58 protein-coding genes and 1 riboswitch (1 of these 59 running past the window's edge) are annotated in these 57,671 nt (G+C 34.5%); of the genes, 29 read left to right on the forward strand and 29 right to left on the reverse strand.

Annotated elements, in window-relative coordinates:
* The first annotated feature begins 497 nt into the window (after window positions 1-497).
* Window positions 498-785 (forward strand): HNH nuclease-like protein HlpB, encoded by a 288-nt coding sequence (gene hlpB, locus J2S19_RS16830; RefSeq protein WP_370875164.1) that lies wholly within the window; start codon window positions 498-500, stop codon window positions 783-785.
* 213 nt (window positions 786-998) lie between these two features.
* On the forward strand, window positions 999-2,183 hold the full coding sequence (locus J2S19_RS16835; RefSeq protein ID WP_307344308.1) for a M20 family metallopeptidase: 1,185 nt from the start codon (window positions 999-1,001) through the stop codon (window positions 2,181-2,183).
* Between the two features lie 306 nt (window positions 2,184-2,489).
* Here the strand turns inward: J2S19_RS16835 and J2S19_RS16840 are convergent, their stop codons facing one another.
* From J2S19_RS16840 to J2S19_RS16850, 3 genes are read right to left on the reverse strand one after another with little or no spacing between them, the layout of a single operon-like run.
* The gene (locus J2S19_RS16840) at window positions 2,490-3,194 is read right to left on the reverse strand and encodes an EcsC family protein (RefSeq protein ID WP_307344309.1); all 705 of its coding nucleotides are present in this window, start codon (window positions 3,192-3,194) and stop codon (window positions 2,490-2,492) included.
* A 3-nt stretch (window positions 3,195-3,197) separates the two neighbouring features.
* A complete protein-coding gene (locus tag J2S19_RS16845; protein WP_307344310.1) occupies window positions 3,198-4,421 on the reverse strand; it encodes an ABC transporter permease in 1,224 nt (407 codons plus the stop codon).
* The gene (locus tag J2S19_RS16850) at window positions 4,408-5,154 is read right to left on the reverse strand and encodes an ABC transporter ATP-binding protein (RefSeq protein WP_307344311.1); all 747 of its coding nucleotides are present in this window, start codon (window positions 5,152-5,154) and stop codon (window positions 4,408-4,410) included. Before J2S19_RS16850 ends, J2S19_RS16845 begins: the two co-directional genes overlap by 14 nt.
* An 842-nt stretch (window positions 5,155-5,996) precedes the next feature.
* Between J2S19_RS16850 and J2S19_RS16855 the strand changes: the two genes are divergently transcribed.
* From J2S19_RS16855 to J2S19_RS16865, 3 genes are all read left to right on the forward strand, one after another.
* On the forward strand, window positions 5,997-6,422 hold the full coding sequence (locus J2S19_RS16855; RefSeq protein WP_307344312.1) for an HIT family protein: 426 nt from the start codon (window positions 5,997-5,999) through the stop codon (window positions 6,420-6,422).
* A 541-nt stretch (window positions 6,423-6,963) separates the two neighbouring features.
* Window positions 6,964-8,046, forward strand: a complete 1,083-nt coding sequence (serC, locus tag J2S19_RS16860) for a 3-phosphoserine/phosphohydroxythreonine transaminase (RefSeq protein WP_307344396.1) — start codon at window positions 6,964-6,966, stop codon at window positions 8,044-8,046.
* A 129-nt stretch (window positions 8,047-8,175) separates the two neighbouring features.
* A complete protein-coding gene (locus J2S19_RS16865; RefSeq protein ID WP_307344313.1) occupies window positions 8,176-8,703 on the forward strand; it encodes a tryptophan transporter in 528 nt (175 codons plus the stop codon).
* Window positions 8,704-8,821: 118 nt separating this feature from the next.
* On the opposite strand, the gene yhzF is transcribed toward J2S19_RS16865, so the two are convergent.
* Window positions 8,822-9,016 carry a membrane protein YhzF gene (gene yhzF, locus J2S19_RS16870; RefSeq protein WP_307344314.1) on the reverse strand — a complete coding sequence of 65 codons (195 nt, stop codon included), beginning with the start codon at window positions 9,014-9,016 and terminating at the stop codon, window positions 8,822-8,824.
* 619 nt (window positions 9,017-9,635) lie between these two features.
* Between yhzF and J2S19_RS16875 the strand changes: the two genes are divergently transcribed.
* Window positions 9,636-9,989 (forward strand): YtxH domain-containing protein, encoded by a 354-nt coding sequence (locus J2S19_RS16875; RefSeq protein WP_307344315.1) that lies wholly within the window; start codon window positions 9,636-9,638, stop codon window positions 9,987-9,989.
* A gap of 319 nt (window positions 9,990-10,308) precedes the next feature.
* Window positions 10,309-10,899, forward strand: coding sequence for an HTH-type transcriptional regulator Hpr (locus J2S19_RS16880; RefSeq protein ID WP_307344397.1), 591 nt, complete (start codon window positions 10,309-10,311; stop codon window positions 10,897-10,899).
* 3 nt (window positions 10,900-10,902) lie between these two features.
* On the opposite strand, the gene J2S19_RS16885 is transcribed toward J2S19_RS16880, so the two are convergent.
* Window positions 10,903-11,238, reverse strand: coding sequence for a YhaI family protein (locus J2S19_RS16885; RefSeq protein ID WP_307344316.1), 336 nt, complete (start codon window positions 11,236-11,238; stop codon window positions 10,903-10,905).
* A 301-nt stretch (window positions 11,239-11,539) separates the two neighbouring features.
* Here J2S19_RS16885 and J2S19_RS16890 point away from each other — a divergent pair, with 301 nt between their 5' ends.
* Together J2S19_RS16890 and J2S19_RS16895 are read left to right on the forward strand one after the other, a co-directional pair.
* A complete protein-coding gene (locus tag J2S19_RS16890) occupies window positions 11,540-12,076 on the forward strand; it encodes a DUF3267 domain-containing protein (protein WP_307344317.1) in 537 nt (178 codons plus the stop codon).
* 130 nt (window positions 12,077-12,206) lie between these two features.
* Window positions 12,207-12,386, forward strand: a complete 180-nt coding sequence (locus tag J2S19_RS16895) for a hypothetical protein (protein WP_307344318.1) — start codon at window positions 12,207-12,209, stop codon at window positions 12,384-12,386.
* A gap of 424 nt (window positions 12,387-12,810) precedes the next feature.
* Here J2S19_RS16895 and J2S19_RS16900 read toward each other — a convergent pair whose 3' ends face one another.
* Both J2S19_RS16900 and J2S19_RS16905 read right to left on the reverse strand, forming a co-directional pair.
* Window positions 12,811-12,894, reverse strand: coding sequence for a YjcZ family sporulation protein (locus J2S19_RS16900; protein ID WP_307344398.1), 84 nt, complete (start codon window positions 12,892-12,894; stop codon window positions 12,811-12,813).
* 102 nt (window positions 12,895-12,996) lie between these two features.
* Window positions 12,997-13,089 (reverse strand): YjcZ family sporulation protein, encoded by a 93-nt coding sequence (locus tag J2S19_RS16905; RefSeq protein WP_307344319.1) that lies wholly within the window; start codon window positions 13,087-13,089, stop codon window positions 12,997-12,999.
* Window positions 13,090-13,281: 192 nt separating this feature from the next.
* On the opposite strand from J2S19_RS16905, the gene J2S19_RS16910 reads away from it, so the two are divergent.
* Window positions 13,282-14,151 (forward strand): peptidylprolyl isomerase, encoded by an 870-nt coding sequence (locus J2S19_RS16910; protein WP_307344320.1) that lies wholly within the window; start codon window positions 13,282-13,284, stop codon window positions 14,149-14,151.
* Window positions 14,152-14,242: 91 nt separating this feature from the next.
* Here the strand turns inward: J2S19_RS16910 and J2S19_RS16915 are convergent, their stop codons facing one another.
* The 6 genes from J2S19_RS16915 to J2S19_RS16940 form a co-directional block, all read right to left on the reverse strand.
* Window positions 14,243-14,461: a sporulation YhaL family protein gene (locus tag J2S19_RS16915; RefSeq protein WP_307344321.1), complete on the reverse strand. Its 219-nt coding sequence runs from the start codon at window positions 14,459-14,461 to the stop codon at window positions 14,243-14,245.
* Between the two features lie 238 nt (window positions 14,462-14,699).
* Entirely contained in the window at window positions 14,700-15,644 is a 945-nt protein-coding gene (yhaM, locus tag J2S19_RS16920; protein ID WP_307344322.1) for a 3'-5' exoribonuclease YhaM, read from the reverse strand.
* A 129-nt stretch (window positions 15,645-15,773) separates the two neighbouring features.
* The gene (locus J2S19_RS16925) at window positions 15,774-18,761 is read right to left on the reverse strand and encodes an ATP-binding protein (RefSeq protein WP_307344323.1); all 2,988 of its coding nucleotides are present in this window, start codon (window positions 18,759-18,761) and stop codon (window positions 15,774-15,776) included.
* A gap of 2 nt (window positions 18,762-18,763) precedes the next feature.
* Entirely contained in the window at window positions 18,764-20,002 is a 1,239-nt protein-coding gene (locus J2S19_RS16930) for a metallophosphoesterase family protein (protein ID WP_307344324.1), read from the reverse strand.
* Window positions 20,003-20,330: 328 nt separating this feature from the next.
* Window positions 20,331-21,584, reverse strand: coding sequence for an ABC transporter permease (locus J2S19_RS16935; protein WP_307344325.1), 1,254 nt, complete (start codon window positions 21,582-21,584; stop codon window positions 20,331-20,333).
* Complete coding sequence (locus tag J2S19_RS16940) at window positions 21,577-22,476, reverse strand: ABC transporter ATP-binding protein (protein ID WP_307344326.1); 900 nt, start codon at window positions 22,474-22,476, stop codon at window positions 21,577-21,579. The genes J2S19_RS16935 and J2S19_RS16940 overlap by 8 nt, the downstream gene beginning before the upstream one ends.
* Window positions 22,477-22,669: 193 nt before the next feature.
* On the opposite strand from J2S19_RS16940, the gene J2S19_RS16945 reads away from it, so the two are divergent.
* Window positions 22,670-22,852, forward strand: a complete 183-nt coding sequence (locus J2S19_RS16945; protein ID WP_307344327.1) for a YhzD family protein — start codon at window positions 22,670-22,672, stop codon at window positions 22,850-22,852.
* A gap of 38 nt (window positions 22,853-22,890) precedes the next feature.
* On the opposite strand, the gene J2S19_RS16950 is transcribed toward J2S19_RS16945, so the two are convergent.
* Window positions 22,891-24,393 carry a coproporphyrinogen III oxidase gene (locus J2S19_RS16950; RefSeq protein ID WP_307344328.1) on the reverse strand — a complete coding sequence of 501 codons (1,503 nt, stop codon included), beginning with the start codon at window positions 24,391-24,393 and terminating at the stop codon, window positions 22,891-22,893.
* A 203-nt stretch (window positions 24,394-24,596) separates the two neighbouring features.
* On the opposite strand from J2S19_RS16950, the gene J2S19_RS16955 reads away from it, so the two are divergent.
* Entirely contained in the window at window positions 24,597-24,926 is a 330-nt protein-coding gene (locus J2S19_RS16955; RefSeq protein WP_307344329.1) for a hypothetical protein, read from the forward strand.
* 39 nt (window positions 24,927-24,965) lie between these two features.
* Here the strand turns inward: J2S19_RS16955 and J2S19_RS16960 are convergent, their stop codons facing one another.
* Complete coding sequence (locus J2S19_RS16960) at window positions 24,966-25,880, reverse strand: phosphatidate cytidylyltransferase (protein ID WP_307344330.1); 915 nt, start codon at window positions 25,878-25,880, stop codon at window positions 24,966-24,968.
* A gap of 78 nt (window positions 25,881-25,958) precedes the next feature.
* On the opposite strand from J2S19_RS16960, the gene J2S19_RS16965 reads away from it, so the two are divergent.
* Both J2S19_RS16965 and J2S19_RS16970 read left to right on the forward strand, forming a co-directional pair.
* Window positions 25,959-26,495, forward strand: a complete 537-nt coding sequence (locus tag J2S19_RS16965) for a hypothetical protein (RefSeq protein ID WP_307344331.1) — start codon at window positions 25,959-25,961, stop codon at window positions 26,493-26,495.
* 155 nt (window positions 26,496-26,650) lie between these two features.
* Window positions 26,651-27,217: a hypothetical protein gene (locus tag J2S19_RS16970; RefSeq protein WP_307344332.1), complete on the forward strand. Its 567-nt coding sequence runs from the start codon at window positions 26,651-26,653 to the stop codon at window positions 27,215-27,217.
* 59 nt (window positions 27,218-27,276) lie between these two features.
* Here J2S19_RS16970 and J2S19_RS16975 read toward each other — a convergent pair whose 3' ends face one another.
* The 4 genes from J2S19_RS16975 to J2S19_RS16990 all read right to left on the reverse strand — a co-directional run bounded on the left by J2S19_RS16975 (window position 27,277) and on the right by J2S19_RS16990 (window position 30,024).
* On the reverse strand, window positions 27,277-28,143 hold the full coding sequence (locus J2S19_RS16975; RefSeq protein ID WP_307344333.1) for a Cof-type HAD-IIB family hydrolase: 867 nt from the start codon (window positions 28,141-28,143) through the stop codon (window positions 27,277-27,279).
* Window positions 28,144-28,261: 118 nt separating this feature from the next.
* Entirely contained in the window at window positions 28,262-28,453 is a 192-nt protein-coding gene (locus J2S19_RS16980; RefSeq protein WP_307344334.1) for a hypothetical protein, read from the reverse strand.
* Complete coding sequence (locus tag J2S19_RS16985; RefSeq protein WP_307344335.1) at window positions 28,443-28,790, reverse strand: YlbF/YmcA family competence regulator; 348 nt, start codon at window positions 28,788-28,790, stop codon at window positions 28,443-28,445. Before J2S19_RS16985 ends, J2S19_RS16980 begins: the two co-directional genes overlap by 11 nt.
* 97 nt (window positions 28,791-28,887) lie before the next feature.
* Window positions 28,888-30,024, reverse strand: coding sequence for a DUF445 domain-containing protein (locus J2S19_RS16990; protein ID WP_442406158.1), 1,137 nt, complete (start codon window positions 30,022-30,024; stop codon window positions 28,888-28,890).
* Between the two features lie 486 nt (window positions 30,025-30,510).
* On the opposite strand from J2S19_RS16990, the gene J2S19_RS16995 reads away from it, so the two are divergent.
* The 7 genes from J2S19_RS16995 to J2S19_RS17025 all read left to right on the forward strand — a co-directional run bounded on the left by J2S19_RS16995 (window position 30,511) and on the right by J2S19_RS17025 (window position 38,321).
* The gene (locus J2S19_RS16995; RefSeq protein WP_307344337.1) at window positions 30,511-31,863 is read left to right on the forward strand and encodes a YheC/YheD family endospore coat-associated protein; all 1,353 of its coding nucleotides are present in this window, start codon (window positions 30,511-30,513) and stop codon (window positions 31,861-31,863) included.
* Window positions 31,864-31,988: 125 nt separating this feature from the next.
* Window positions 31,989-33,071 (forward strand): YheC/YheD family endospore coat-associated protein, encoded by a 1,083-nt coding sequence (locus J2S19_RS17000; protein WP_307344338.1) that lies wholly within the window; start codon window positions 31,989-31,991, stop codon window positions 33,069-33,071.
* A complete protein-coding gene (locus J2S19_RS17005; protein WP_307344339.1) occupies window positions 33,072-34,445 on the forward strand; it encodes a YheC/YheD family endospore coat-associated protein in 1,374 nt (457 codons plus the stop codon). It abuts the gene before it with no gap.
* Window positions 34,432-35,490, forward strand: a complete 1,059-nt coding sequence (locus J2S19_RS17010) for a YheC/YheD family endospore coat-associated protein (protein ID WP_307344340.1) — start codon at window positions 34,432-34,434, stop codon at window positions 35,488-35,490. The genes J2S19_RS17005 and J2S19_RS17010 overlap by 14 nt, the downstream gene beginning before the upstream one ends.
* A 46-nt stretch (window positions 35,491-35,536) precedes the next feature.
* The gene (locus J2S19_RS17015; RefSeq protein WP_307344341.1) at window positions 35,537-35,746 is read left to right on the forward strand and encodes a hypothetical protein; all 210 of its coding nucleotides are present in this window, start codon (window positions 35,537-35,539) and stop codon (window positions 35,744-35,746) included.
* 161 nt (window positions 35,747-35,907) lie between these two features.
* Entirely contained in the window at window positions 35,908-36,801 is an 894-nt protein-coding gene (locus J2S19_RS17020; RefSeq protein WP_307344342.1) for a PucR family transcriptional regulator, read from the forward strand.
* Between the two features lie 410 nt (window positions 36,802-37,211).
* Window positions 37,212-38,321: an ABC transporter ATP-binding protein gene (locus J2S19_RS17025; protein ID WP_307344343.1), complete on the forward strand. Its 1,110-nt coding sequence runs from the start codon at window positions 37,212-37,214 to the stop codon at window positions 38,319-38,321.
* A gap of 51 nt (window positions 38,322-38,372) precedes the next feature.
* On the opposite strand, the gene J2S19_RS17030 is transcribed toward J2S19_RS17025, so the two are convergent.
* The gene (locus J2S19_RS17030) at window positions 38,373-38,615 is read right to left on the reverse strand and encodes a hypothetical protein (protein WP_307344344.1); all 243 of its coding nucleotides are present in this window, start codon (window positions 38,613-38,615) and stop codon (window positions 38,373-38,375) included.
* Between the two features lie 710 nt (window positions 38,616-39,325).
* On the opposite strand from J2S19_RS17030, the gene J2S19_RS17035 reads away from it, so the two are divergent.
* Window positions 39,326-39,544 (forward strand): alpha/beta-type small acid-soluble spore protein, encoded by a 219-nt coding sequence (locus tag J2S19_RS17035; protein WP_307344345.1) that lies wholly within the window; start codon window positions 39,326-39,328, stop codon window positions 39,542-39,544.
* 302 nt (window positions 39,545-39,846) lie between these two features.
* Here the strand turns inward: J2S19_RS17035 and J2S19_RS17040 are convergent, their stop codons facing one another.
* Complete coding sequence (locus J2S19_RS17040; RefSeq protein ID WP_307344346.1) at window positions 39,847-40,164, reverse strand: YbjQ family protein; 318 nt, start codon at window positions 40,162-40,164, stop codon at window positions 39,847-39,849.
* Window positions 40,145-40,348, reverse strand: a complete 204-nt coding sequence (locus tag J2S19_RS17045; RefSeq protein ID WP_307344347.1) for a hypothetical protein — start codon at window positions 40,346-40,348, stop codon at window positions 40,145-40,147. The genes J2S19_RS17040 and J2S19_RS17045 overlap by 20 nt, the downstream gene beginning before the upstream one ends.
* Before the next feature lie 384 nt (window positions 40,349-40,732).
* Here J2S19_RS17045 and J2S19_RS17050 point away from each other — a divergent pair, with 384 nt between their 5' ends.
* From J2S19_RS17050 to J2S19_RS17070, 5 genes are all read left to right on the forward strand, one after another.
* A complete protein-coding gene (locus tag J2S19_RS17050) occupies window positions 40,733-42,037 on the forward strand; it encodes a globin-coupled sensor protein (protein ID WP_307344348.1) in 1,305 nt (434 codons plus the stop codon).
* 355 nt (window positions 42,038-42,392) lie between these two features.
* The gene (gene nhaC, locus J2S19_RS17055; RefSeq protein ID WP_307344349.1) at window positions 42,393-43,760 is read left to right on the forward strand and encodes a Na+/H+ antiporter NhaC; all 1,368 of its coding nucleotides are present in this window, start codon (window positions 42,393-42,395) and stop codon (window positions 43,758-43,760) included.
* A 278-nt stretch (window positions 43,761-44,038) separates the two neighbouring features.
* Window positions 44,039-44,215: riboswitch (cobalamin riboswitch) on the forward strand.
* A 120-nt stretch (window positions 44,216-44,335) separates the two neighbouring features.
* Window positions 44,336-46,624, forward strand: a complete 2,289-nt coding sequence (locus J2S19_RS17060; protein ID WP_307344350.1) for a ribonucleoside-diphosphate reductase subunit alpha — start codon at window positions 44,336-44,338, stop codon at window positions 46,622-46,624.
* Between the two features lie 1,033 nt (window positions 46,625-47,657).
* Entirely contained in the window at window positions 47,658-48,704 is a 1,047-nt protein-coding gene (locus J2S19_RS17065; RefSeq protein WP_307344351.1) for a ribonucleotide-diphosphate reductase subunit beta, read from the forward strand.
* Window positions 48,705-49,016: 312 nt separating this feature from the next.
* Window positions 49,017-49,778 carry a MerR family transcriptional regulator gene (locus tag J2S19_RS17070; protein ID WP_307344352.1) on the forward strand — a complete coding sequence of 254 codons (762 nt, stop codon included), beginning with the start codon at window positions 49,017-49,019 and terminating at the stop codon, window positions 49,776-49,778.
* A gap of 108 nt (window positions 49,779-49,886) precedes the next feature.
* Here J2S19_RS17070 and uptA read toward each other — a convergent pair whose 3' ends face one another.
* The 4 genes from uptA to J2S19_RS17090 all read right to left on the reverse strand — a co-directional run bounded on the left by uptA (window position 49,887) and on the right by J2S19_RS17090 (window position 52,853).
* Entirely contained in the window at window positions 49,887-50,483 is a 597-nt protein-coding gene (uptA, locus tag J2S19_RS17075; protein WP_307344353.1) for an undecaprenyl phosphate transporter UptA, read from the reverse strand.
* Between the two features lie 85 nt (window positions 50,484-50,568).
* Window positions 50,569-51,432 (reverse strand): YitT family protein, encoded by an 864-nt coding sequence (locus J2S19_RS17080; RefSeq protein ID WP_370875166.1) that lies wholly within the window; start codon window positions 51,430-51,432, stop codon window positions 50,569-50,571.
* A gap of 156 nt (window positions 51,433-51,588) precedes the next feature.
* On the reverse strand, window positions 51,589-51,720 hold the full coding sequence (locus J2S19_RS17085) for a hypothetical protein (protein ID WP_307344355.1): 132 nt from the start codon (window positions 51,718-51,720) through the stop codon (window positions 51,589-51,591).
* 146 nt (window positions 51,721-51,866) lie between these two features.
* Window positions 51,867-52,853, reverse strand: a complete 987-nt coding sequence (locus J2S19_RS17090; protein ID WP_307344356.1) for a Gfo/Idh/MocA family protein — start codon at window positions 52,851-52,853, stop codon at window positions 51,867-51,869.
* A 178-nt stretch (window positions 52,854-53,031) separates the two neighbouring features.
* On the opposite strand from J2S19_RS17090, the gene J2S19_RS17095 reads away from it, so the two are divergent.
* The gene (locus tag J2S19_RS17095) at window positions 53,032-53,889 is read left to right on the forward strand and encodes a Cof-type HAD-IIB family hydrolase (RefSeq protein ID WP_307344357.1); all 858 of its coding nucleotides are present in this window, start codon (window positions 53,032-53,034) and stop codon (window positions 53,887-53,889) included.
* Between the two features lie 68 nt (window positions 53,890-53,957).
* Here J2S19_RS17095 and J2S19_RS17100 read toward each other — a convergent pair whose 3' ends face one another.
* Complete coding sequence (locus J2S19_RS17100; RefSeq protein WP_307344358.1) at window positions 53,958-54,809, reverse strand: hypothetical protein; 852 nt, start codon at window positions 54,807-54,809, stop codon at window positions 53,958-53,960.
* A gap of 362 nt (window positions 54,810-55,171) precedes the next feature.
* Here J2S19_RS17100 and J2S19_RS17105 point away from each other — a divergent pair, with 362 nt between their 5' ends.
* On the forward strand, window positions 55,172-55,489 hold the full coding sequence (locus J2S19_RS17105; RefSeq protein WP_307344399.1) for a YnfA family protein: 318 nt from the start codon (window positions 55,172-55,174) through the stop codon (window positions 55,487-55,489).
* Between the two features lie 164 nt (window positions 55,490-55,653).
* Here the strand turns inward: J2S19_RS17105 and J2S19_RS17110 are convergent, their stop codons facing one another.
* Both J2S19_RS17110 and hmpA read right to left on the reverse strand, forming a co-directional pair.
* Entirely contained in the window at window positions 55,654-57,069 is a 1,416-nt protein-coding gene (locus J2S19_RS17110; protein WP_307344359.1) for a SpoVR family protein, read from the reverse strand.
* A 135-nt stretch (window positions 57,070-57,204) separates the two neighbouring features.
* A protein-coding gene (gene hmpA, locus J2S19_RS17115) for an NO-inducible flavohemoprotein (RefSeq protein WP_307344360.1) crosses the window boundary here: on the reverse strand, window positions 57,205-57,671 show its 3' portion. Its footprint extends 757 nt past the window's final position; the window shows 467 of its 1,224 coding nt (coding positions 758-1,224); its start codon lies beyond the right edge, outside the window; its stop codon occupies window positions 57,205-57,207.

Raw genomic sequence — 57,671 nt, forward strand, 5'->3', positions numbered from 1 at the left:
TATTAGGCACGCCGCCAGCGTTCGTCCTGAGCCAGGATCAAACTCTCCAATAAAGTGTTTGATTGCTCAATTGTTTTGTGTACATATAATGTACGTTTGTTGTTAATAAAAATTAACGTTGGCACGCTTGGTTTTGTTTAGTTTTCAAAGAACATTTTTATTATTTTTGTTAATGTGTTAAGTGTTAAGTTTCAATGCCCTGTTTAAGCGACGTTTAACATCTTAACATCATAAGCCGATACTGTCAACAGTTAAATTAATTTACTCAAGAATTTTACTGTATCTCGTTTCAGCGACGTTTATTATCATAACACCATCATATAATAGAGTCAACAGTAAATATCAATTTTTCAATTAATCATAATTCACTTTATCAAACTATTGATTTAAGTTGAAAACATATATGAATATTTCTCTTTTCAAGTACTATCTCCGTCTTACATTTTTAACTGATGATAGTAACATTAATTAAATTACATTTAAGGAGAGAACTCTTTTTGAATATTTGCGAACTCTGTAATCGTAACGACGTTGAAACAACAATTCATCATCTAGTCCCTAAAGAAATGGGTGGTACATTTGGACCTACTGCGACTCTTTGCATTCCATGTCATAAGCAAATCCACGCTCTCTATACAAATGAAGAATTAGCGTCTCGCTTATCGACAGTCGAGTTATTAAAAGATGATGAGAATCTTTCAAAATTTATTAAATGGATTAGAAAGCAGCCTCCTTCAAAATTAATGAAAATAAAAAAATCCAATGAAAGACGACAAAAAAGATGAGTTTTCATCTGATTGTTTTTAAGCTTAGAAACGTCAAATGATTTACTAAACAAACAGTTAAAGGCAAAACCTTTAATCTCTATACCCTAATGGCTTCTAACCACTTCTCCTATTAAATTGCTTGAATATTTTAAATATTTTATCTAGAATTTACCTTATAAGCATTCTAATCATACTGCTTAGTTTTATATAGATAGGAGAGCGAACGAATATATGTATAGTCATTTTATGAAGGATTTAGAGGACCATTATGAAGAAATGGTGGATATTCGTCGTTATTTACATATGAATCCCGAAGTTTCTTTTCAAGAAGTAAATACAGCAAAGTACATCACTCAGTTCTATGAACGAATAGGAATAGAAGTACGTTCAAACGTAGGTGGTAATGGTGTAGTTGCAAAAATTTCAGGTGAAAAGCAAGGACCTACTGTTGCTTTGCGAGCCGACTTTGATGCACTACCGATACAAGATGAAAAAGAAGTTCCATATAAATCTAGAGTTTCTGGTGTCATGCACGCTTGCGGTCATGACGGACATACAGCTACTTTACTTGTGTTAGCGAAAGTATTAAACAAACATCGTAATTTACTGCATGGGAATATCGTCCTTATACATCAGCATGCTGAAGAATACGCACCTGGAGGGGCATATTCCATGATACAAGACGGCTGTCTTGATGGAGTAGACATTATTTTCGGTACACACCTTTGGGCAACAGAGCCCGTTGGAAAAATTCAGTATAAAGTTGGACCTTTCATGGCTGCTGCAGACAGATTTGAAATAACGATAAACGGCAAAGGTGGTCATGGTGCTCAACCACATAAAACAAAAGATGCTATCGTCATTGGTTCACAAGTTGTAACCAATTTACAGCAAATTGTCAGCAGAAAGGTTGACCCCGTTCAATCTGCAGTCGTCACAGTCGGTTCATTCGTATCTGAAAATGCTTTTAATATCATTGCAGATTCAGCAACACTCATTGGAACTGCTCGGTCATTTGATGAAGAAGTTAGATTACAAATAGAAGAAGACATAAAGAAGGTAGTAGAAGGAACATGTTTAATGTCAGATGCTACATATCATTATCAATATACAAGGGGTTATCCAGCTGTTGTGAACCACGCTGATGAAACATACCTTTTAAAACAAATTGCCGAGAAAATCCCTGAGGTGAATGTCGTTGAGGAAAGTCCTCTACAAATGGGTGGTGAAGATTTTTCATATTATTTAAAGCGCGTAAATGGTACGTTCTTTTTTACCGGTGCGATGCCCGAAGATTCAAATCGAGCATTTCCACATCATCATCCAAAATTTGATATAAACGAGCGAGCATTGCTCATTGCTGCAAAAACGTTAGGAATGGCAGCTATTCAATATCAATTAGAGAATGTAAATTAACACGCACTTGCATTTTTAAGTGGCAAGGTAGCGCTAAGCCTATAATTTTGGCCAAAGCACCTCATGCTTCCAAACAATGTACCATGCTGGAGGAGCCTTACACTCAGGCTCGACATGATAGAATACCAATAAAATAACCCCCTAGTAAAGAAACAATTTTCAACTTTACCAGGGGGTTAATGTCTTTCAAATTCTCATATAAATTAGGTCGTTTCGAGTAAATGTCAGCTACAAATTGTTTTCTTCAATAAGTTACCAAACTTCCCTTCATAACCTACGACGCAGAGCTCCATAGCGTTATAGCAATTACTTTAACATTCGTAATCGATAACAATTCATCGCACATTCTCCAAGATGTTGAACTAAATTGTAGTTTGCTACTCCTCCAACAACAGCACCAATACCTGGCAAGACCTGAAGTAATTTAACGAGGTCTATATAATCCCGATATTCTTGTTGAAATATTCGCCAATCAACATCCTCTATACTTTGATTATTTTCTTCCCAATTTTCAATGAGATTCAATGTTTGAGCTTTATATGTTTCACTAGAAAAAGCAAGTTGAAAGATATAAAGTAAAAACAACCTTTCCTTTTCTTCCTTAGTGTTATATCCATATATGCTTGCTACTTCATATAAAAACTTCATTTTTATACTAAGAAATAACGGGAAATCTGCCATCCCTAAAAGTATGCCACCTGCTCCGGTTGATGCTCCTTCAATCGCAGCCGTTTTTTTATACGTTTCAATTGTATTCAATACTAGTTTTTCACGTTCTTCAAAAGTGAGTGCATTCACATTTTTCGCTGTTGTTGTAATGTTTGAACCAATTATCGTAGCTTGAACCATCTTTTTGATAGCTTCTGTAATAGCATAATGAATCTTTTCAGGTATGAGTTGATTTATTTTCCCTTGGACTTTCTTAGAAGAGCGTTCAAACATTGATGGCTTTTTTAAAAGTTTTTGCTTCCATATTCTTGCCTCTTCTGCCTTTTCTAGTTCATAGCCCATTCTTTACACCCTTTTCTCACTACTTAATCGAGATTTCATGTACCCATAAACAAAAACTGTGATAAACACAATACTAATCCCTAATGTAAGAGCTGTCGTAACAACATGTCCTTTCAACAATATAACGATTAGGTATACGAAGAGTTGTCCGAGTAAAACTTTATAAATGATTTGTAAAAAGCTACTTAGTTTTCTACTTTCAGCTTTTGGATAAAGGGATGGTAGTTCTATTAAGTCGTAATGCTTATATAAACTCATAATTTGTATTCCTGTTAGGAAGGAAAGTAAAATAACGACTAAACTATTTCCGATTAATTCATTATTAATTACGTATAAAACTACCGCACCAATAATAGTGAGTCTCATAACGATTCCGCTATAATCACCTGAACGAAGGAACGCACGGATAAATAAATAGTCGAAAATATTTTCCTGATTATATTTCACTTGCTTCAATAACCAATCTAAGTATTGTCTCCGCTTTGCACGCTTCTTCAATTTTGGTACGTCTGTAAATAAATTTGCTATTTTATAGAACGATTGCTTTCTTGCATCCTCTTTTTTAATAAGTTGATCCCATTTCATCGCTCTAGCTCTAACTTGTTTAGAAAAGTAGACTTCATATAGAAACATGACGACAATGAGGACGATTGAATACATATACTCATCTGAAAAGGCAAAAAATATCGTACAGAGACTTACTACGAATCGAACAAACAAATCAACCAACCTTGTACTAGACTCTGAATAAAACTCCATCTTCCAACTCATTCGTAAATTCCAATACTTAATTAGCAATATAAATAGAAGGCAAATTAACAAATCGCCCCCATTTGCAGGAGTCACAGCAAAATATAATGGAGAAAAAACGATGATTAATACAACAAGAACAAAACATTGTGTAATAAAGCTATAGATGAACGCTTTTTTGAAATATGCTTTTAGCTTATGCTCCATAGGGATTAAAAACACAATATCTGCTTCTTTTACGAGCGTTCGTACATTGGACGAAGCTACAATCAATGCAAACGTTAACGCCATTAAGTGAATAGCCGGGAAGTCTGACGGTACTGTTTTGAGCCATCCGGAATAAGCAACAGCTCCTCCAGCGGCTAGAAATATAAAAACAAACAGGAGATGGTCATTTAACATGTACTTTAAATATGACCTTGTCTCATTAATATGATGATTTAACCTCGTCTTCCAAATCTCATCAATGCTCTTCATCTTGCTCTTCCTTTGTTAACTGAATATAAAGATCATCAAGTGTTGCATCCATCATACCAAATTGCTCTCTTAATTGAAGTAATGTCCCTTTTGCTCGGACTTCCCCATTATGTAAAATAATAAAGGCATCACAATAACGTTCGGCTGTCGCAAGAATATGAGTAGACATCAGAATACCTGAACCTTGACTTTTCGCTTTTTCCATCATTTCAAGTAAAGAATTAATTGCGAGCGGGTCAAGTCCTACAAACGGTTCGTCTATAATATATAAGGATGGCTCGATTAAGAATGAACACATAATCATTACCTTTTGTTTCATACCTTTTGAAAAATGTGCAGGGAACCACTTTAACCGCTTCTCCATTCTAAATTCCTTTAATAACGGATTCAACCTATTCTCAAAGGTAGACTTATCTAAACCATATGCCATCGCTGTTAATTCAAGATGTTCATATAATGTTAATTCTTCATAAAGTATCGGTGTTTCTGGTATAAAACTAAACTGTGAACGATAAGCAGCAGGGTCTTCTGAAAATAAATTATTGTTGATTCTAATTTCACCTTTATGCGGCTCCATTAAACCAATAATATGCTTTATTGAGGTACTTTTGCCTGCTCCATTTAATCCAATTAATCCAACAATTTCACCTTCGTTTACTTGAAAGGTAACATCTTTTAAAACAGGGTACCGTGTATATCCACCTGTAAGGTTATTCACTTGTAACAATGTCATACCTGGAAACTCCTTTTCTTTTTATCATATCATAAAGCAGAATAGTTGTATTTTTCCACCTATGTTTCATATAGAATTCTTTTTATTTTCTCTGCATAATCATCATCCATTCGGACATGATAATTAGTGAGGAAGGGATATCGAGTCAGACAACCTAGCTTGTCACAGACTTTCCTCATGAAGCTGGAAATTTAGTACCATTGCATTAAACACTTATTAAATGAGGTGTTGACGGGACGTATTTTTCTTTAATTAGACGCTTGTATACCATCATTTTATAAATGAGGTGTTTGTCAAAGATAAGTTCTCAGCATGTTAAGAAGATGTTAATCAACTTAACTAGGGGATGATTGCTTTGGACCATGGTATTGACACATCAGATAGCATTTAATAAATGTTAAATGAGGTGTTTATCAAAGGTAATGAACCTTAACTCAAATCCAATGGTTTATAACACATTAGACAAATGAGGTGTTGACAGGCCGTTATTTTCTGAAATAAACGTTCATGTATAACCATCATTTAGAAAATGAGGTGTTTGTCAAAGATAACTTCTCATTATGTTAAGAAGATGTTGATCAACTTAACTAGGGGATGATTGCTTTGAACAATGGTAATAGCACAGAAAAGTGTTTATAAAAATATCTTTCCACGCTTTTGAGTAGTTCCCTTCTTTAGGAACAGGGTGACATCCACATCACCCTGTTCTTTTTGTGTCATTAGATAATCTTATGGTAAAATACGGCTATAGCTAGTCCTTTTCAACAGAATAGCATAAACCCTTTACAAATAATGTTGAAATTTAGTACAAATAATATTTTTATGAAAGTGGTGTATTTCTAATGAGCGATTGTATTTTTTGCAAAATTATTAATGGAGAAATTCCTAGTGCAAAAGTATATGAAGACGAACATGTTGTTGCATTTTTAGATATTAGTCAAGTCACAAAAGGACATACGCTTGTTATACCAAAAGTACATAAAGAAAATGTTTACGATTTAACACCAGAAATTGCAGGAAAAGTTTTTGAGGTTGTTCCAAAAATAGCAAACTCTATCAAAAAACAATTCCAGCCAGAAGGTCTTAACCTTTTAAATAATAATGGGAAAATTGCTGGGCAAACAGTATTCCATTACCACCTGCATTTAATTCCTAGATACGGAAAAGGTGATGGCTTTGGAGCTGTTTGGAAGTCCCATGCTGACCAATATACAACTGAACAATTACAAGAAATAGCAAAAACGATTGAAGATGGTATTACTAATTAATTTGCAAACAAATAATTATGTGTGCCTGACTTCTAATGAATAGAGAGTCAAAAGCTAATCTTAGTGTATTCTTTTACTAGGCTGTTTTCTAAAAGTTTTCGTTTTATGTAAAAAGCAACAACGTTTACGAAAACAGCCTTTTCTTAATAACTGTCGTTTATTTCTTTTCACTATTTCTGAATACCCCCTCCCACTCACCTTCAATAGCAAAATTGTTAACGGACATCGTCGATCTGATTCTGCAGTTCACCCCCACATTGATTACTTAATAAAAACTATAATAATGATAACTTAGCAAAGGTTGTTAACATTCTATATAACACAACAATACTGCAATGGATAAATAGTTAAAAACATATTATAAATGATAGCGTTTTCCGAATAAAACATTCACAAAGATGAAAATATTCAGTCTATATTTCCGTTAATTTTCATGTTAGGATATGAGTATTATTTTATAATTTTCATTTTCAACGTACACCAATCACAATGAAGTGTCTGAGAATCACCTCTCGCTCTTCAACTATTAAAGGAGGCAATTATTTTGCGAGCTTATAATTTTAATGCAGGTCCTGCAGCAATCCCATTAGAAGTACTAGAAAGAGCACAAAAAGAATTAGTTAACTTCAATAATACAGGTATGTCTGTTATGGAGCTTAGTCATAGAAGTAAAGACTATGAAGATGTCCATAACCGTGCTAATGCCTTATTAAGAGAACTGCTTGGCATTCCAGACTCATACGAGGTATTATTTTTACAAGGTGGAGCAAGTCTACAATTCTCAATGATACCGATGAATTTTCTTAAAGAAAATGAGACTGCTCATTACATATTAACCGGTTCTTGGTCTGAAAAAGCACTAAAAGAAGCGAAAGCTTTAGGAGAAACTAGAATCATTGCATCTAGTAAGGATTCTAATTATTCACATATCCCTACTGACTATTCACTAGATGGCATTGAAGATGGTGCATATTTACACATTACATCTAACAATACAATCTACGGTACTCAGTGGCAAGACTACCCTACTAGTCCAATCCCTTTAATTGCCGATATGTCTAGTGATATTTTATGTAAAGAAATTGATGTCGAAAAGTTTTCAATGATATATGCTGGTGCACAAAAAAATCTTGGTCCATCCGGGGTTACTGTCGTTATTGCGAAGAAGGATTTCTTAGCACGTGCACAGTCCAATGTTCCAACGATATTAAAATACTCAACACATGCTGATAATAAGTCTTTATATAATACACCACCTACTTTCGCTATTTATATGTTATCTCTTGTTCTAGAATGGGCAAAAGCACAAGGTGGCATTAAAGCTATTCAGAAAAACAATGAAGAAAAAGCAGGCTACATTTATGCAGCAATTGATGATAGTGAAGGCTTTTACAAAGCACATGCAACTCAAGATAGTCGTTCATTAATGAATATTACATTTACGCTACCAAATGAAGAATTAACGAAAAAATTTCTTGCGGAAGCAAAGGAACGCCATTTTATCGGACTTGCAGGTCATCGTTCTGTTGGTGGTTGCCGTGCATCTACTTACAATGCAGTACCAAAAGAAGCATGTATGGCACTTGCTGAATTTATGAATGAATTTAGAAATCAAAATAAATAATTTTTTATTTTCAAAATATTCTATTCATTGTTTTAGTTTACTGATATAATAATATTACTTCACTCGCAATAGGAAATGAGTTCACTATTGGGGTGGGAAATTTGAGCTTAGCCTGAGGAGAGATGAGAAATGAATACGAAGGTTTTAGTAACATTATCGCTTTTTGCAGCAATTGGAGCAGTGCTTCATATGGTCATGCCACCATTTTACGATGGGATGAAACCCGATATGATGCTCATTATGATGTTTGTTGGAATTATTATGTTCCCTACTCTAAAAAATGTAACTTTGTTAAGTATTGTTACAGGGATATTATCCGCTTTAACAACTAATTTTCCAGGTGGACAAATTCCAAATATGATTGATAAATTCATCACAGCATTCATATTTTATGGTTTACTGCTTATCGTAAAGAAGCACGTTCAAAAAATTGCGGTAGCAACCACTCTTACGATTATCTGTACAATTGTTTCAGGAACTATTTTCTTAACATCTGCACTTTTTTTAGTTGGCTTACCAGGTGGTGCAGCATTTACAGCATTATTCATTACAGTGGTTCTTCCTGCTACGATTTTTAACGGTATAGCGATCGTGTTAATTTTACCGATTGTTACAGCTATTTTTAAAAGGTCTAATTTTATACTAAATGCTTCATAATGACTACACATATGGGCTATCTCAAAGCTAAAGGCTTAATCTACTAAAACCATATATTATTGGTTTATAGAACGGGTAAACCTTTTCTTGAGATAGCCCATTATTTTTTCTCATCTTTTTAGCCATGGAATACTAATAAAATAATTCCAATTAATAGCGAGATAGCTCCCCCTGAGGCGAGTACAGTAATTTTTTGTTTTACAATCTTTTTAGGTGGATAAGATGCAGATTGCTGTAATAGCTTAAAGTAATGAAAAACACCAATAAATAATAATAAACTTATGACAAAGAATAAAAAGATAACACCTGACATACCCATCCCCCTATAACATTCAAAAATTTTCCAATGAATTTAGCTATATACCCTACTATTTGTTATCCTTAGTAGTAGGGTAATTAAGAATCTTTACATATAGCAAACTTCATTATTATTCTTAGTACCCATAATACATGTCCTATGAAACAAACTACATGTCTAAACAGTTTGGATATATAGATAAGTATGCGAATCCTAGCTTATCTATGTGTAGGTTTTGATGTTTCTTATAACTCGTTTTTTTGATGGTTTATATATTATGCGAGACTCTTACGGGATGTGTGAGACTGGTGATAAGTGAGCATGCACTTACGCTGTGTGGAGTTCGAATTGCGTAGGCGGCCTGCCCAATGACGTACAAACGCAGACAGATCGAATAGGACTAAAGGGAATACGATAAGCCGTATGGCGGATCGACGGTGGCTTATGAAGGGAGATAAAAGAGTTTGTTAACAGATGGCCACCGGTGCTATACAGGCTCACCTCACCCCGCGGAAAGTGAATACTGAAGGTGAAGACTAACCTTAAACTACAACTAAGTATCAAGCAACAATGTTTACGAAAACAGTTTAATGTAAAGTACTTTTTATTATCAATTTTTAGGAGTGATAGTAACATGTCGAATGGTAAATCTTTAATGTATGGATTATTAGTTGGTGGATTACTTGGTGGATTAGCTACTTTACTTGTAACCCCCTCATCAGGTAAACAAGTTCGTGCTCAACTCCAAAATAATCGAAACAAAATCAGTCATTCCGTACACCAAGTGCGTAATGATAGTCTTAGCTTAAAAAATCAACTTGTGGAAAGCTTTAAGGACAATTCGAAAGTAATAAAAGAGGTGTCAACAGATTTCAAGAAATCTCTCGGCCATTTTAAGGAAGATATTGAACCTCATAAAACCCAGTTACAAAAAGAAATAAAAGAAGTTGAAAGGAAATTAAAACAACTTGAACAATCAATCCAATAAATTCATTGAACGTGTTAACTTGTTCGTTTATTAAATACTGTTTTTTTCCGATTGACCTGGAATTTTGGCAGAGATATCAACTCTTTGCTTATTGAAGTTGTATTTTATTGAAGCCGCTACATATAAAAATTACTTTTCGTTTAAAGTGAAAAGTAAGTGGAAACCCTTTTATCCACTTACTTTTCATCCTCTAGAAGTGTTGATATAGATGGAATTATGAAAATATTTAAAAATTTCGCAAATTTAATCTTTATTAATCTTTATTTTATTGGCATAATAGAAAATAATACAATTTTGGAAGATCGGGGGGTGATCGGTGTTGAAACATAATGAAAAGGAATATACAGTGAAAGAAGCCCTTTTATTTAGTCAACGGGTTGCACAATTAAGTAAGGCCCTATGGAAGTCAATCGAAAAGGACTGGCAACAATGGATTAAGCCGTATGATTTAAATATTAACGAGCACCATATTCTTTGGATAGCTGACCATTTAAATGGGGCATCGATTTCAGAGATTGCTAAATTCGGAGTAATGCATGTTTCTACTGCATTTAACTTTTCAAAAAAGTTAGAGGAAAGAGGCTATCTTGAGTTTTCTAAAAAAGTGAATGATAAGCGAAATACGTATATCAAATTGACAAAACAAGGTGAAGAAGTGCTTGAACACTTATTAGAAGATTTTAGTCCTGATAGAAACTCAGTCCTTAAAGGGGCTCTTCCACTGCAAAATTTATATGGGAAATTTCCAGAAATGATTGAAATGATGTGTATCATCCGTAACATATACGGTGATGATTTTATGGAGATTTTCGAACGTTCCTTTGATAATCTCGAAGATTCATTTTCTGAGGAAAATGGGAGCCTTTCAAAAAAGGTAGCACCAGATGAAGAATTATTGCCTTCGAGTTAAACACTAATCACTGATTAAGTGTTTGAATTCGTTCATCAGAGGCTCATATATACCTTGTTTAATCATTGCATACACTGTTTCATTCACGTTTAGTTTTTCATTTAATAAACCAGCAAACTGCGTAAGGAGATCAGTATAAATGACTAATCCTTGCGCTTTTTGTTGTTCATATTCTTCATTTAATTCGTCACATAAACGATATACTCCCTCTACTTCGCTTTTCGTTAACCCTCTTTCCATAACTAGCCGATAAAAGGGACATTTGTCTGAATCAATCATTTCTAATAATAATTGTTGATAATATTCCAATGTTGCAAGACGAGTTTCTAAAGATTCCATTTCGTACCTTCCTTCTTATAAAAATACGGTATTGACCTTTATTTTATAGCATTTATTCCATGAATGAAAGGTCGTTCTCATTGTTTACGTAATTTATAAACCGTTCGCAATGTATGCCTAAAAATATACTTATTTAAACTTATTTTAACAACTCAATCCTTAAAAATAACCGCATCATTTAAGCATTTTGTCACTTTTTTTTATTAAGCGTTTCCAATTGTATTTTCCATCTTGCTTTTTTTAACGCTCCGTCGTAAAGTATGAGAGTACTTTATTTATTATCTGTTTGGACGGTGAAATGATGACCTGTTGGAAAACAATTAATCTATCTAAAGATATTGGTCAATCTAGAATATTGTTTCTTTCAATTATAACAATGATTTTTGTTTTTATCTTAACTTATCTACCTATAAATTTATTATTACCTAACAATCGTCTAAACGATGAACATTTCATTATTTTTGTTCTGTTATATATTAGCCTGTTACCAATCCATAAATTACTTCATGCTCTCCCATTATTAATTAGTGGTTGCCGTGTATCAACAAAAATAAAATATTATTTTATGATACCTGTTCTAGAAGTGAAAGCTTGTAATAGTATAAAAAAGGGAAGTATGATTATATCCCTTTTGGCACCATTTCTCATAATAACTAGTTTACTCCTTTTAAGTAGCTTGTCCTTTACTTCGTATATTCATTATATCTGTATTGCGATGGCCTTTCATATTGGATTATGTGTCCCTGATTTCATTTTTATTAAACACTTAATATTTGCTCCAAAAACGAGCATGATAGAAGAATTTGAAGATGGGTATGAAGTATTGATTGATAGATAATATTGTAAATTTTAAGCCTATTATTCTTACATTAATAAATAATCCATAAACAATTCTCAACGTTCTATGCTATCTTTTTAATAAATAGTTTGGTAATCTAATATGTATAATGAGGGAAGGGGGATCTCCAATGTTAATTCTCTTCATTTTGTTTGCAGTCTTTATCTTGTTTTACATTAACAAGCTTACAAATACACTATGCTTAGTTCGTGAGATTCCTGAAGACCGACAAACAAAAGTATTTCGAACAATAAACGTTCTTATTACAATTTTGTTAATCTCTTCATACATAGAAATTTTATTTACGTAGAAAATTAGCAATCATAAGAACACTGTACCTAGTGTAAGCTGGCAAATAACTTTGTCAGTTTTTTTATTGCCTATTTTCTTAATTTTATCGGCCTTTCTTAGTCATCCTCGTAATGCATACCCAAAGTGATTTCTTAAAGAATAATAGTGTTAGCTAATACTGATTTTCCTAGCTTATACTTCTCTGGATCATTACAACTTATTTACTAATTTTAGACCCTTACTACATAGATACTTTTGTCCTCCCTATAAAAGTGGCTACCTAGGGAAATCAATCGATAACGTCAATTATGTAAGAAGCAACAATGATTACAAAAATGTTAAAATATATATTCAGTACACAACGTTCTCTAAGAAAGCTTTCCTACATATTGAAAAACTCTCATGGCTATAGATTACTCAAGCCATGAGAGTCCTCTACTATATTATAACCAAGCAGCACCTACAATGATTAACAAGATGAATAACACGACGATTAACGCAAATCCACCTGAATATGATCCGCCCATCATGACACCCCCTTTGCTTTTATTACGATATACTATGCTTCACGGCCTACAAACGGATAGGCGATTGCAATATAGAATATAATTTATTTTGTAAATGGTTGATTAATAAATATATGAAGCACCAATAATAATTAATAAAATGAACAACACAACAAGTAACGCAAAGTTGTTTGATAATCCGAATCCTTTACTCATTTAAATTACCTCCTTTATCTTTTCACTTTATCTTATGGGTTTAATCCCTTCTTGATTGGACGCTCGCCTATTTTTCAATATTTTCATTCATTCGAGCTATTTTTCACGTTAGCTTTTTGTTATTGTCACATTATGGTATAGTATTTCTTGTATAATTTTCACGATATTTTCTAACTAGGAGTTGTAGACAAAATGAAGAAGTTAGTTTTATCAGTAGTAGCAGCATCAAGTATTTTTGCACTTAGCGCTTGTAACAATGAAGATTCTGAAGCCATTGTTGAGACAAAAGCTGGTGACATTACAAAGGATGAGTTTTATCAAGCTCTTAAAGACCGCTTTGGTGAAGATGTTCTAACAGAGCTCGTACATGAAAAAGTATTGAGTGAAAAATATAAAGTGACCGATAAAGAGATTCAAGCAGAGTTTGATAAATATCAAAGCCAATTAGGAGCACAATTTACAAGCATGGTTCAAATGCAAGGAGAAGATGTTATAAAAAATATCCTTAAAGTTGAATTGCTTCGTAAAAAAGCAGCTGAAGCTGATGTAAAGGTAACAGATGAAGAAGTGAAAGAGTATTATGATTCGCTTGATGGAAAAATTAAGGCTAGTCACATTCTTGTTGCTGATGAAAAAACAGCGAAAGAAGTTCAAGATAAGCTAAAGAAAGAAGAAAAATTTGAAGATTTAGCAAAACAATATTCAACGGACCCAGGCTCAGCGCAAAATGGAGGAGATTTAGGCTGGTTCGGCAAAGATTCTATGGTGAAGGAATTTGAAGAAGCTGCCTTTAAGCTAAAAGAAGGCGAAGTTAGTGAACCAATTAAATCTGACTATGGTTTTCATATTATAAAAGTGACAGAAACTCGTAAATCTCTTGATGAAATGAAGGATACCCTAAAAGAAGATGTTCGTTCACAAAAGCTACAACAACCTGATACGATTCAAGCAGCATTAGAAAAGGAAATCAAAGAGGCTAAAGTCGATGTGAAAGACAAGGATATGAAGGATTTATTCAAGGAGAATAACGCGGATACGACTGAAAAGGAATCTGAGAAATAATCTACATGACGAAAAGAGCGGATAATTCACCTAACCATTTTGAATTATCCGCTCTTCATTTTATAAAAATCTATTTATAGCCTATCACACGTTAGCTAACAGACTTATCATTCTCTAAAGCTTCTAATTGTTGTGCAGCTTCTTGTCTCATTTGACGTTCCTTCTCAATTCTCTCAAGGAATACTTGTCCTTCCTTTTCAATAAATTCCTGGTCAACCATCTTATCTTCACGAGCTGTTCGGAATGCCATGTATCCACTGATTAAAATACCGATAATACATACATAAATCCACCATGGTAATAAAAGCATCGTATACTCCTCCTTTTAAACTTGTACAACGTTTTCAATTACTATTAGATGTATGAGGAGTAACGATGTTTTATTCCACTCTTCTATGGAAGATATTCACCTTTTTCATAAACTTAGCGTTCCATCAAGCCACTTAAGATGTATTGTTCTCCTCCTGATAGTATTTCGACAATCTGATTAGTGACTCGATTATAAAAATAAAAAGCGTAAGAATTCACCTACGCTTTTAATAAGTTATCTATTTATGAAATGTTGGTTTGTAAAAAGAACGATTATCTAGTGCAAATACTCTTTCTGTAAATTCTCCTGGCTTAACTCGGTCAAGTGCTCTGTCAAGCATATTCATTTTTGCATCAAGATTATCGATGTAATGAAGAATTTCAGCTTCTTTAATCATCGGTGGCTTTGGACTGCCCCATTCTGCTTTACCATGATGACTTAAAACTAAATGCTGCAGAATAACGATTTCTTCCCCTTCAATTTGCAAATGCTCAGCTGCTTTAGCTATTTCATTGACTATAATCGAAATATGACCAATTAAGTTACCTTCAACTGTGTATGTAGTACTTATTGGTCCCGATAGTTCAATAACTTTGCCTAAATCATGTAGAATTACTCCAGAGTAGAGTAAATCCGTATCCAAACTTGGATAAAGTGTTGCGATTGACTTTGCTAAATCCAACATTGAAACGACATGATAGGCTAACCCAGAAACAAATTCGTGATGATTTTTCGTTGCTGCCGGATATTCAAAAAAAGCTGCACCATGCTTTTTTAATAGATGTCTTGTTATACGTTGAATGTTCGGGTTTTTCATTTCAAAAATATATTGGGTTATCTTATCATTCATTACCTCTTTAGAAACTGGCGCTGTTTCCAGAAAATCCGCAATATCTACGGTTTCATCATCGTGCTTCGGTCTTATATTGCGTATTTTTAATTGATTACGACCTCGATAATGATGGATATCTCCGTATACTTTAACGATTTTTTGTGGAGCATATGTTACTTCGTCGTCCTGACTTGCATCCCATAGCTTTGCCTCTATTTCCCCAGATGTATCTTGTAGTATTAATGTTAAAAATGCCTTCCCATTACTCGCGATCCCTTTTGTAGAAGATTTTATTAGAAGATGGACATCAACTTGTTCACCAACGTCGTAATGTAGGATTCCCTTAGCCATCACATTAGCTCCCCTCGTGTTCGTGTTAAATCTATTTACAGTTACTTTGCTGTATATAGAAAGACTTGTTATAAAGTCTTAAATTTGTGTATGGATAGTATAGCATAGTTCTTTGTTTAATAGTTTACTTTAAACAGGTTGTTTCCGAACATAATCATTTAAAGAGATAATCCCTTCAGTGTTGTAGCTGCTTGCAATATGTTTATGACATGTAAAGAAGATGACCTGGTTTTCCTGTTTTAAATGTTGCAACAGCTTAAACGTATTCTCTGCCCTAATATGGTCAAAATGTACAAAACTATCATCAATAATTATCGGTAAATTTACATGTTCATTAATCATCTTAACTAGCGCTAGTCTAATTGATAAATATAATTGTTCTGCTGTCGCTTGACTCAGTTCTTCAGCTAAAAATCTTATCCCATCATTCCTCTCAACAATAAATGACTCTTTATTCTCAGGTAAGTAAACATGTGGATAACTTTCTCCGGTTAATTGATAAAAATATGTCTCAATTAACTTTATTAGTGCTGGTAATTTCGTCTGACGATATCGTTCAACAGTTTGGGATAGTAAATCTTTTGCAAGGGCTCTAATTGCCCATTGCTCCGCGATTTCTCTAACTTCTGCTTTTTCCATTTCATATGATTGAACTAAATTAGAATACAAGCCATTGCTTTCAATATCCTCTAACTTTATCAATGTGCTTGAATATTCTTTTTGAATGTTCTTTTCTGCTGAAGTAAGCCCATCGATCCTCGATTCAATATCAACAAGCTGTTTGTCAATGTCATCCTCCTCATTCATTTCAGACTCTGAAATGATAGGTACTGACGCAAGTTGCTTGTCAATCCATTTCTTTTGCTTCAAAATTTCCTCTTTTTCTTCATATGCTTTCGCTAATTTTCGGAAATCGTCATCTGTCTGTACTCTAGCTATTTGAAAGAGCTTTTCTTTTTCTGATTTAATAAACGATACTTTGTCCTCTAAAGAGCGAATAGAATTGTCTAGCTCCGTTTTTTTATGTAACAAATCCTTTAACTGTTCATTTCTTTTAGTCTCTGTTTCTGCAAATGTGTAAAGACCAATGACTGCCTCTTCCATCGAGGAATGATTAACCTCAAATTGTTGTATTAACCTATTTATTTTTGTCTCGTATTGGACTATTTCTTCTTCTAGCATTGTAACTTCTGTTGTTTCTTTTCTGCATCTTAAGATTATTTGCTGTAATTGCTGTAGGCCTTGGAAAGCTTCCAAAATTGCCTCAGCTGTTGCCTTTATATCAATCTTTAATTGACCAGCTAAATCCTTAGTAAGTTCTTGTAATTGATAACATTCATCTTCCCACTTCTCATACTGGCTTAGCACCCTGTCATAATTTCTTTCCTGCTGATTCCTAATTAATTGTGCATGATGAAGCTCTTGTTTTCGTTTATTATCGTTATCCAGCATAAACATTTTCTGTGAAATAGTCTGTTTGAGATCTTCTTCTCCAATTAAGGAAGCAATTTCTTCGTCTATCATATGTAACCTTTGTTCAAGATGCTTCCCTAAAGGATCAGCCTTTAAATGATGTTGTCTTACTAAAAATAGTACTACAAGAAAGCCACTAATTCCGATTATAGAAAATAACATTAATTTTTCAACAAGCAGCCATACTGTACTGAATGCAAATAACACTGCAAGAAATATATATAAATATAATCGTTGTTTTTTTTCTTGCTGAAACTCTTTTTGGCGATTATTAAGCTGTTGTTGTAATTGTTTTTTCTCTACCTTTAAATAAGCAGTATCTGTAATTTTATTTTTTTCTATCTCTTTTTCTAATTTTGTACGTTCTGCTTTAGGTAGCAAGTCCTTTTCGAGCTCAGCGATTTTCCATTCAGTTTCTTCTAATCCGCTTTTTGCCTGTTCAAATTGCTCATCTAACAGTTTTTTTCTATGTGATAACTGTTGTTCAGTTGCTATTGCCGTCTTAATGGACTCCTTCATTAACACAGTTGCATGAATGCTCATGATTTCCTCATTTGAAAGATGTGGATAAAGCCTTTGTTTATATATTGAAATTTCTTCTTCATATTGTTCAACGATTTTTTGCTTCTGGTGTATATTTTTCTTTCTTTCCTTGTAAACCTGGAGTTGGTCACGTAATAAAGAGATTTCTGAATAGCGTTCTACTGCATCTTTATTAATCGTATCATTCGCTAAAATTCGTTCATACTTGGCCTTCTCCATTTCTAAAGCATGGAGTTGTGTTTCAATTGGTTGTAGTGCGACAACGTATGAATCTAGGTGCTGTATGCCTTCCTCTGGGAAATTTTGCGTATCTGGTAGTTTGCTTAACTGTTGCTCACACCATTTACGTTCTTGAAGGATAGGTAAAATTGAATGTACTTTTTCTAACTCTTTATGTTTTAATAAAAGTTTCTTCCTTTCATCCGCAATCGCATCTAATTGATTTTCAATTTTCCTCTTTCGGGCTAATAACTCTTGATATTGATTATTACTGCGTTTTGCCTCTATTAATTTACGGTTACTCTCTTTTAGTTTGACGAGAGCTTCATTGAGAAGTGGCTTTTTTCCTCCCGGTTTAAAAAGGGCTTCCTGTTGCTTTGATAAGTAATGTTCGACTGTAAATAAGGCTTCTCCGCCATAAATACTTGATAAAAATAAAAATTTACCAATTTGGTCTGATTTCATTTTCTGAATTTGCTGGAGACCATGAATATCAAAAGAAAAGATTGAACGGTACGTATCTCGGTCAATTCCACCTAGAAATTGCTGGAGATCTTCCTCGTTAAGTACTTTACCATTCTCTTCTTCGATTCGAACCTCACCACCGCCTTTACCTGCAATCCTTTCAATTTTATATAGTTGATTTTCATTTGAACGAATGATAAGATACCCACCATAAGCTGCACCATTTTTTGGTTCATAGCGATTTTCTGCTTGTTGTTTAGTAGGAAATCCAAATAAAATACTGTGTATAAATGACATTATTGTCGATTTTCCAGCTTCATTTTCACCGTAAATGATTTGTAGATTTTGTGATTCAAATTCTATCAATTGATTTTGAAATTTCCCATAGCCATAAATCATTAATTTTACAATCTTCACGATTATTTCACCCCACTATGCTGAAGAAGCTCTTGATGTAATAGTCGCTCCGCTTTGATTAATAGCTGTTTCCGTTCCTCTACTGTAAATTGATTTATATATTTTCGATATAGAGGATGTTGTTCTAGTGGTTCCAGTGACTTATTGTATGTATCAAAATCCGCTGCAGTCTTACTTAAGTCAGCAAAAAAGCTGGAAAGCTCATGATTTTCTTTCTGTTGTAATGTTGTATGATTTTGTATTTTCACAACCCAAATAAATGGAACTTGGTCACTTTCTGCATCATTTAATGTATCAATCAAATCCTCAATTGTTTGCTGTGAAGAAAGGCTAGCTGATAAGTCTCCTGCTCCAATTACTTCAAATGACAATAATGTCGATTTATTTCTCATACGGATTTTTTCGATATATTCCTCAAATTGATGAATTAACATCGTTAACGTTGTTTCCTCATTAATCGATAGAGTAGCTTTTTCCCAAATCACTTCCTCGACTGAATGAAACGTAGCTTGTGATGAAGTTTCTGTTAATTCCACAAGGTAAAAACCTTTTTCACCAACTTCTTTACGATTCCTGCCTTGAATATTACCTGGATAAAGAATTAGTGGATCCTCATGAAGAATTTGCCGTTTATGTATATGTCCTAAAGCCCAGTAATCAAAATCTTTAGCAATTAAGTCTTTAAGTTTAAACGGACAATACACATCATGCTCTACATCCCCTTCAATTGAACCGTGTAGCATTCCAATATGGTAAACAGATGAATGGGGGGATTTTTCAAAGTATGTTGATATATTTTCTTGAACTACTCGTGTCGGGTAGCTATAACCATAAATATTCGCTGCTGGTATTTCTCCTTTTTTGTACGTTTTCATCTCAACTTTACTAGAGGAGAAAACATGAACATTACTAGGCCATTCTAACTCGAGCCACTGCCCACCCATGTGGTCATGGTTACCATGAATTACATAAACATCTATATTAGCAATCTTTAATCTTTCAAATTCCTTTTTTAGCTTTAACTGTGCTTTTAAGCTTCTGTCTGCTTCATCATATAAATCTCCTGAGAGTAAGATAAAGTTTACCCTTCGATTAATCGCAAAGGTGACAAGTCTCGAAAAAGCCTCAAACGTACTTTCACGTAGTATTTCAACTATTCGAGCTGGTAAATGCTTTAACCCTATAAAAGGACTATCTAAATGTAAATCTGCTGCATGTATAAATTGGATTGGTTCTCTCATTTGTTCACACCCTTTGCATCAGTCAACTACCTATTTTATTTTACCATCATTAAAATACGAATGCACGTTCGAAAATAGAAAAGCGTAAGCGCCTGTAAAGCCCCGAAAAACATAAGACGCAAATGTAGAAGACGCTCTTTGTCTTCAATTCTAGATTGGCTTATGACCTCGAGGGACTAGGCCCTGAAGCGAAATGTCGAGCGATTATCCACAGTTCAAAAACATTAGTATTTCCTAAACGAAAATCAAAAAGCCGTCCAGAGCATTATAAATGCTAATTGACGGCTTTTTTAAACTTTAAAAATTAAAAGTATAACAATATCCTTTGTTATTTATCCTTTGACATCATTAAAGCCCGTTTTAAATCTTTAAATGATGATGACTTACCGTAAATAAGGACCCCACCTTTATATACTCGCGCACCAAATATCGCTAGTATTGTAATCGATGCAAGGAGAATTCCAATCGACAACATAATTTCCCAAGCAGGAATATTTAACATCCCGACTCTTAAGAACATAATCATCGGTGTAAAAAACGGGATATATGAACTAATCGTAATAAATGGAGTTTCTGGATTGGTCAGCCCGAACATCGCTATCATAAATGCGCCAACAATTAAGAAAATCATTGGTGAAATAAGTTGCTGCACATCCTCAATCCGACTAACTAATGAACCTAGAAAAGCTGCTAATGTTGCAAATAGAAAATAGCCTAGTATAAAATAGATACCTGCATAAACAAATGTTGAAACCGGGACATCACTAAAACCAAGTTCTCCACCTGTCATCGCGTTAATATCAGCTAGCTTTGAACGGATCGTTGTAAACCCAAAGGTAAAGATTACAATCATTTGCGTTAAGCTTAGCAAACCAATTCCAATTAATTTTGCGAACATTTGCTTAACAGGTGACACACTCGATATTAAAATTTCCATGACACGGGAGGATTTTTCTGTTGCTACTTCTGTAGCGATCATACTTGCATAAACAATGACTGAAAAATAAATAAAGAATAAGAGAACATAAACTAGTACTCTCGCTTGATTTAATTCTGCCTCTGTTTTTGCATTGTCTTCAAGCGCTATCTTTTTCACTTCCACTGGCATGAAAAGTTGATTTAGGTCTTCTGAATCTAACCCAAGTTGCTGTCTTCCAATTTCCTGCTTTGTTTGCTGAAGAACTTGCTCAACCTCCATAAAAATAGACGTATCTGTCATTGACAATGTTTTAACCGTTGCAGTAGGAAGCTGATTTGCATCAGTTTCTAAAACGATAATCCCGTCTAGTTCTCCTTCAAGCACTTTTTTATCAAGCTCTTCTCCTTCGCTTGAAGCTTGTTCAATATCAAATGGTGACCCCATAGCTTCTAGGTTAGCTTCAAACAGTTGATAATATTGATTTGCTTCATCTACGACTGCAATTGTTCTGCCGCTGTCCTCATCATCAAACATTTCTATTATTGTCCCAATATTAGATAGACCGTAAATGAGTAACACCATAATTAATGTTGTAATAATAAATGATTTCGTTTTAACCTTGCTTAAATATGTATGTGCAACCATTAACCAAAATTTATTCATAGGAAGCACCTACCTTTTCAATAAAAATATCATTTAAAGATGGCTCTTCTAATGCAAATTTCCGTACAAAACCTTTATGTTGCAATTCGTGAAATATTGTACTAGCAATCTCTTCATTTTCGATTTGTAACTCGACACCTTCATTTGTTTTTTTATATTTTGTTACACCTGTAATTGATTCAAGGAAATCCATAGCAAAATCTCCTTGTACAAATACATTTTTCTTACCAAAGGAGCGTTTAATCTCTCTTAATGCTCCGTGAACAACTGGCTTGCCGTGATGCATAATACACAAATGCTGGCATAATTCCTCCACATGTTCCATACGATGACTTGCAAAAACAATTGAAGTCCCTGCTTCCTTTAAATCAACAACAGCCTGTTTTAATAATTCAACATTAACAGGATCAAGACCACTAAATGGTTCATCTAAAATTAATAGTTTCGGCTTATGTAGTACAGCTGCAATAAATTGTATTTTTTGTTGATTACCCTTGGATAGCTCTTCAACTTTTTTATTCAGATACTCTGAAACTTTCAATTTATCAAACCATTTATCCATCTCAGTAAGGACTTGTTGCTTTGTCATTCCCTTCAGTCTTCCTAAGTAAATTAGCTGGTCTTTCACTTTTAGTTTTGGATAAAGGCCTCTTTCTTCTGGCAAGTAACCAATTTCATCACTTTCATTATACGTAATCTTTTTACCGTTCCATTCAATTGCCCCTTCGCTAGGGTTTAACAAACCTAGAATCATTCGAAATGTCGTTGTTTTACCAGCTCCATTTGCTCCTAAAAAACCAAAGATTTCACTCTCAGGAATTTCAATAGTAAGTTGGTCGACAGCTGTATGTTTACCGAACTTTTTTGTAACACCGTCTATTCTAAGACTCATGTCATCTCTCCTTTCTCCAATTCATATACGAATTTACTGGTAAAAAAGTTTCATGTTTCTACTCACCTGTTTATTGTCTCCTTTAGCAAAAATCATTTAGAGAGCCCCCAATACAGGAAATTATTGGCATAAACATAGTATACAAATAAAAGCATATCATGTCTTAAAGGAAAATGGGAGGGATGGGATACAAATGAAGCACTATTGTTTAACTGCTTTTGAAAGAAACGGTCATATGCTTCTAAATCTAACATTTCAGGCGAAATCTGATACTGAGGCAAGACAGATTGCACTCAAGAAGTTATCTGAACAAAACTTTACGCAAAATTCTTATCGTTGTACAACCTCACAAGGGGACTTAATATTATTTAAGTAAAAGAAATTTGCATGCACAACAAATAGGACTAGCGTCTGCTAGTCCTTATGTGCAAATAAATTATCTAATATTTTTATTTTTTCCTCAGTATAATGTTCAAATCCATCATTATACGATTTCGGATCCTTAGGATTTGCAAAATGAGTAATTTTCATTGTTTCTGGGTGGATGAATTTACTCGCAGCACCACAGCCTATTCCGATAATCGTTTGCTGCTCTTCCATAATCATAATATTATAAATACTGTCTTGACCTTCTAATGCATACCCTACATTCTCTAGATTACCTAATATGTTTTTTTGGCGATATAAATAGTATGGTTTGTAACCGTGCTCCTTTGTCCACGTCACGGCATGATCCATCATTTTACTTATTTCATCACGGCTTGCAACTTTATATTTATGCTTATTTCTCGTCATCTCAGAAGCTCGTTTAAACGATAACGTATGAACAGTTAAAGACTCAGGCATTAATTTAGCCGTCTCTGCTAACGAATAGTCAAACTCTTCAATTCCCTCACCAGGTAGTCCAATAATTAAATCCATATTGATGTTATTCATACCCATTTGTCTTGCTAACTGATACTTCTCAATCGTTTCCTCGACAGTATGGTGACGTCCGATTGCTTTCAACGTATCTTGGATATAGGACTGTGGATTTATACTGATTCTATCAATGTTCCATTTATTTAAAATATCGAGCTTTTCCTTCGTTATCGTATCCGGTCGACCTGCTTCAACAGTGATTTCTCTTATTTTTTCAACATGCGGAAATGATTCTACCATTTCTTCGTATAGCATATCCATTTCTTCTGCCGAGATACTAGTAGGTGTTCCACCACCGTAGTATACAGTTGTAATATTAATTCCTTTATTTTTCAACCATTTGCCAATTTCACGCATTTCGTAATGCAAACCGCCTAAAAACGATGTGACTGAACCTTGTCGACCGTTAATCGCATATGCTGGAAACGTACAATATGCACATTTTGTTGGGCAGAATGGGATACCAATATAAATACTTACTTCATTTGATAATGAGTCAAGGTCTGGTACTGTTTGCAATTGCCTAGTCACAATTTGCTGCATTAAATCGATTTTTTCATCAGATAATAAATACTCTTCTTTAAACATTTTATGAATATCTTGTTCGGACATGCCTTCTTGGCGTTTCTTATGGTAGAGCTTTGTTGGACGAATACCGGTTAATATTCCCCACTTTTGAATAATTCCGGTAAAATCTTGGAGAATCGTCAAATATACATAAGATAATGTATTTTTTACAATTCTGAGGCGGTCTTTACCTTCTAGGTGCGAAGCAATATTTCGCTGTTTACTTGCAACATACTCTTTCCCATCTTCAGCTCGTAGCCGGCCATTAATTTCAATTAATTCACCACTATCTTTCATAAAAAACTCTACTTCTAGAGAGGCTTCTCCTTCTGAAAAGCAGAGTTCGGTTTCTTCAAAAAACAGATTTCCAATTAATCGAAGCGGTCGATGGAACCGTTCATCATCTATTCCTTTAATATATATCTTCATTTATAATCACCTTTACTTTTTCAGAAACTCCTATAAGTGTACAAAAGTTTTACTATAGCGGTCAATGTAAGAAGTTTGAAACAATAAAGACTTTATTTAATTGATCTGATTTTTGTATACCTATACCTTTCCAAGTTAGCATATATAACTATAAGACAAACATACAATGATTATAAGAATATGTTACAGGAGGCTATTGTAATTTGAAGAAACTAGGGCTTATGGTATTCATTTTCACAGTTATTATGATAATTGGATTTCTTGACTCCCCAATTCATTTTGAAAAGGAAAGTGCATTAGCTAGTTTTCCTAATTTATCCGAGGAAGAAGTATCGACAAACGCTACAAATGAGCAACCATCTGAGGAAAATAACCAAGTGTACTCATTAGAAACGAAGCTCGTAGATATTATGGAAGATGACGGCTATAAAGTTGAAGTATATCGTGAATATGAAGTTTATAAAGATGAAAATGGGAAACTAATTGAAACAATACCTACCGAAAATTATCAATATTTACGATATAAGCAATAAAATGTTGGGGGACTGTCCCCCAACATTTTTTTCGTACCCTTACATAAACTCATAAAAATAACGAACGACATGTAGAAATACCGGTGATGTGTAAGCAAGGCTGTCCACTCGATTTAAATAACTTCCTTTCATTTGTTTTAATTTTTCATGATTACCGATTAATAAATCACGCTTTAAAACCGAGATTGTTAAACTTCCTAAAAAACCGCTTATGCTAATAAGCAATCCTAATAAGACTCCTGCCATCACACTAAAAGGAGTTAAGTATGGAATAATAAAATATGCTAAGATAGCTGTCACAATTGCTCCGCCAACGAAGCCTTCCCATGTAATATTTGCATTTGCTGAAGGGACGACCTTTCTTTTTCCAAAATATAATGAAATAAAGTGGTGTACGACATCATTAACTTGCGTTAAGACTACTAAGAAAAGCACAAGATTTGCACCATATTCTGGTGAAGCAATTTGGAAAAACGCTAAATGACTAAGACCAAAGACCATCAGCATGACACCCCACTGCGTTGAACTAACAGAGTGTAAAAATCCAGTCGTACCCTTACCTAAAATTCTTGGTAGCGGCATAAAAAGAAAAACATATACAGGGATAAACACGATAAACATCCCGTACCAGCCGATATATATCCAATAAAACTGAACAGGTATTGCTAAATATGACCATAGAAAAAGTCTGCGATCTGCTTTTCGAGTTTTCATCATTGAAAAATACTCTTTCAAAGCAAAGAAACATAAAATCATTAAAGAAATTAATGAAACTTTTTCCGAAAAGAGCGTCGCCATCCCAAAAACTAAGAACATTCCCCACCATGTTTTTACCCTAATTGAAACCTCAGAAAAATCTTTGTTCGGCACTTTTTTCTTCATTATGTAAATAACGATCGAAACGAATAATAAAGCTAGAAAAATAATTGATAATGTCCAAAGAGTAGTACTCAATATTTCAACACCCACTCGCAATTTTTTAATGTATAATTAGCATAGAATATAATGGAAAAATATTAAAGAGGGATTCTAATGAAAACCTATGTTTATATTTTATTAACTGATACGGGGACACTTTTTACAAAATCAATTAAGAAGTATACGAAGGCACCATACAACCATGCCTCTATATCCTTTAATGCTGAACTAACTGAGATGTATAGCTTCGGTAGAAAAAATCCTAATAATCCGTTAAATGGTGGATTTGTAAAAGAAGACATTCATACAGGAACATATAGTAAATTTCCAAATACTACTTGTGTTATCTATAAGCTGGAAGTTACGAATCGTGAGGTTGAAAAGATGAAGCGTGTTCTCAATGTCTTCATTAAAAACCAAAAGAAGTTTCTATACAATTTAATCGGTGTATTAGGTGTCTCTTTAAACGAACCAATTGAATTTAGCAATTCATACTTTTGCTCTCAGTTTGTGGCAGAGGTTTTCAATCGTTCTGGTATTCGTTTGTGGGATAAGCTTCCTGCATTAGTAACTCCTGATGATTTCAGAAAAAGTAAGCAATTAACGCTAGTTTATGAGGGCAAATTATTTGATTATGTTGCTCTCATTTAACAACTCAGTGAATCGAAAAACTTTTTTTGGCTTGGGTTTTAATGTTTAATCATATCAATGTACCTTCAGTTCTTACGTTCACCTGTTAAGAGTATAATCGTTAGTCCAATAGTAAAACCTATCCTTGAACGATCAAATTATTGGAGTGGTTACGAATGGATCAACAGCAGTTATACACCAGGATTGAAGAACAAAAAGAACAATTACTTAATTCACTAACAGACTATTGGAAAGCCTATTCAGGTATGGATACATGGTATTTTTGGGTTAACCTAGCTTGTGTTATTCTTCCATTGATTATTTTATTATTTACAATTGATAAAAAACGTATCTTTGAAATTTCCTTCTTTGGTTATTCAGTTCATATACTATGGGCAAATATCGATTCAATACTCAGTTTAAATAATTACATGGTACACCCACATACAATTAGCTTTCTCTTTCCTGTTGGCATTACAATGACCGCAGTAGTGCTGCCAGTTGCATTTATGCTTATGTATCAATATTGTTCAAACAACAGTAAAAATTTCTACATCTATATGGTGATTTTGTCTCTCATATTTGCATTTGTAGTTGCTCCAATTTCAAATATGCTCGATTTATTAAATCTACATAATGGTATGAATTATTTCTATTTGTTTCTTATTGATATCGTAATTACTTTTGCTTCGTATATGCTTACTAAATTTTTCTCTCACTTACAAAGAAGGGCCTCTGAATGAATTACAGTACTTATGGATAGAAAAGAGACAGCCTTTAGGCTGTCTCTTCCGTGTACCTATTAATTGTCAATTTTTATTTTCCGCAGAAATTCTTCTCTTTGCTGCTTACGAAAATGTTCTTTCACCATATACGCCACACCTTGCTGATTATTTGACCTAGTAACCCAATCAGCTACACGCTTCACCTCAAACGGTGCATTCCACATCGCAACTCCTAGTCCAGCAGACATAATCATTTCTGCATCATCTTCACTGTCACCGATTGCAACAGCTTTCTCTATTGGGATTTGTAAATGATTTGTTAAAGCACGTAATCCATTTTCTTTTGAAACACCTTTTTTTACAATTTCTAGTTTTGTTGGAAATTCCCGTACATCCACCTCTTTAAATGCTTCACTAACAATTTTTGCTGCTTCTTCCTTCTCAGCAGTTGTTTTGAAATGGATATCGATTTTCATTGCAGTCACTGGTTCATCCCTTAATGTATCGCCTAACGAGTCAACAAACTGAACAGGATAGAACATTGAATCTGAAGTATTAAGTATTGATTTGCTAAGTAAATTAGATGCAATTCTTTTTTTATTACCTATCGAGAAACGTTCCTGGATTATCCTAATATTACATTTAAAATTTTCTAAAACTTGAACAAGGTTGAATGTCATTTCCTCAGATATTCGCTTTTCATATAATGGCTTATCTAAGTTATCAGAAATAAATGCCCCTCCATGTGTTACTAATAATGAATCTAACTTTAAAGCCTTTGCTAGCTTTTTAGCTGATTGAAAATGTCTATTGGTTACAAGCGTTACATATATCCCTTTATTTTTAACAAACTCAATTGCTTCTTTCGTTGAGGGCTGGAGGCGACCATTCGAACGAAGCAATGTACCATCAATATTTAGTGCTAATAACCGATATTGTGTCACAGTAGTTCCCCCTTCTACAGATGTCAAAAACCTATTAAGAGGTTATGTCCTTATTTGATAAAATAGAACAAATGCAGTTATTTCATGTCTTATCTATAAAACTGTTATAGAAGTTAGACTAAATTGTTGCTTTTATACTGCCGCTATACCTTGAAATGATTTCTAGTTGGCGAATTATCTGCCAGCCAATTTGAGTATTCCCCGAATCAACGATTGTCTCGGAAAGCTCTAAAATTATTACACTAGCCATTCCTAACGATAAAAAAACAGAATGGACAATCCATTCTGTTTGAAACTCATTATTGTGCACCGTACATTTCTTCAAGCGGCTTCATAATGATTTTATTTAATTCTGTTACAACAGTACTTAATCGTTGTTCTGCAGCCATTAATTGTGAAATTTTTTCATGTTGTTGGACAAGTTGCACCGATTTCTGTGCTTGCGCTACTTCTTCCTCTGTTATTTCTTCACCCATCATTTGCTTTTGTTGAAGTGACAGTTGAATATTACGGAAGTTTTCAAACATTTTACTTGCTGATTCATCGGCATTGACTTCATCATAAAGCTGTTTTAAAGCTTTAAAGTCCTCACTTTCACGTAGAGCTTTTTCTAAATCGTATGCAACATCATATAAGTTATTTGACATATGATGAGCCTCCTTTCTAGTTTGGACCTATGTAGGCTCTTGTTCTACTATAACAAAGGTACATTCGGAAACACAAACCTTTTATGTAAGCTGAGTTTTAAATCCAAATAAGCAGGAACGATTGGAAACCACCAATGACTCCACCGAGTAACGCCCCTAAATAAGTAATCATTTTAAATTCTCTTCTTGAAATTGATAGTACCATCTCTTCAAGACGTTCTACTGCGAACGATTCAACTTGTTCCCGCACTACATCCTCTAGTTTTAATTTCTTTAACATCGAATCTAAATGAGTCACAAGGAAATTAGTTGCAAGCTCAAATATTTTAGGAACTAAATCTTTAATCGCTTGTTCTCGAGGTTTTAAATAAACTGATAATGGAGCTGAAATCAATTCCTCAATTTGGAGTACATCTACTAATTTAGTTACAATGTCTGAGCCCTTTTGCTTAATCGACCATTTTTCATCCGCTTCATCAATCGTTAATTGCTGAATTTTAGCCCACTCATTCTGCAATAATACACTAATTAATTGTTTTGTTTCTTTGTTTTTTAGAAATTTAATCACTTCGGGCTGTACTTTATCCTTCAAGCTATTATTTCCTAGGAACATGCCAATCATATTGCCAAGCATTCCCTTATCTGTGAGAAAGTCATCAATCATTTTCCCTAGCCGTTGTTTTCCTTCCTGACTTTCAAAATAAGTAATCCCTTTGTCGATTACAAACTGTGCTAAGGTCGGAATTGCTTCTGTTGCTTGTTGTCGTAAATCACTAGGTAGTATTTCTTGTAACGTTTTATGTTTATTCTCTTCAATATATCCTTCATATTTCATATGTAAGAACGAGGATAGTCTTGAGTTTACGAATTCTGTTGCATCATCGATTTGGAACGTTTGTAATAGCTGTGCAACGTTTTTTTCTGTACTGACCAACTTACTGACTTGACTCTCTCCCCAAGATACGAGTTGTTCCTTAAACTGTGCCTGTAAAAATTTACGTTTTATTCCTTCAGCAGTTAGTAAATGCTCAACAACCATTTTACCCATCTGATTTGCAAGTTCTTGTCTTCTTTTAGGAATTAATCCTGGAGTGAATGGAACTCTTTTCCCTAATATATAAACAGGATGATGGGGTCTAAACAACATTTTTATCGCTAAATGGTTTGTAACGCCCCCAATAACTGCTCCTACTAACATCATCACTATAACAACATATATAGTATTCATAACCATCTACCTTCCGAAACTAACATTTATTTTGTTGTCTTCCTTTAAGATTTTTTTCTAAAGATTGTTGTTTTAGCACAAACTTTGTCAAGAGTTGGTTGGGTCGTAAGTGTGAGACCCCGCGGAAAGCGAGTACTTTAGCGGAGACCAACCCGTAATGAATTTTACAAAAACATCATTTTTAAATAAGAATGTTTAGAAAAAGATTCATAGTCAAGTATTCCTACTTTTTATGTCAATTAATTCCCCAATTGATACATAAATTCATACGATAATTACTATAAGCATTCAACATTGCAATAAACACTGTTCAGATAAATTTTTAATAACTCTTTCTAATCGGTCTTCGATTTAAACTATGTAATTTTGCAATACAAGTGCCTATATCAATAGTGACTATTTTCTATATAAACAGCCTTTCAAGTCATGGAAGAAATTCTGCCTATGAACATTATAGAGCTTGTCCGTATGGCGATCAAATGAGGGATTCATATGAAAGCAAAGCCTATTAATATTATACCTTTCCGTCACTCTTCACATAAAGCAATCTGTGAAATGAGTGAACAGCTTAGACAGCAATTAGGGATACCGAAAGAGGTTACTTCCCTTAAAATTACGTGTGGGATGCATACTGTATCCTGTTCTCTCGTATTTATAAATGAAGCACACTTATTTTTAAGATTATCAGCTAAACAACTGAATGAATTACACTTACCAAAACATGAAATAAACCTTCAGGCAAAATACCGGAAGAATGCAGAACTTGTACTAGGACCAATTATTGCACTTCTTACAGAGATAAAAACAGTTGATGAGCAAGTACAATTAGGAGCAATCCAGCCCTTCTGTGAAGAGCTTGCTTCCTATTGTTCCGAGAAAGGGATATTATTTTATGTTTTTTCCTTAACTGGATATTCAAAAGATGAAATATCGGGATATTATTTTCATCAGCATGATTGGTACCAACATTCGTTCCCATTACCACATGTTGTCCACAATCGAATCCATTCCCGGAAGAAAGAACGTTCAAAACAATACCTTGACGTTATATCAAGCTTACAAGAATTAGAGATTCCCTATTTTAATGACCGTTTTTTAAATAAATGGGAAGTTCATAAGGTTCTTTCTTCAACGAGTCATTTAGCACCTTATTTACCGAACAGCCAACTACTTCAGAAGAAAGACCAAATCTTGGATATGCTTAATCAAAAGAATGATTTATTCATCAAACCGATTAACGGAAGTCTAGGAAAACGAATCTTTCGTGTGAAGAAAACGAAGAACGGTACATTTCATCTAGATTCTACTATTTTTACGAATGAGATGATGAAACATGAATATAATTCTTTTCAACAATTATATGCAGCAATTCATCCAAAATTAAAGAAGGAAGGTTTTATCGTTCAAGAAACAATCCCCTTAAAAAAGTATAACGGCAGAATGGTAGATTTTAGATTTCTGTGTCATAAAAAAGATTACAATGCGTGGGTTGTATCATCAGCTGTTGCAAGAGTTTCAGCTAACAATCAAATTGTTTCCAACATTGCTCGCGGGGGAGAAATTTATTCGATTAAGGAAGTTCTTGGTGACTTTCTAACAAAAAAAGAAAGTAAAAGCATGAAAAAGATGTTAGCTGAGTTGTCTATTGAGGTCGTTCAAACTCTTTCTACTCATATTGATGGTGAATATGGTGAATTCGGTGTAGATCTTGCATTAGATGATAGTGGTCATCCTTGGATTATTGAGGTTAACACGAAGCCATCTAAATCACAAGGAGATAGTAGCAAAGTTCGACCTTCAGCTAAAGCGATTATACATTATTGTTTATTTTTAGCACATTTTTAAAAATATTCCGTAACCAGTATAGCTTATAGCTTCCGTGATTGATATTGATTAGCCAGGTTACGGAAGCTTTTAAATGATGGATAAAGCCAAATGATAAAAATTGATAGCTGAATGGAGTGATCATTTTGGCACATGTAACCTTAGGTCTTTTAACTGTAACTAGTAAGCATGAACATCACTACTTAACTGAAACTGCAAAAATGAGCAAACTGTATGATATCGAGTGTGTTCGGTTTACACCTGGAGCAATCGATCCAAAAACATTACGAATTGATGGAGAAAGGTTTTGTACAAAATCTGAAGAATGGCAAACAGATAATTTTTCTATACCTGACTATATTTATGACCGATGCTTTTACAATCGTAAGGCAAAAAAGGAGAAACCAATTGTTGACTGGTTAAAGAATTATCCAAAAACAACCTTTTTAGGGTATGGCTTACCTGATAAATGGACTTTATATCAATCTTTAAAATCTGATTCAACTATCGGCTGTTACTTACCAGCTACTACCTTAGTTCAATCTCCGAATCAAATTCTCGCTCACTTAAGAAGCCATTCTAACTGTTTAATAAAACCGCGTAATGGTTCACGAGGAGTCGGAATACTCGCTATTCAGTTAGCGTCTAATACGATTAAGGTTACTTATCATAAAGGCCGTGACAAAAAAACAAAGAATTTCCATTCTATAAAGGAATTCAATATATGGATTGAAAAATTAATCGCTCAGAATGACTATCTCCTTCAACCATTATTACAACTAAATGACAAACAAAGTTTTCCATTTGATATTAGATTGTTTATGCAAAAGAACGGAAATGGGCAATGGGAATTAGTTGAAAAAGGAATACGGAAAGGCTACAAAGGTTCATTTCTATCGAATTTATATAGCGGTGGAGAAACAATAAACTATTCAGAGTGGTGCTTATCCCTCTCTAATAAACAAAAAACTCTGCTCGAAGACAATCTGCAAACAATTGTAAGTCAATTACCACACATATTAGAAAATCGTTTCCAACGCCTATTTGAAATTGGCATAGATATCGGCTATGCCCAAGATGAATCTGTATGGATATTAGATATTAATTCAAAACCTGGCAGGAAAACAATCTTAACAACATCACCCCATCTATCGAACAGATTATATGAAGCCCCTTTAGCTTACTGTCACTATTTATCACAACAATCACTATTAAAGGAGCCAAATTAAATGAGTGAAATTTTTACAATCAAAGCATCTAATAACACACAATATATACAATTACCCTTAGCACTTAGAAGATATGGTATGGTTGATACGATTTCATTCGGTACGGTTTTCCTTCCATGTAAAGTACAATTTAAAGAAATCACTACTCACACAATCATCATACCTGAATCTCTTTGTAGACAACTTAAAATCCCTACCAAAGGTAATATAAGAATTGAAATTCATCAGAATATATTATACCTAGGTCCACTAGTCGGTATTTTCACGGCAGGATTTACCTCAACACTCCAAAGACCATTAGGTGAACGTTCTCTCTTTTTCGCAAAATACCTTAGTACTGACAAATCAATTGGTGTCTGCTCTTTTGTATTTGGGGCCCCGCATATTAATTGGGATGAAGGAACAATTAATGGGTATGTTTATGAAGAAGATGGTTGGAAACAACGAACATTTCCTTTTCCTAATGTTGTTTACGACAGACTGCCAAATCGGCGCGTTGAAAACCATCAAGCTCTAAAATTAGTAAAATCCCGCTTAATATCTGAGTATTCAATTCCATGGTATAACCCTGGATTTTTTAACAAATGGGATATTCACCAACTACTTATCAATGATCGAAGAGCTTCAACATATTTACCTGAAACATACCTTAATCCAACGATTACGAAAATTGAAGAAATGTTATCAACCTACCAAAGTATTTATTTAAAGCCGGCTAACGGGAGCCTGGGGTTAGGTGTGTACCAGCTAATGTATTCGAAGGAAGATAATGTTTATTATTCTAGATATCGCGACCATAATAAAGATATCAACCGATTACGAAAATTTCCTTCCCTTGAACATTTTCTAAAAGTAGCCTTTAAAGATAATCGATTATCTCATTACTTAGCTCAGCAAGGAATAAAATTAATACGTCTTGACAATAAACCTATTGATTTTAGAGTTCACACAAATAAAAACAAAGATGGTATATGGTCAGTAACTGCTGTTGCAGCAAAAGTAGCCGGTAAAGGAAGTGCGACAACCCATTTAAATAATGGGGGGGTTGTAAGAACATTAGAAGAGCTGTTTGAAAATCAATTCGAGAGACAAAAAGCATATCACCGCCTGAGTGATGCAGCATTATTGTTGAGTCATAGTATCGATAAGTATATGGTTGGCTATATAGGTGAATTAGGATTTGATTTAGGGCTTGACCAGTCAGGTGATGTATGGATGTTTGAAGCGAATTCTAAACCAGGTCGCTCAATTTTCTCACATCCTAAACTGAAGGATGCAGACATACTTTCAAGAAAATCGTCTCTAGAATATAGTATTTATCTATTTAAAAAATCGATTTATTATCCTGAGGAGTTCCAATATGGGAAGCAATAACAGAACTCCAATGATTGGCATCTTAGTTAGTAAAGCCGATGATGAAAGGATGTTTAAAGGTGATATCGAATTTTTTATACAGTTACTACAACAAATAAATAAAAGCGGTAGCACCGGTTTTCTCTTTACCTTAGATGATATACAAAAAGACTATATACAAGGGTACACGTATTCGGCTCTAAACAACAAATGGAAAAGTAAGAAACTCCCATACCCACACGTTATCTATAACCGAATTGCCTCACGTAAAGATGAGGCAACTGTTCATTTTCTAAAATTAAAGAAACTATATCGTAACAAAAATCGCTATTTTTTCAATCCTGGCTTTTTCGATAAATGGAAGTGCTATAAAGTTTTAGCTTCTTCCGACAAATTAAAGACATTTCTACCAAATACTTGGCTCTACACAACAATTGATGATTTACTTGATAAGTTAACCATTCAACATTCCGTATATATAAAACCTATTCAAGGATTTAAAGGAAATGGAATTTATAAACTAACATTCGACGGAGTCCGTTATACGGTTTATAAAAGACAGAAAAAGTCTACATATTCACATGCAGACTTTGTATCGAAGATTAGTAAAATTGTCCAAAAAAAGCCATATATTATTCAATCTGAAATTCATACAGATACAATCGGTCAGCGGAAATATGATTTACGGGTTATTTGTATTAATGGTGACAGTACCTACAGGATAAAAGGGATTGGCATTCGCCAGGCTGAAAAAGACTCAATTATTACCCATGTTCCAAACGGTGGCGATATTTTATCTGTTGATGTAATTAAACATAAATTATCTATGCAACAATTAGAAACCCTTGCTGATTCTATAGGATATACTCTAGCTAGAACTTATGGATTTATTGGAGAATTTTCTATAGATATTGGTTTGGAACCAAATGGTCATCCGATTGTTTTTGAAGTAAATTCAAAACCGATGAAATTTGATGAAGATGAGATTCAAACCGTTCGGATTAAAGAATTAGGAAAGCTATGTTGTCAACTAGCTAATACAACGGTAAAATCAGAACTTTCCTAGTATATTCATCACTCTGTATGATATACTCCCGTCCCGTACACTCTATATGTATGAGGAGGGATTAATCTTGAGAAAAAACAGTGAACCCGTTAAACAAGATGTTAATTACGAAGGGAAAGACAAAGCATACCTTGATATTGACAGGATAATAAATGAAGGATTATCTGGCGGTTCAGTCCATATGCGAGAGAATACGACAAACATTGAAGAAGCACGAGCTTTACCTAAAGAGGAACCGCCACATACTGTAGAATAAAGCCGATAACGCCACAAACATTGTTTGTGGCTTTTTCGTGAATTTTTCCATAAAACAATTAATAGCTTTCAACATCTTCATTTCTTTTTTATAATTAAGCCTATAATAGGAAGCAAAACTGAAACAATATAGAGAATTCCATAGTATTAAAGGAGCAAATAATGTTAGACAACCTAAAAAAACACTATAAAGATGCAATGACATTAACATATGAAGCAACGAATTTGGATTATGAATGGTTTCGAACGGAGCTCGGCCAAACATTTGGTATTCTGAAAGCCTCAATTTCTGAAAAGGAAAGGGAATTACTTATCTCACTTTTTCAATTAATCACTCCTACATTTGAAGATTCGTATACAAATGTAGAAAGGAAATGGTTTGACTATTTATTTTTACAAACGAGTCATCCATCACCTTTGTCTAGTGATCAATCAACGATCCGCTTTTACTATTTTTTCTTAAAACAATCCATTGACGATAAGCAAAACTTCGAGGAGGCTGTTCATGGAATTATCAATTCTAACCTTGTGATATGGCTAAGTTTATCACACGGAATTATTATTGATGAAAGCCCATCAAATACATTTGAAATTGACTCATTAAAAGATTTAACTGACACACTTACAACGGATTTATACGTTGAACCGTATCTATATATTGGACAACTTCAAAAAAATGACGATGACTTAAAGGATAAATTTACACTTGAGCATACATGTTTCCAAACGCTTCATCAATATGCTCACCAAGAAAAAGCACTAACCTTTTACGAAGCATTTCCATTACTTATTTTTGTTTCACCAGCTAGTATTCAAAAAGGGATATTATCAAACCATTTAGTTGAAGCAATTAATGATAAAGAAACACTTCATACAATTGAGGCTTTCTTACAATCTAATTTAAATGCTTCATCGACTGCAAAACGATTATTCATTCATCGCAACAGCCTACAATATCGCCTTGAGAAACTATTAGAAAAAACCGGTTTAGATATTCGGAACTTTTCAAACGCTGTTTTTTTATTTTTAGCAATTATACTTATGCAACATAAGTAAAACCTATTGTTTTTGTAGGCTGTTTTCGTAAACATAGTTGCTTTTACCTGAGTTGTCGTTTAGGGTTTGTCTCCTCTTGCAGTACTCGCTTTCCGCGGGGTGGGTGGTGAGCCTCCTCAGCGTAAACGCCTGCTCACGTCTCACCTCTCCCACGCATCCCGCAGGAGTCTCGCACTTTAAGCTCCGACAAACCCTTAAAAAAGGTTAGTGCAAAAAGCCACAATCTTTTAGAAAAGAGCCTTTTTGTATTTCGTTCATTCTGACAATAATTGTCTCCCTAAAAAGAAAGTGTTTACAAGTTGCACAAAAGCGCCCAGATTTTTTCGTGCAACTTGTACGTTTACATATTTAGTTGTAATCCCTTACAATAAACACATGATAAACGCTTTCAAAAACGAGGAGGAAATAACATGGCAGAATTAAAATTAGAGCATATTTATAAAATTTATGATAATAAAGTAACAGCGGTTGAAGACTTCAACCTTCACATTCAAGATAAAGAATTTATCGTATTCGTAGGTCCTTCTGGATGTGGTAAATCAACGACACTTCGTATGGTTGCAGGTCTTGAAGAAATTTCAAAAGGTGATTTCTACATCGATGGAAAACGTATGAATGACGTTGCTCCTAAAGATCGTGATATCGCGATGGTATTCCAAAACTATGCATTATACCCACATATGAACGTATATGATAATATGGCTTTCGGATTAAAACTTCGTAAATTACCAAAAGACGAAATCGAGCGTCGTGTAAATGATGCAGCTAAGATTCTTGGTCTTGAACAATATTTACAACGTAAACCAAAAGCTTTATCTGGTGGTCAACGTCAACGTGTTGCATTAGGTCGTGCGATCGTTCGTGATGCAAAAGTATTCTTAATGGATGAACCGTTATCAAACCTTGATGCTAAACTACGTGTACAAATGCGTGCTGAAATCACAAAATTACACCAACGTTTACAAACAACAACAATTTATGTAACACATGACCAAACTGAAGCGATGACAATGGCTACTCGTCTTGTTGTATTAAAAGACGGTATTATCCAACAAGTTGGTTCACCTAAAGAAGTTTATGACAAGCCTGAAAATGCATTCGTTGGTGGATTCATCGGATCACCTGCAATGAACTTCTTTACTGGTAAATTAACTGATGGAAAATTTGAAATCGGTAAAACAAGTGTAGCTGTTCCAGAAGGAAAAATGAAATATCTTCGTGAACAAGGCTATGTAAACAAAGAAGTTCTTATGGGTGTTCGTCCTGAAGATATCCATGATGAGCCTGTTTTCATTGAAGCATCACAAGGTACTAAAGTTACTGCTAAAATTGAAGTTGCTGAATTAATGGGTGCTGAAACAATGCTTTATTCTGAAATTGATGGTCAAACATTCGTAGCACGTGTTGATTCACGTACTGATATTAAACCAGGTCAAGCTTTAGATTTAGCATTAGATATGAACAAAGCACACTTCTTTGACACAGAAACTGAAAGCAGAATTCGCCCAGCTGGTGAATAATATATAAATAGTAAAAAACGGGAGACACTGTAGGTTGTGTCGCCCGTTTTTTTATTCCTTAATGGAATTTACCTCTTCATGCTGACAAGAGGTACAATAGAAATAATGGCTGCATGTATGATCCTCTAACGATGTTAAGTTCCCATCGAATAATTTCATCATATCAATATCCATATATGCACTATAATCATCTAAATAATCCGTAATCTTTCCTTTATCCTCCATCATTGTCTGACAGTTTGGGCATTGAATCATGCTGCTTTCAAATCCATTACATAAAGGACATAAATCCATAAGTCCATCCCCTTTACCTCTTCATACATTTAGAATTTGTTATGAAACATGATTATATGTACAAGTCAGAAGCCGCTAAAGAATTATTTTGTATTTACTTGGGACTTTTTTTCAAAAATCTCTTTGTACTTTTCAAAAGGTAATGTGGTTTGAAATAACGATTTGACATTTTGAAAGAATGTTTTCGTATTAAGGCTGTTTTTGGAGAAATTATTGGTTTATACATAGTTGACGTTTTGGGTTGGTCTCCTCTTGCAGTACTCACGAAAGGAGCAGGATGGGTAGTGAGCCTCATAGATCGTTGTTGCACGAACAAGCAAACTCCAGATCATCTCCTTACGATAAATCATCATCGATTCCTTCGGTCTAAGTAGGTGCCCCTCCAGTTTATATGTCGATGGGCAAGCCGGCTACGCTTATCGTTCTCCTCGGAGTAAACGCCTGCTCACGTCTCACCTCATACATGAGAGAGATTAGTTACTTGTATAAAAGAAATGGAGAAATTCAATCGCTAGGAAAAATTTACCGAAGTTTTTTCGTATAAAATATCTCTATCGATCCATAATACTTAGTAACAACGGTGGCACACACCAAAAAGCACCTACATCACTGGGTTAAGCCGAGTTAGGCAATGAATCATTTCTGGTTCATTATTTGGTGCAAATCCAAATAACCCAACCAATAAAAATTTTCTGAGGAGATGAATACAGATGTCACAAAATAGTTCAAACAGCAATTCGTCAAATCAACTAGTAGTACCTGGAGCAGCACAAGCAATTGACCAAATGAAGTATGAAATTGCTTCTGAATTTGGTGTTAACTTAGGTGCTGAAACAACTTCTCGTGCTAACGGTTCTGTTGGTGGAGAAATTACAAAACGTTTAGTATCTATGGCTCAACAATCTATGAGCGGTTTTTCACAACAATAATAATTAAATAATATGGCTATGAGACCGGCTATCTAAGCCGGTCTCTTTAATTAATGTATCAAACAAGTTTACCCGACCATATATTATTGTAAGCGGATTATAATATCCACTTCAATTAAAGGGGCGGTTTATATGTTTGATGCGATTGACTGGAAATTAGTTAGCTTTGTAGGCTATACATTATTTCATGAATATATTGTGTATATGCGTTATCCACAAGTTCATTATTGGGACCTAAGAAAAGGAAAATAAGATTGCTGACAGATTGAGTCAGCACCTACATAAGCTCCCTTCAATCAATTTTACTCTTCAACGACAACTGCTGTTCCATATGCAATAATTTCAGAAGCATTTTGCATCACAGCAGATGATTCTAACCTCATACAGACGATTGCATTTGCACCTTTTTGTTTTGCATCTTCAACCATTCTCCCAATGGCTTTCTTTCTTGCCTCTTCCATCATTTCTGTATATTCTCCTAACTCTCCACCTACAATTGTTTTTAAACCTGCCATAATATCTTTCCCAATATGTTTTGATTGAACTGTACTTCCTCTTACAAATCCTTTCAATTCCTTCGTTTGTTTACCAGGTACTGTTTCAGTAGTCACGATAATCATTACTTTCATCCTCCTTTTTTTCTTTTAGTCTTAACCTAAGTAAAGCTAATAATAGAACAGCTAACGAAATACCATAAATAACAAAAAGAATTAATGCTGTTTGCAAATGTATAAACAAAAAGATAATACCGATAATCTGCGTAAAGACGGCTATAATCATACTAATGTATTTTACTTTTTCCACCTCTAACATCCTTCCACATTCTATATTACAACTATAGCTTTTTTTCATATGAAACAGAATCTTTTTTATTGTTGTTTTCATATAAATAGTTGCGATTTACGAAGAATCATTAATGGTCTAAAACTCGAGGCAATTAAGAGCTAGGAGGCTGGAATTTATATGCGTAAATCAGCATTTGTATGGGAACGATGGTAGAACATTAAGTTAGATGAGGTGGTCTCGATTCATTGCAGTGATATTTCTTACGATTCAACCTATCCATGAAACCCAATACTCCGCATCTCTCTTACAAGTTTTGTACTGTTCTGTATTTTTCTTCAAATTATTTAAAAAAATACAAATTATGCCGATATATATATTATCTGTTTATAAAGGAGTTATATTATGGGTTTTTTTAATTTCAATCGAAAAAAAGAGCTAGAACTAAGTGCTGGTACATTTGAAACAACAACTACTAGAGTTGACTTATCAATACAGAATCCTTCTCTAATAAGACAAATAGAAATGATTCATTTTACAGAAAATGATTTGTATCGAATCAATCGCCTAAAACCTTATATTGAAGATAATATTGACGATATCGTTGATGCCTTTTATCAGTCCTTTGAGTCTGAAAAGGCACTTATCTCAATCATAAACAAACATAGTTCTGTTGAAAAATTAAAACAAACATTGCAAAAACATATTATTTCAATGTTCTCAGGTCAATTTACGGAAGTCGATGTTGCACGTATTCAAAAGATTGCGTATATCCATGTGAAAATAGGCTTGGAGGCAAAGTGGTATATGGCAGCCTTTCAGCCATTACTAGCAAAAGTACTCGAAACAATTGAACCTTATATTGAATCGAAGCTAGAGCTTCTCGAAACAATTCAAAGCTGTACAAAAATAATCAGTCTTGAACAGCAAATCGTTCTTGAAGCATACGATAAAGAATATGATGCAGTCCGTAGTAAAAATGAGGCTGAGAAGGAAGCGATTAGACAGGAAGTAACGAAACTTGCGAGTATATTAGCAAATGCAAGTGAGGATACGAATGCCTCGATACAAGAAGTGCTAGGAAAATCTAGAGAGATTGCTCACAACGCAATCAATAATCTTGAAGTTGCTTCGACAGCTGAAGACCAAGCCTTAAAAGGAAAAACTGACTTAGCAAACCAAAACGAGTTAATGCTAACGATTGAAACACATACTGAAGCAGTGTTAAAACAAATGACTCAACTAGAACATACATCTGAACAAATTAACCATGTCGTATCCATTGTTACTTCAATTGCTGAGCAAACGAATTTACTTGCTTTAAATGCAGCAATTGAATCGGCTCGTGCTGGGGAATATGGAAAAGGGTTTGCTGTTGTAGCAAATGAAGTTAGGAAGCTGGCAGAGGAAACAAAAAAATCTGTACAAGGTGTTTCGGGTTTAATTACGAATATCCATGCACAAATTGATCATATTTCAAAAGCTATTAATCAAGTTGCTGATTTATCTACAAAAGGCACAACTGAAATGGAAAGTATGACTACCTTTTTTGACTCCATTTTAAACATCGTGAACAGTAATAAACAGCAAAGTGAGCAATCAAAAATTGACTTGGCAAATTTTTCAGATATTATCGATGTTGTATCAAAATCAATTAATCAAATTGCTGAAACATCTGAAGGTTTAAAGGATTTAGCTGAAAATATTTGATAGAAAGGTAAGCCTCATTTTAATATCAATGAGGCTCACCTTTATATTTTCGAAAGTTTATCATGATTGAATATTTCAAAATATAATAACCCAGTATTGAACAACTATAAGGATTTGGAATTCCTTACTTTTATCTACATGACATCCCCCCTTTTTTCCACTGATTATTCTGTAATTAAGAGGAGTTTTCAATACAGATAACCAAAACATTATACAATTATAATTATTCTTATCCTCCTCTTTGAATGTTTCCTTTAAACAATTGACTTCCATTACTAGATTGATATAATACTTTTATGCATAAAAGCGTTTAAGTTATAAAGTTACGTATTATATCTTCTTTAAGGAGTAAAAAATGAATAATTCACAAAAACAGTTTCAATTTATAGATAGTTTACTGATTATAGCTATTATTTTAGCTGTTATCTTTAGCAGTCTCTTTCTTTTACATACTGAACCACATATTGCCCTATTAACATGTATTGTATTCGTAACAGTTATCGGTTTAATAAAGGGATACAAATGGGGTGAGCTTGAAAAAGGAATAATAAAGGGAATTCAAAGTGGTGTGCAGCCGATAATTATTTTAGCTCTTATCGGTATCTTAATTGGAGCATGGATGAGCAGTGGAACAATTCCTACTGTTATCGTCTATGCATTAAAGGTAATTAATCCTAGCTATCTCCTCTTAACAACATTATTCTCATGTATGGTCATATCCAGTTTAGTCGGCAGTTCTTTTACAACAGTTAGTACAGTTGGTGTTGCATTAATGGGAGCAGGAATTGCAGTTGGATTACCAGTAGAGTGGGTTGCAGGTGCAATCATATCAGGAGCTTGCTTTGGTGATAAAATGTCGCCAATGTCAGATACTACAAATTTCGCTTCAGGAGTAGGTTCAGTTGAATTGTTTACACATATCCGCCATATGGCAAAGACAACGATACCTTCCATCGCCATTACAGCAATCATTTTTTTCGTGCTAGGCAAAACGGAAACGATTGAAACGGCTTCATTTACAAATATCTCTAATATGATTAACGTAATAGAAAATCTTTTTGACACGAGCTTATTAACTTTATTATCACCTATACTAGTCATCATTTTAGCAATGAAAAGAGTTTCTGTTATTCCCTCTTTAGTAATCGGAATTATTACAGCAGGTATTACTGCATGGTTCACCCAAGGTGTCCCGTTGAATCAGTTTCTAGCTGTCTTACAGAACGGCACAACGTATGCAATCGACAATAATCAAATCATGACGATGTTAAACAGGGGTGGCCTGCAATCAATGATGTGGTCAATCTCCCTCATTCTTATTGCCTTTGCATTTGGTGGATTACTCGATGTATTAAAAATCATTCCTATAATATTAAATGGTCTGATTAGTCGCGTTAAAACAAAGGGACACCTTATTTTATCTACAGCAGCATCCTCTTTTGGCGTAAATTTACTTACAGGTGAACAGTATTTATCAATATTAATTCCAGGGCAATCGTTTAGAGGTTTATATGATCAAATGAATATTAAAAGAAAGTACTTATCTCGTACACTTGAAGATGCTGGAACATTAATGAATCCATTAATTCCGTGGGCCGTTAGTGGCGCCTTTTTTGCACAAACGTTAGAAGTTAGTGTAATTAATTATTTACCTTTTGCATTCTTTTTATATTTATCTCCTCTATTTACGATTATTTATGGTTTTGCAATAAGAAAAGCGTAAGCGCATCGAACAGCCCCAAAAAGGATAAGTCTTAAATGAAGAGAAGATGTTTTTTGTCTTCATTTCATTTGCGGCTTTTACCTTTCGGGGCTAAGTGCTGTTGCTAGACACTAAAAAAGGAACAAATTTTATACTGACAAATTAGTAATCAGCTTTTTCTATAAATTTCGACAAATCCAAACTATTTGTTGATTAATTTATCTATCTCCTATATGATTGATAATAGAACACTCAAATCTATATATTGATAGATTTGAGTGTTAAACAACTATATATTGTATCTTTTGCGAATAATTGGTGCATTTTTGCTTAAAAGGGAATCTGGTGAAAATCCAGAGCTGTCCCCGCAACTGTAATTGTGACGAACCTGAGGAATCCACTGTACTCATTGTATGGGAAGGACTCAATGTAGGATGATCAAGAGCCAGGAGACCTGCCTATTATTTGCTAAAGTTTCAATTTCTCCGGGGAATGAGAAGAGGAAACGATAGTTTGGTTTTCAGGTCAATCTCCTGTTTTCTTATCTGTCGTTTGTTCATTTATTCCCCGAACAGATAATAGATGGAGGGAAAACAATGTCAATCACATTAAGTAAGCCATATATTTTAGATGAAAAGAATATACAAACCCCATTTGATGAAACGAGATTAACCTCATATATAAAAAATATTCATAAACACTTTCCGAATCTAGTAATCGACGATTATGTTGAACGAATCTTAAACATAATTAAGCAAAGAGAATCATTTACGAAAGAGCAAATTACAAACATCCTTATTTTGGAAGGCTTATCCCGTATAGACGAAAATGAACCGGATTGGACCTTTTTTTGTGCACAAATATACTTACAAAAGTTATACAAAGAGGCTGCTAATAATCGAGGATTTGATAAGAAGGTAAAGTATGGAAGCTTTTACGATCTTATTCATTCATTGGTAAACAAAGGGCTATACGATAAAAAATTAATTGAAAGCTATACGAAAGAAGAAATAGAAAAAATCGGTTCATTCTTACAGGCTGACCGTGATTTACTCTTTACATATATCGGATTGCGAACGTTAGCAGACCGTTATCTCACACGTGACTTTTCAAAAAATTTATATGAACTACCGCAAGAAAGATTTTTAATTATTGCGATGACCCTCATGGAAAAGGAACAAAAGGAAAAGCGACTTACACACATTCAACAAGCTTACTGGGCTATGAGTAACCTATATATGACTGTCGCTACTCCTACTCTATCAAATGCTGGTAAACCGATCGGACAATTATCTAGTTGCTTTATTGATACGATTGATGATAGTCTCCAAGGAATATTTGATAGTAACACTGACATTGCTAATTTATCCAAATCTGGTGGCGGTATCGGGGCTTACTTAGGAAAGGTTAGAAGTCGTGGCAGTGATATTAAAGGCTTTAAAGGAGTTTCCTCAGGTGTTATCCCTTGGATGAAGCAGCTTAATAATACAGCTGTAAGCGTTGACCAGCTTGGTCAGCGTAAGGGCGCAATTGCTGTTTACTTAGATGTCTGGCATAAAGATATATTTTCTTTCCTCGATGCGAAGCTAAACAATGGCGATGAACGGTTGCGTACACACGATTTATTTACAGGTGTTTGTATTCCCGATGTGTTTATGGAACAAGTCGAAAACCGTGGTGATTGGTATTTATTCGACCCACATGAAGTACGACAAGTAATGGGTTACAGCCTTGAAGATTTCTTTGACGAAGAAAAAGGCAATGGAAGCTTCCGGGAAAAGTATTGGCAATGCGTCCGTAATGAGCAGTTATCAAAGGAAAAAGTACCTGCTATCGAAATTATGAAACGGATAATGATTAGCCAATTAGAGGCTGGTACACCATACATGTTTTATCGTGATGAAGTAAATAGACAAAATGCTAACTCTCATCAAGGAATGATTTACTGTAGTAACCTTTGTACAGAAATTACACAAAATCAAAGTCCAACAGTTGTTGAAGAACAATACACTGAAGACGGAAAAATCATTACTGTTAAAACACCTGGAGATTTTGTCGTATGTAACCTCTCCTCTATTAATCTTGCAAAAGCAGTAACTGAGGATGTTCTCGAGGCATTAATACCAATACAAGTCCGCATGCTTGATAATGTCATTGATTTAAACACGATTCCTGTACTTCAAGCAAAATTAACAAATCAAAAGTACCGGGCAATCGGTTTAGGTACGTTTGGCTGGCATCATTTATTAGCCTTAAAACAATTAAAATGGGAAGATGATGAATCTGTAAACTACGCTGACAAATTATATGAAAAAATTGCCTATTTAACTATTCAAGCTAGTATGCACCTTGCAATCGAAAAAGGCTCATACCCTGTGTTCGAAGGGTCTGATTGGCAAACCGGGTTATACTTCCAGAAAAAAGGTTACGAATCTGCAACAAGTACCTTAGATTGGGATGTACTGAAAGAACAAATACAGGCTTACGGTATTCGAAATGGTTATTTAATGGCCGTTGCACCTAATGCTTCAACTTCGATATTAGCTGGAAGTACAGCAAGCATTGACCCGATCTTCCAAAAAGTATATTCAGAGGAAAAGAAAGATTATAAAATTCCTGTCACTGTCCCTGATTTAAGTCCAACAACAACTTGGTATTATAAATCAGCTTATTTCATCGACCAACGTTGGAGCATAAAGCAAAATGCTGCACGTCAACGTCATATTGACCAAGCAATATCTTTTAATCTATATGTTCAAAATACAATTAAAGCAAAGGAATTATTAGACTTACATTTAACTGCATGGAATGAAGGGCTAAAGACAACTTATTATATACGTTCAACCTCTAGCACGATTGAAGAATGTGATTCTTGCGCTAGCTAATTCTAAGCATATTTAGGTTGCTTAAGTTACAAAATTTTACGAGATTAGGGGCCAATTGAGTGTGGCTAGATATATGAACTAAAAGACCTCTCCAAACCAAACTCTAACAGATTTTGGAGAATATTAGGCCTATGAAAAGAGCTTTATACATTGAGGCTGGGACATACCAAAAAAACCATAGTTAAATACGAACATTGTTTTTAGGGGTTCAATGTTCAAATTTTGTAAAGGTTGATTGGAGCTGAAGAGACTCCTGCGGGATGCGTGGGAAGCCACTGAAAAAGTATACTGATTTCAGATAAGTATCTAGTTTTAAGCAATTTATTGTACATTTAATGTGCTTATCCTACGTAAAGTTTGGTTGGAGCGGAAGTGCGAGACTCCTGCGGGATGCGTGGGAGAGCTGAGACCCCGCAGGCGTTTACGCTGAGGAGGCTCAGCACCCACCCCGCGGAAAGCGAGTACTGCAGCGGAAACCAAACTGAACGTCAACTCTGTAAGATATATTCTATTTTTCTATAAACAAGACTTTTTCAGTGGTCTCATGCGTGGGAGAGGTGAGACTCATGCAGGAGTTTACTCCGAGGAGTACGAAAAGCGTAGGCGGCTTGCCCATCGACGTACAAACTGGAGGGGCATCGACTGAGATAAAGGAATCACGATGAGCCGAATGGAGAATCGATGATGACTTATCGTAGGGAGATGACCTGAAGTTTGATAGCGGGTAGCCGTCGGAGCTAGACAGGCTCATCACCCACCCCGCGGAAAGCGAGTACTGCAGTGGAAATCACCCAGAACATCAACCCTGTAAAAACAACACGAAGGTTGTATTGATATCTCATCTAATAGTTCGTATTATTCTTGTCTTTAAAACCTTTTGTCTCATCCTCTCATTTCTTAAAAATTGTGGCTGTTCGGTGCGGAAATCAACCCTGAACAACAACTCATTAAAGAGCAACAATGCTTACGGAAACAGCCTTACTAAAACAACTTATTATAAACTCAATAATATATAAAAAGGGTGTAATGATTCATGTCTGAAATATTATTATCGAAACGAAAAATGATGGATGCGAGTGCTCCAAATCGGTCTACTTCAATTATTAACGGCGAAAGTTCAAATGTCTTAAACTGGGATGATGTTGCATACTCATGGGCATACCCAAAATATAAAAAAATGCTCGCTAATTTTTGGACACCGTTTGAAATTAACATGGCACAAGATGCGAAGCAATACCCATCCTTAACTAACGATGAAAAAGATGCCTTCCTAAAAATAATCGGTTTGCTTGCATTACTTGATAGCATTCAAACTGATTATGCAGGTAAAGTTGCTGATTATTTAACTGACTCGAGTATGAATGCGTTAATGATTATTCTTGCACAACAAGAAGTCATTCATAATCACTCCTATTCCTATGTACTCTCAAGCCTTGTCCCAAAACAGGTGCAGGATGAAGTATTTGAATATTGGCGTAGTGAGCCGACTTTAAGGAAACGCAATGAGTTTGTCACGAACGGCTACCAAGACTTTGCCGAACATCCAACGGTTGAAAATTTACTGAAATCAATTGTTTATGATGTCATTCTTGAAGGATTATTTTTCTATTCAGGGTTTGCCTTCTTCTATAATTTAGCTAGAAATCAGAAAATGGTTGCAACGAGTACGATGATTAATTATATAAACCGTGATGAGCAAATTCATGTTGATTTATTTGTGAAAATTTTCAAAGAAGTATTACAGGAAAACCCTCAATATCAAACAGAGGAACTTGCTTCTTTCGTTAAAGAAACATTTATGAAAGCTGCAGAACTAGAAATTGAGTGGGGTCGCACAATTATCGGTAATAAAATCGATGGCATCAATTTTAAAGATGTAGAAGATTATATTAAATTTTATGCAAATGTTCGTTGTCATCAGCTCGGCTTTGAACGTCCTTATGAAGGATATCGTTCTAATCCACTGAAATGGATAAAAGCATATGAAGAAGTAGATTTAGGTAAATCCGATTTCTTCGAACAAAAATCAAGACAATATACAAAAGTTAACCATGTTGATAATGGGTTTGACGATTTATAAAAGAACAAAAGCTCGGGGCGCCTTAATCAGCCTAGGGCAAATAAGACGCTAAAGAATAGAAGACGTTCTTGGTCTTCAATTCTTTAGTGGCTTATGACCTAGATGGACTAGGCGCTGGAGCTGGATGTTGAAGCACTTATCCACAGTAGAAGAATTTTATAATTTCCTAAACCATGAGGAAAAGGCCTAGTTTGGTCTTTTTTTTATGTTCTCTCCCTTTTTGGTATTATACTTGAGTAAATCTTTTCATTTTATATGTATTGACCTTAACGTTACGTAAACGTTTATGATAAAGATGTCAGGAGGTTTTTCATGGAGTATACAGTTAAACAATTGGCACAGTTATCTGGAGTTAGTGGCCGTACACTTCGTTATTATGACGAAATCGGTCTGTTGAAACCAGCGAGAATAAATTCATCTGGTTATAGAATATACACTGAAACAGAAGTAAATCTATTACAGCAAATTTTATTTTATCGAGAGCTAGATGTAAGTCTTGAAGAGATTAATGAGATTATTCATGACCCTTGCTTCGATGAAACAGTAGCATTGAGAAACCATTATAACCAGCTAAGCCAGAAGCGAGACCGCCTTGACAAAATTTTAGCAACCATCGAAAAAACGATCTCAAATTTACAAGGAGGTTTACACATGAGCGTAAATGAAAAGTTTGAAGGATTAAAGGAAAAGATGATAAAGGAAAATGAAGCAAAGTACGGGAAAGAAATCCGTGAAACATATGGTGATGATAAAGTTGATAAAAGCAATGCTAAATTAATGGGCATGACCGAAGAGGCATATCAGAAAATGACTGCTACAGAAACCGAGATACGTCAATTGCTTAAAGATGCAGTTTCTACTAATTGTGGCCCTAGTTCTGATCTGGGACACCGCCTTGCTGAAAAACATAAAGATTGGCTTATGTTTACATGGTCTGACTACTCGAAAGAAGCACATGCGGGACTTGCAGACATGTATGTAGCTGACGAGCGCTTTTCTAACTATTATGATAAAGAAGTCGAAGGTGGCGCAAAATTTCTACGTGATGCCATCCATAGTTACGTAGGAAAGTAAAATAAAGCCTATATGAACATACTCAAAATGGTCTGACTCCTCCAATAAATACCACTGTATAAAAGGAGTCTGACCTTCTTGTTATGTGTCACCTATTAAATTTCATATTTAAGTCGTTCGCGGTCTTTTAAATTTTTTCACTAGTACATATGTACATCCAGCAATAACTGCAAAACTCATCATTGGAATTAAGTATGGTTTTGCTACTTCCTTTATGTGCATCCAGTTACTCCCTAATTCTACTCCTAAGTACAAAAAGAAGATTGTCCATGGTATCATTGCCAGAACGGTATAAATTGTGAATTTCCAAAGTGACATTTTCGCAATACCAGCTGGTATACTAATCGCATGTCTTACTACAGGGATAAAACGTGCCCCAAAGATAACACCAGTTCCATATTTTTCAAACCATGTTTCTGACACATCCAAGTGATGTTTATTCAAAAGAAGAAACTTACCATATTTCTCTAAGAATGGACGTCCGCCATAACTCCCTAGCCAGTATAAAAATAACTGAGCTATCGTTCCACCAACAACACCTGCGATAACTGCACCTATAAAACCGATTTTACCAGTCACGATCATATATCCGCCGTAACCTAATACTATCTCACTCGGGATAACTTCCAGCATTAATCCTAAAGCAATTCCTATATAGCCTAAGTCTGTGAGCCATTCTAAAGCTTGCAGAATAATATTTTCCACAATTATGCTTCACCACCCCTATCACTTATTTCAAGTACCTTGTCCTTACTATCGTATGAAAGACCATTGAAAAATATCAGTCTACTTAATGAATATCTTTTCTTTTGAAACGCCCGCCACGAACCTCAGCAATGTTCGTCACCGCTAAAAAGGCACCCGGATCCTTATCCTCAATGATTGCTTTCAATTTAGCCTCTTCTAGACGAGATATGACACAAAAGATTACCTTTTTATTATCACCTGAGAACCCACCTTCTCCTTTTAAAAAAGTTACTCCACGACCTAATGTCTTTAAAATCGCATCTCCAATTGTTTGATAGTTTTCGCTGATGATAAACGCGGATTTTGACTCATCAAATCCTTCTATGATGATATCAATCGTTTTAAATGCGATGAAATAGGTTATTAACGAATACATCGCACGGTTCCACCCAAAAACAAATCCTGCACTTCCTAGAATAAAGATATTAAAAAACATAATGATCTCACCGACAGAAAAGGGAAGTTTCTTTGTTGCAAGGATTGCCAATATTTCTGTACCGTCTAATGATCCGCCGTTGCGAATGACCAATCCTACACCAGCACCTAATAGTAATCCACCAAATACAGTAGCTAATATTAAATCGTTAGTAAAAGCAGGTACAGAATGAAACAGTGTAGTTGCAACCGATAAGATGATGATTCCAAACAAAGTGGATAACGTAAAAGTGCTCCCAATCTGTTTGTAACATAGAATGAAGAAAGGAATATTCAATAAAAAGATAATAATTCCTAACTTCCAGCCAAGGATGTGAGCAAGAATAATTGAAATCCCTACTATACCGCCATCAATGATTTGATTTGGCACTAAAAAAACTTCCAGTCCAATCGCCATTAAAACTGCACCGATGATGATAAACAAAGCGCGTTCTGCTAATTTCACTTTTGTAAAACCTTGATGTTTTTTCATTTGTTCCTTTAATTGGATTGTTAATTCGGACATATTTCATTATCCTCCTTACATATCAACCTGCTACATCAGTTGAGTAGTTTTTCATTTGACCGTAAAGGCGCAAAAAGTGGCTCAAACTAATGTTCAGTTATATAGCCACTTTTTGTATTCTCATTATTTTCTTGATTTCTTCTCATTAAAGTTGCTTTCTGCTAAATCATTACCGAAATCTTTTTCTGTATTAATTGCATCACTTGCTTTTTTCATTTTCTTTTGCTGATTTTTATGACTATCTCGTTTAGCCAAAGTTTTCTACACCTTTCCTAACTAATTTTTGTCATGGCATAGTTTGTCCAATTCCCTTTATTCTATTCGAATCATAAAAAGAAGCTGTTTCAGTAAAAGAGTATCACTCTTTTACGAAACAGCTTCACTTTGAAAGATAACTTAAATTAATCCTTATCTGCTGGATATATTAATCCAATTTGTCTTCTAGCTTCCTCAATAATCTTTGCAGTTTGTAAGGAATTTTCATGAGAATTTTGGATTGATTGTAGCTTGTTGCTATTGATTAACTCGATAAATTCCTTTACCTCATAATACATACTATGCGCATTCTGTTCGACAGTAATATTTTCAACTGAACCATCACGATAGTGTATCGTAACATTCTCTGGTGTATGAATTTTATCAATGATAATAGTCCCTTCTTCACCTTGTATTTCAGAAGGTAATGCGGAGTCTGTGATTTTTGAATACGTAATGACGGCATCCATATCATCATATGTAAGGAGCATACTACCTTCTCCATCAACACCTGATTCAAGCATATAACTTGTCGCTTGGACCTGTTTTGGTTTACCAAACAAAGTTACCGCAGGGTAAACACAATATATGCCGATATCCATAAGGGAACCATTCGAAAATTTCGGATTAAATGCGTTTAATATGATTCCTTCCTTATATTTATCATAGCGTGATGAATACTGACAATAACTTGCAACATAGCGACGGATTTTCCCAATTTTATTTAGATGCTTTTGGATAGATAGAAAATTTGGCAATACTGTTGTTTTCATTGCCTCCATCAATACAACCGATTGCTTCTCTGCAACTTGAATCATCTCTGAAACTTCCTTTGCATTTGAAGCCATAGGCTTTTCACATAAAACATGTTTGCCGTGCTCCATGCACATAATCGCTTGACTAGCATGAAAGGAATTTGGACTTGCAATATATACCGCATCAAATTCACGGCTTGATACAAACGCTGTTAAATCCGTATATGTATGTCGTATTTCATATTTCTCAGCAAATTCTTTCGCTTTTTCTTCCGTTCTAGAGTATACAGCTGTTAAGGAGAAGTCCCCATCTATTTTTGCTGCCTCAATAAATCGTTCTGTAATCCAGTTAGTACCTATTACTCCGAATCGTACCATTTGTCATCCTCCAATCTGTATCCTAATGGAAAGTATATCTGTTTTTTCAAGAAAGAAAAAGTGTAATCATGACATTTCATCCAAGAAAGACAATTTCTCCATCATTTCATCTCCATTCAAAATATGTCATAATAAGACTGTGATAAGATACATAGCATAAAAAAGGAGATTATCCCAAATGAAAAAATTAATTGCCATCGACCTTGACGGTACATTATTATCATCTCATATTGAAATTTCAAAGGAAAATATCCAGGCGATTCAAAAAGCCCAAGAACAAGGCCATATTGTGATGATTTGTTCCGGCCGTGCTCCAGAAGATATTAAAACTGTACTGAAACAAACACCATTAACATGCCCACTAGCAGGAAGTAATGGCACAATGGTTGTTGTGGATAACGAGCTGCTAAGTCAAGTATCGTTAACAGAAAACAATGTTAGAAAAGTAGCGAGTATTTTAAATGATCGGAAATTCCCTTTCAAAGTTTATACGAACGATGGAATTTATGTCATTTCCTCTTGGTCTGATCGCATGCACGTTTTCCTAGAGAATAATGAAGAAATCCGTGGAAATTTATCTTCAAATGAATATAAATTTTTAACTGAACAACCGAAAGAAACGAATCTTACAAAAGTTTTTGACGATATAGAAGACGTTCTCGCAGTGAAGGACATCGCAGTTCAAAAATTCTTTATTCCTACAATTGAAGGTAAAATGGAACTCATTTCAATCCTTGAAGAAATTGAAGGTATCTCCATTACAACCTCTGGTCCGTTCAATGTTGAAGTGATGGATGTTAATGGTAATAAAGGGAACGGTGTTAAAGTGATGGCTGAGCATTTCTCGATTCCAATTGAAAATACTATAGCAATTGGCGATAACTTTAATGATGTTCCAATGATGGATGTAGCTGGACTTTCAATCGCTATGGGAAATGCAGACCCCGATGTGAAAGCAATCGCAGACGTGGTTACATTATCTAACAATGAACATGGTGTTGCACACGCGATTGAAAAATATGTGTTAAAATCATAACAATCAAGCTTTAACCATTACTAAAGTAGCCCAAGAAGTTGTAATCTCAACTCTTGGGCTTTTTATTTTCAATTGCTGTTTTTAATCAGCTCTTTTTTCGTTACGAGTATATATTTATTCGTAACATAAAAAATGAATAGATGATACGGAAAAAGAAGATAGGGAATTTTTTGGTTTTTAATTAGTCTTAGCTTCACTAATATCACATCAATGAGGTAAAAACAGATTTGACAAATACCATATAAGTAAACTTTCTTGACCTTATTTACCCATAGATGTAAGGCAACTATTAATAATGAATAGATAGGGATAAAAGTAAAATGTTCCTTCCATGTGTGGACTACCCCAAAGCCAATCTTCAGTTGGTTTAATGTTGCATATATGAATAGACCAGATAAACTCAATGAATAGATTGCCATATAATCTGATATGAACTTAACAATCTTTATCTGCCTTTTTAGAAAAAAGCTCCACATATCACTAATGTAAAAATAGACCAGAATGAGGCCAAAGGTATAATAGGTTTTCCACCACCCTGTTTTAAATATTTTTAAATGGATAAATATCCTTTCTACTATTGCAAAGTACGTTGTAAAGAAAAGCTTCCATTTCCAGTTTAGCTTAAATATAGTAATAAAGGTGGCAACTACTGGAACATAGATTGCCTGAGAAAATATTGCCCCAATAATATTATCCTGAAACTTATTTTTAAAAATCTTCGGTATATACCTATAGGCATGGAATAAATTTAAAACAATTGTTTCAAATATATAGGCAAAACCGATATTCGTTAATAACAAGACGATTGTATGACGTCTGTTTTGTATTCTTTTAAGCAGTATAACAAGCATACCGATATGAATAATTAAAAGGATAATGAATGGAATTGCATTTCTGTTCTTTTTTATCCATTTGCCCATCTACTTCATCCTTTGCATACAATTGATTGAGTTAGTTTGCTACATTATTCACTTTAGTATGTAACTAAAGCACATTATCTATAAACTTATTACAGCCTCTCAGATTTCTCATTACTATTCGTACATGCGTGTAAACCCTTAAGCATAAGTATCGATAGTGCATAATTATAATCTCTCTATATAATTTTACATATTTGATGTACACTTTAAAAAACGTATTTTCATACATAAGCAGTAACGTTCATTGTAGATGTTGATACTCTTACTTAGAAGTTAGGGTCTTGCCTTGAACTGCGTATGGAATAATACAAACAATGTTCAACTGACTTTCACATAAAAAGGAGTGTACTCAAGTGTTGGTGATGGTCGCACTATTTTTAATTGCAGGTCTTGCAGAGATTGGTGGTGGGTATTTGATATGGCAATGGTTACGAGAAGGAAGGTCCTATTTATACGGGATTACTGGAGGCCTTGCATTGGCATTATATGGAGTAATCGCAACATTTCAAGCATTCCCCTCATTCGGAAGGGTGTATGCTGCATATGGTGGCGTTTTTATCGTAATGTCTGTACTTTGGGGCTGGGGTGTCGATAAAAAAATCCCTGATTTCTATGATTGGTTAGGAGCTGCTATATGTTTAGTCGGTGTTTCTATCATTTTATTTGCTCCACGACATTAGATTGCTTCACTTTATTTTCATGCTTAATTCATAAGTCGAACTAGGCAAACTGAAGCCATACTTGTCCACCATTAATATCTACACCTCGCAATGGTAATTTGTTATATTAGAAAAGAACAAGGAAAAGCAACTACTAATCTAATAATGCTTTTCCTTAATGCTCACTATAAATATTTCCGCGAAACACTTTTGCCATCATAAGAAAATAACACAGGCTTACCTTCTAACACACTTTCCATATGAACTGGACGACCCCAAAGCTGATAAACATAAGGCAGTACCTTTTCTAAATATTTCAAATCGAGTTCAATATCCTCGAACCAATGTTTTAAATAGAGCTCATTGTTTTTTAAATAATCACCGTCATTTACTGTAATATATGGAAAACCTCCATTCACTCGCATGCTTACAAGCTGATCACGGATAGCTTCCCATTCTTTATCAACAACTTTATAGTCCCGTCCTTGCTTTTGGAATAAATACATATCCTCACGCATAACTAAATCCTTTGTTAAATAATTTCGAATAAAGGATATATCGGATTCTACCTCGCGAACTTCAAACATTTTTTCTCTACCTGAACCCGGCTTAGCACCAAACATTTTCATCTCTTCAGTCGGAGAATTATAACGTTCTTCAATGTCTTCAAATATTTTCAACCCCAAATAGTAAGGATTAATACTCGTTTTAGAAGGTTGAACAACCCCTGCATTTAATTTAGCAAATTCAATTGCTTCATCTGAAGATAAATCTAATTCTCGAATAATACGTTGGTGCCAATACGAAGCCCAGCCTTCGTTCATGATTTTTGTTTCGAGCTGTGGCCAGAAATATAACATTTCCTCTCTCATCATCGTCAAAATATCACGTTGCCAATCTTCAAGTTCTCTACTATATTCTTCGATGAATAGCAATAAATCCTTCTCAGGAGAAGGAGGGAATTTTCGTTTCTTCTTCTTTACTTGTCGTTTCTCTTCTTGTTTATTATCTAAATTCCAAAGGTCATCATATGGAGTTACACGATGTTCTTCCTCCTCGTATTCATCCACATCATCCATTGACCATGCCAATTTCGGTCGTACTAATGAAGGGTCAATATGTTCTTGTATTGACAAGACAGCGTCTAAAAATGTTTCAACCTCATGTCTACCATATTGAATTTCATATTGTTTAATTCGTTCTGCTGTTGCAGCCATGCTTTCTACCATTTCTCGTTTCGTATTTCCAAATCGTGAATTATTTTTAAAGAAGTCACAATGTGCTAACACATGGGCAACAATTAACTTATTTTGTATAAGCGAATTTGTATCTAATAAAAACGCATAACATGGATTTGAATTAATGACTAATTCATATATTTTACTTAAGCCAAGGTCGTATTGAAGCTTCATTTTATGAAATTGTTTTCCAAAACTCCAATGTGAGAATCTCGTTGGCATTCCGTAAGCTCCGAATGTATAAATAATATCCGCAGGACATATTTCATATCTCATCGGATAGAAGTCTAACCCAAAGCCTTTGGCAATTTCGGTGATTTCACTTATAGCATACTCTAGGGCCTTTTGATCAGTCTCTTTCATAGTCTCCCCCCTAAGCTTTTCTTACAATAATGTATGAGGATAATATGGAAAAGATGCTAAGGAACGAGCAATACCTTGTACGAGTCACTTTGTTAAACGGTAAAAAGGGTGACCTCTATGAGTCACCCTTTTTCATTATGCTTGTTGATATTCTTTTAAATTGATTGATGGTCCAAAGAATTCAAAGTGAATGTTTTCTTCCTTTACACCAATTGTTGCTAAATTTCCAATTGTATTTTTCATAAACGCAACCGGTCCACAAACATAGAAGATGGCATCTGTTTCAGTTGCAATATCTTTTAATTTTTGTGAATCTAAATATCCTTCCGCATCAAAACGGTGATTCTCTCTATCTTCAGCAGTAGGATTTTCAAGAATGAAGTATTTTTGTGAATATGTTAATTTAATCACTGCTTCTTCAACTTCTGTACGGAAAGCTTGTACTTCTCCATTTTTAGCAGCATGAATAAAGGTCACAGGACGATTTGCTTTATGGTCTGCTGTTCTCTTTAACATACTCATCATTGGTGTAATACCGACACCGCCACTAATTAAGTAAAGCGGCTTATCAGATGCTTCATCAAGAACGAAATCTCCTGCTG

Origin of the sequence: Metabacillus malikii, assembly GCF_030813355.1 — a bacterium.
GTDB lineage: Bacteria > Bacillota > Bacilli > Bacillales > Bacillaceae > Metabacillus > Metabacillus malikii.

Coding starts and splice junctions, on each gene's coding strand:
- J2S19_RS16835 (WP_307344308.1), top strand. CDS start 999: ATGTATAGTCATTTTATGAAGGATTTAGAGGACCATTATGAAGAAATG.
- J2S19_RS16840 (WP_307344309.1), bottom strand. CDS start 3,194: ATGGGCTATGAACTAGAAAAGGCAGAAGAGGCAAGAATATGGAAGCAA.
- J2S19_RS16845 (WP_307344310.1), bottom strand. CDS start 4,421: ATGAAGAGCATTGATGAGATTTGGAAGACGAGGTTAAATCATCATATT.
- J2S19_RS16850 (WP_307344311.1), bottom strand. CDS start 5,154: ATGACATTGTTACAAGTGAATAACCTTACAGGTGGATATACACGGTAC.
- J2S19_RS16855 (WP_307344312.1), top strand. CDS start 5,997: ATGAGCGATTGTATTTTTTGCAAAATTATTAATGGAGAAATTCCTAGT.
- J2S19_RS16865 (WP_307344313.1), top strand. CDS start 8,176: ATGAATACGAAGGTTTTAGTAACATTATCGCTTTTTGCAGCAATTGGA.
- yhzF (WP_307344314.1), bottom strand. CDS start 9,016: ATGTCAGGTGTTATCTTTTTATTCTTTGTCATAAGTTTATTATTATTT.
- J2S19_RS16875 (WP_307344315.1), top strand. CDS start 9,636: ATGTCGAATGGTAAATCTTTAATGTATGGATTATTAGTTGGTGGATTA.
- J2S19_RS16885 (WP_307344316.1), bottom strand. CDS start 11,238: ATGGAATCTTTAGAAACTCGTCTTGCAACATTGGAATATTATCAACAA.
- J2S19_RS16890 (WP_307344317.1), top strand. CDS start 11,540: ATGACCTGTTGGAAAACAATTAATCTATCTAAAGATATTGGTCAATCT.
- J2S19_RS16895 (WP_307344318.1), top strand. CDS start 12,207: ATGTTAATTCTCTTCATTTTGTTTGCAGTCTTTATCTTGTTTTACATT.
- J2S19_RS16900 (WP_307344398.1), bottom strand. CDS start 12,894: ATGGGCGGATCATATTCAGGTGGATTTGCGTTAATCGTCGTGTTATTC.
- J2S19_RS16905 (WP_307344319.1), bottom strand. CDS start 13,089: ATGAGTAAAGGATTCGGATTATCAAACAACTTTGCGTTACTTGTTGTG.
- J2S19_RS16910 (WP_307344320.1), top strand. CDS start 13,282: ATGAAGAAGTTAGTTTTATCAGTAGTAGCAGCATCAAGTATTTTTGCA.
- J2S19_RS16915 (WP_307344321.1), bottom strand. CDS start 14,461: ATGCTTTTATTACCATGGTGGATTTATGTATGTATTATCGGTATTTTA.
- yhaM (WP_307344322.1), bottom strand. CDS start 15,644: ATGGCTAAGGGAATCCTACATTACGACGTTGGTGAACAAGTTGATGTC.
- J2S19_RS16930 (WP_307344324.1), bottom strand. CDS start 20,002: ATGAGAGAACCAATCCAATTTATACATGCAGCAGATTTACATTTAGAT.
- J2S19_RS16935 (WP_307344325.1), bottom strand. CDS start 21,584: ATGAATAAATTTTGGTTAATGGTTGCACATACATATTTAAGCAAGGTT.
- J2S19_RS16940 (WP_307344326.1), bottom strand. CDS start 22,476: ATGAGTCTTAGAATAGACGGTGTTACAAAAAAGTTCGGTAAACATACA.
- J2S19_RS16945 (WP_307344327.1), top strand. CDS start 22,670: ATGAAGCACTATTGTTTAACTGCTTTTGAAAGAAACGGTCATATGCTT.
- J2S19_RS16950 (WP_307344328.1), bottom strand. CDS start 24,393: ATGAAGATATATATTAAAGGAATAGATGATGAACGGTTCCATCGACCG.
- J2S19_RS16965 (WP_307344331.1), top strand. CDS start 25,959: ATGAAAACCTATGTTTATATTTTATTAACTGATACGGGGACACTTTTT.
- J2S19_RS16970 (WP_307344332.1), top strand. CDS start 26,651: ATGGATCAACAGCAGTTATACACCAGGATTGAAGAACAAAAAGAACAA.
- J2S19_RS16985 (WP_307344335.1), bottom strand. CDS start 28,790: ATGTCAAATAACTTATATGATGTTGCATACGATTTAGAAAAAGCTCTA.
- J2S19_RS16990 (WP_442406158.1), bottom strand. CDS start 30,024: ATGGTTATGAATACTATATATGTTGTTATAGTGATGATGTTAGTAGGA.
- J2S19_RS16995 (WP_307344337.1), top strand. CDS start 30,511: ATGAAAGCAAAGCCTATTAATATTATACCTTTCCGTCACTCTTCACAT.
- J2S19_RS17005 (WP_307344339.1), top strand. CDS start 33,072: ATGAGTGAAATTTTTACAATCAAAGCATCTAATAACACACAATATATA.
- J2S19_RS17010 (WP_307344340.1), top strand. CDS start 34,432: ATGGGAAGCAATAACAGAACTCCAATGATTGGCATCTTAGTTAGTAAA.
- J2S19_RS17015 (WP_307344341.1), top strand. CDS start 35,537: ATGTATGAGGAGGGATTAATCTTGAGAAAAAACAGTGAACCCGTTAAA.
- J2S19_RS17020 (WP_307344342.1), top strand. CDS start 35,908: ATGTTAGACAACCTAAAAAAACACTATAAAGATGCAATGACATTAACA.
- J2S19_RS17025 (WP_307344343.1), top strand. CDS start 37,212: ATGGCAGAATTAAAATTAGAGCATATTTATAAAATTTATGATAATAAA.
- J2S19_RS17030 (WP_307344344.1), bottom strand. CDS start 38,615: ATGGATTTATGTCCTTTATGTAATGGATTTGAAAGCAGCATGATTCAA.
- J2S19_RS17035 (WP_307344345.1), top strand. CDS start 39,326: ATGTCACAAAATAGTTCAAACAGCAATTCGTCAAATCAACTAGTAGTA.
- J2S19_RS17040 (WP_307344346.1), bottom strand. CDS start 40,164: ATGATTATCGTGACTACTGAAACAGTACCTGGTAAACAAACGAAGGAA.
- J2S19_RS17050 (WP_307344348.1), top strand. CDS start 40,733: ATGGGTTTTTTTAATTTCAATCGAAAAAAAGAGCTAGAACTAAGTGCT.
- nhaC (WP_307344349.1), top strand. CDS start 42,393: ATGAATAATTCACAAAAACAGTTTCAATTTATAGATAGTTTACTGATT.
- J2S19_RS17060 (WP_307344350.1), top strand. CDS start 44,336: ATGTCAATCACATTAAGTAAGCCATATATTTTAGATGAAAAGAATATA.
- J2S19_RS17065 (WP_307344351.1), top strand. CDS start 47,658: ATGTCTGAAATATTATTATCGAAACGAAAAATGATGGATGCGAGTGCT.
- J2S19_RS17070 (WP_307344352.1), top strand. CDS start 49,017: ATGGAGTATACAGTTAAACAATTGGCACAGTTATCTGGAGTTAGTGGC.
- J2S19_RS17080 (WP_370875166.1), bottom strand. CDS start 51,432: ATGAAAAAACATCAAGGTTTTACAAAAGTGAAATTAGCAGAACGCGCT.
- J2S19_RS17090 (WP_307344356.1), bottom strand. CDS start 52,853: ATGGTACGATTCGGAGTAATAGGTACTAACTGGATTACAGAACGATTT.
- J2S19_RS17095 (WP_307344357.1), top strand. CDS start 53,032: ATGAAAAAATTAATTGCCATCGACCTTGACGGTACATTATTATCATCT.
- J2S19_RS17100 (WP_307344358.1), bottom strand. CDS start 54,809: ATGGGCAAATGGATAAAAAAGAACAGAAATGCAATTCCATTCATTATC.
- J2S19_RS17105 (WP_307344399.1), top strand. CDS start 55,172: ATGGTCGCACTATTTTTAATTGCAGGTCTTGCAGAGATTGGTGGTGGG.
- J2S19_RS17110 (WP_307344359.1), bottom strand. CDS start 57,069: ATGAAAGAGACTGATCAAAAGGCCCTAGAGTATGCTATAAGTGAAATC.